General features: G+C 57.4%; 59 protein-coding genes and 3 tRNA genes (1 of these 62 running past the window's edge). 38 read left to right on the top strand and 24 right to left on the bottom strand.

The window, feature by feature from the left end:
* The 6 genes from secY to rplQ form a co-directional block, all read left to right on the top strand.
* A protein-coding gene (gene secY, locus HKD40_RS06270) for a preprotein translocase subunit SecY (RefSeq protein WP_169194882.1) crosses the window boundary here: on the top strand, nt 1-916 show its 3' portion. It extends 419 nt beyond the left edge of the window; 916 of the gene's 1,335 nt are visible here — the last part of the coding sequence; its start codon lies off the left edge, out of view; the stop codon is at nt 914-916.
* Nucleotides 913-1,482, top strand: a complete 570-nt coding sequence (locus HKD40_RS06265) for an adenylate kinase (RefSeq protein WP_169194881.1) — start codon at nt 913-915, stop codon at nt 1,480-1,482. Before secY ends, HKD40_RS06265 begins: the two co-directional genes overlap by 4 nt.
* Before the next feature lie 177 nt (nt 1,483-1,659).
* The gene (rpsM, locus tag HKD40_RS06260) at nt 1,660-2,028 is read left to right on the top strand and encodes a 30S ribosomal protein S13 (protein WP_169194880.1); all 369 of its coding nucleotides are present in this window, start codon (nt 1,660-1,662) and stop codon (nt 2,026-2,028) included.
* Nucleotides 2,029-2,156: 128 nt separating this feature from the next.
* Nucleotides 2,157-2,549 carry a 30S ribosomal protein S11 gene (gene rpsK / locus HKD40_RS06255; protein ID WP_169194879.1) on the top strand — a complete coding sequence of 131 codons (393 nt, stop codon included), beginning with the start codon at nt 2,157-2,159 and terminating at the stop codon, nt 2,547-2,549.
* A gap of 98 nt (nt 2,550-2,647) precedes the next feature.
* Complete coding sequence (locus HKD40_RS06250; RefSeq protein WP_169194878.1) at nt 2,648-3,667, top strand: DNA-directed RNA polymerase subunit alpha; 1,020 nt, start codon at nt 2,648-2,650, stop codon at nt 3,665-3,667.
* Between the two features lie 32 nt (nt 3,668-3,699).
* A complete protein-coding gene (gene rplQ, locus HKD40_RS06245) occupies nt 3,700-4,119 on the top strand; it encodes a 50S ribosomal protein L17 (protein ID WP_169194877.1) in 420 nt (139 codons plus the stop codon).
* Between the two features lie 80 nt (nt 4,120-4,199).
* On the opposite strand, the gene HKD40_RS06240 is transcribed toward rplQ, so the two are convergent.
* Both HKD40_RS06240 and HKD40_RS06235 read right to left on the bottom strand, forming a co-directional pair.
* Nucleotides 4,200-4,742 (bottom strand): isopentenyl transferase family protein, encoded by a 543-nt coding sequence (locus tag HKD40_RS06240; RefSeq protein WP_169194876.1) that lies wholly within the window; start codon nt 4,740-4,742, stop codon nt 4,200-4,202.
* Nucleotides 4,743-4,953: 211 nt separating this feature from the next.
* Nucleotides 4,954-6,135, bottom strand: a complete 1,182-nt coding sequence (locus HKD40_RS06235) for a type III PLP-dependent enzyme (RefSeq protein ID WP_169194875.1) — start codon at nt 6,133-6,135, stop codon at nt 4,954-4,956.
* Nucleotides 6,136-6,391: 256 nt separating this feature from the next.
* On the opposite strand from HKD40_RS06235, the gene HKD40_RS06230 reads away from it, so the two are divergent.
* From HKD40_RS06230 to HKD40_RS06205, 6 genes are read left to right on the top strand one after another with little or no spacing between them, the layout of a single operon-like run.
* Nucleotides 6,392-7,849 (top strand): Do family serine endopeptidase, encoded by a 1,458-nt coding sequence (locus HKD40_RS06230; protein ID WP_248305945.1) that lies wholly within the window; start codon nt 6,392-6,394, stop codon nt 7,847-7,849.
* A 34-nt stretch (nt 7,850-7,883) separates the two neighbouring features.
* On the top strand, nt 7,884-9,206 hold the full coding sequence (locus HKD40_RS06225; protein WP_169194874.1) for a replication-associated recombination protein A: 1,323 nt from the start codon (nt 7,884-7,886) through the stop codon (nt 9,204-9,206).
* Complete coding sequence (gene crcB / locus HKD40_RS06220) at nt 9,203-9,589, top strand: fluoride efflux transporter CrcB (RefSeq protein WP_210257038.1); 387 nt, start codon at nt 9,203-9,205, stop codon at nt 9,587-9,589. The genes HKD40_RS06225 and crcB overlap by 4 nt, the downstream gene beginning before the upstream one ends.
* Complete coding sequence (locus HKD40_RS06215; RefSeq protein WP_169194873.1) at nt 9,586-10,575, top strand: RluA family pseudouridine synthase; 990 nt, start codon at nt 9,586-9,588, stop codon at nt 10,573-10,575. The genes crcB and HKD40_RS06215 overlap by 4 nt, the downstream gene beginning before the upstream one ends.
* 8 nt (nt 10,576-10,583) lie before the next feature.
* Nucleotides 10,584-11,237: an HAD-IA family hydrolase gene (locus HKD40_RS06210; RefSeq protein WP_169194872.1), complete on the top strand. Its 654-nt coding sequence runs from the start codon at nt 10,584-10,586 to the stop codon at nt 11,235-11,237.
* Nucleotide 11,238: 1 nt separating this feature from the next.
* Nucleotides 11,239-12,015, top strand: coding sequence for an ATP12 family protein (locus HKD40_RS06205; protein ID WP_169194871.1), 777 nt, complete (start codon nt 11,239-11,241; stop codon nt 12,013-12,015).
* Here HKD40_RS06205 and folK read toward each other — a convergent pair.
* The 8 genes from folK to rimO all read right to left on the bottom strand — a co-directional run bounded on the left by folK (nt 12,012) and on the right by rimO (nt 18,403).
* Nucleotides 12,012-12,446 carry a 2-amino-4-hydroxy-6-hydroxymethyldihydropteridine diphosphokinase gene (folK, locus tag HKD40_RS06200; protein WP_169194870.1) on the bottom strand — a complete coding sequence of 145 codons (435 nt, stop codon included), beginning with the start codon at nt 12,444-12,446 and terminating at the stop codon, nt 12,012-12,014. The genes HKD40_RS06205 and folK overlap by 4 nt on opposite strands.
* Nucleotides 12,446-12,829: a dihydroneopterin aldolase gene (folB, locus tag HKD40_RS06195; RefSeq protein WP_169194869.1), complete on the bottom strand. Its 384-nt coding sequence runs from the start codon at nt 12,827-12,829 to the stop codon at nt 12,446-12,448. Before folB ends, folK begins: the two co-directional genes overlap by 1 nt.
* The gene (folP, locus tag HKD40_RS06190; protein WP_169194868.1) at nt 12,826-13,683 is read right to left on the bottom strand and encodes a dihydropteroate synthase; all 858 of its coding nucleotides are present in this window, start codon (nt 13,681-13,683) and stop codon (nt 12,826-12,828) included. Before folP ends, folB begins: the two co-directional genes overlap by 4 nt.
* An 84-nt stretch (nt 13,684-13,767) precedes the next feature.
* A complete protein-coding gene (gene cysW / locus HKD40_RS06185; RefSeq protein ID WP_248305944.1) occupies nt 13,768-14,580 on the bottom strand; it encodes a sulfate ABC transporter permease subunit CysW in 813 nt (270 codons plus the stop codon).
* Between the two features lie 4 nt (nt 14,581-14,584).
* Entirely contained in the window at nt 14,585-15,421 is an 837-nt protein-coding gene (gene cysT, locus HKD40_RS06180; protein ID WP_169194866.1) for a sulfate ABC transporter permease subunit CysT, read from the bottom strand.
* Nucleotides 15,422-15,492: 71 nt separating this feature from the next.
* Nucleotides 15,493-16,476 carry a sulfate ABC transporter substrate-binding protein gene (locus HKD40_RS06175; protein WP_169194865.1) on the bottom strand — a complete coding sequence of 328 codons (984 nt, stop codon included), beginning with the start codon at nt 16,474-16,476 and terminating at the stop codon, nt 15,493-15,495.
* Between the two features lie 195 nt (nt 16,477-16,671).
* Entirely contained in the window at nt 16,672-16,923 is a 252-nt protein-coding gene (locus tag HKD40_RS06170; RefSeq protein WP_169194864.1) for a GlsB/YeaQ/YmgE family stress response membrane protein, read from the bottom strand.
* Between the two features lie 154 nt (nt 16,924-17,077).
* Entirely contained in the window at nt 17,078-18,403 is a 1,326-nt protein-coding gene (gene rimO / locus HKD40_RS06165) for a 30S ribosomal protein S12 methylthiotransferase RimO (protein WP_169194863.1), read from the bottom strand.
* 242 nt (nt 18,404-18,645) lie between these two features.
* Here rimO and HKD40_RS06160 point away from each other — a divergent pair, with 242 nt between their 5' ends.
* Nucleotides 18,646-19,023 (top strand): DoxX family protein, encoded by a 378-nt coding sequence (locus HKD40_RS06160; protein WP_169194862.1) that lies wholly within the window; start codon nt 18,646-18,648, stop codon nt 19,021-19,023.
* 146 nt (nt 19,024-19,169) lie between these two features.
* On the opposite strand, the gene HKD40_RS06155 is transcribed toward HKD40_RS06160, so the two are convergent.
* A complete protein-coding gene (locus HKD40_RS06155; protein WP_169194861.1) occupies nt 19,170-19,679 on the bottom strand; it encodes a DUF4282 domain-containing protein in 510 nt (169 codons plus the stop codon).
* A gap of 63 nt (nt 19,680-19,742) precedes the next feature.
* Complete coding sequence (gene lipB, locus HKD40_RS06150) at nt 19,743-20,456, bottom strand: lipoyl(octanoyl) transferase LipB (protein ID WP_182393911.1); 714 nt, start codon at nt 20,454-20,456, stop codon at nt 19,743-19,745.
* 67 nt (nt 20,457-20,523) lie between these two features.
* On the opposite strand from lipB, the gene HKD40_RS06145 reads away from it, so the two are divergent.
* The 4 genes from HKD40_RS06145 to HKD40_RS06130 all read left to right on the top strand — a co-directional run bounded on the left by HKD40_RS06145 (nt 20,524) and on the right by HKD40_RS06130 (nt 22,312).
* Nucleotides 20,524-20,757: a FliM/FliN family flagellar motor switch protein gene (locus HKD40_RS06145; protein ID WP_169194859.1), complete on the top strand. Its 234-nt coding sequence runs from the start codon at nt 20,524-20,526 to the stop codon at nt 20,755-20,757.
* A gap of 115 nt (nt 20,758-20,872) precedes the next feature.
* Nucleotides 20,873-20,959, top strand: a tRNA-Leu gene (locus HKD40_RS06140).
* Nucleotides 20,960-21,167: 208 nt separating this feature from the next.
* Nucleotides 21,168-21,254: transfer RNA gene (locus HKD40_RS06135), tRNA-Leu, on the top strand.
* Between the two features lie 113 nt (nt 21,255-21,367).
* Complete coding sequence (locus HKD40_RS06130) at nt 21,368-22,312, top strand: DUF2971 domain-containing protein (protein WP_169194858.1); 945 nt, start codon at nt 21,368-21,370, stop codon at nt 22,310-22,312.
* A gap of 21 nt (nt 22,313-22,333) precedes the next feature.
* Here HKD40_RS06130 and HKD40_RS06125 read toward each other — a convergent pair whose 3' ends face one another.
* Nucleotides 22,334-23,224 (bottom strand): LysR family transcriptional regulator ArgP, encoded by an 891-nt coding sequence (locus tag HKD40_RS06125; protein ID WP_169194857.1) that lies wholly within the window; start codon nt 23,222-23,224, stop codon nt 22,334-22,336.
* A gap of 97 nt (nt 23,225-23,321) precedes the next feature.
* On the opposite strand from HKD40_RS06125, the gene HKD40_RS06120 reads away from it, so the two are divergent.
* Nucleotides 23,322-23,936, top strand: a complete 615-nt coding sequence (locus HKD40_RS06120) for a LysE/ArgO family amino acid transporter (protein WP_182395996.1) — start codon at nt 23,322-23,324, stop codon at nt 23,934-23,936.
* A 580-nt stretch (nt 23,937-24,516) separates the two neighbouring features.
* On the opposite strand, the gene HKD40_RS06115 is transcribed toward HKD40_RS06120, so the two are convergent.
* The gene (locus tag HKD40_RS06115; RefSeq protein WP_169194856.1) at nt 24,517-24,864 is read right to left on the bottom strand and encodes a hypothetical protein; all 348 of its coding nucleotides are present in this window, start codon (nt 24,862-24,864) and stop codon (nt 24,517-24,519) included.
* A gap of 118 nt (nt 24,865-24,982) precedes the next feature.
* Here HKD40_RS06115 and mgtE point away from each other — a divergent pair, with 118 nt between their 5' ends.
* From mgtE to HKD40_RS06100, 3 genes are all read left to right on the top strand, one after another.
* Nucleotides 24,983-26,398 (top strand): magnesium transporter, encoded by a 1,416-nt coding sequence (mgtE, locus tag HKD40_RS06110; RefSeq protein ID WP_248305943.1) that lies wholly within the window; start codon nt 24,983-24,985, stop codon nt 26,396-26,398.
* A 324-nt stretch (nt 26,399-26,722) separates the two neighbouring features.
* Complete coding sequence (locus HKD40_RS06105) at nt 26,723-27,400, top strand: glutathione S-transferase family protein (protein ID WP_169194855.1); 678 nt, start codon at nt 26,723-26,725, stop codon at nt 27,398-27,400.
* Nucleotides 27,397-27,831 carry a DUF1489 domain-containing protein gene (locus tag HKD40_RS06100; RefSeq protein ID WP_169194854.1) on the top strand — a complete coding sequence of 145 codons (435 nt, stop codon included), beginning with the start codon at nt 27,397-27,399 and terminating at the stop codon, nt 27,829-27,831. Before HKD40_RS06105 ends, HKD40_RS06100 begins: the two co-directional genes overlap by 4 nt.
* A gap of 168 nt (nt 27,832-27,999) precedes the next feature.
* Here the strand turns inward: HKD40_RS06100 and uvrA are convergent, their stop codons facing one another.
* Nucleotides 28,000-30,894: an excinuclease ABC subunit UvrA gene (gene uvrA, locus HKD40_RS06095; RefSeq protein WP_199368467.1), complete on the bottom strand. Its 2,895-nt coding sequence runs from the start codon at nt 30,892-30,894 to the stop codon at nt 28,000-28,002.
* A gap of 454 nt (nt 30,895-31,348) precedes the next feature.
* Between uvrA and ssb the strand changes: the two genes are divergently transcribed.
* Together ssb and HKD40_RS06085 are read left to right on the top strand one after the other, a co-directional pair.
* On the top strand, nt 31,349-31,891 hold the full coding sequence (gene ssb, locus HKD40_RS06090; RefSeq protein ID WP_169194852.1) for a single-stranded DNA-binding protein: 543 nt from the start codon (nt 31,349-31,351) through the stop codon (nt 31,889-31,891).
* A gap of 197 nt (nt 31,892-32,088) precedes the next feature.
* Complete coding sequence (locus HKD40_RS06085; RefSeq protein ID WP_169194851.1) at nt 32,089-32,841, top strand: MBL fold metallo-hydrolase; 753 nt, start codon at nt 32,089-32,091, stop codon at nt 32,839-32,841.
* A 1-nt stretch (nt 32,842) separates the two neighbouring features.
* Here HKD40_RS06085 and HKD40_RS18170 read toward each other — a convergent pair whose 3' ends face one another.
* The 3 genes from HKD40_RS18170 to HKD40_RS06070 all read right to left on the bottom strand — a co-directional run bounded on the left by HKD40_RS18170 (nt 32,843) and on the right by HKD40_RS06070 (nt 37,201).
* On the bottom strand, nt 32,843-34,093 hold the full coding sequence (locus tag HKD40_RS18170; RefSeq protein WP_169194850.1) for a GGDEF domain-containing protein: 1,251 nt from the start codon (nt 34,091-34,093) through the stop codon (nt 32,843-32,845).
* Nucleotides 34,094-34,149: 56 nt separating this feature from the next.
* Entirely contained in the window at nt 34,150-34,680 is a 531-nt protein-coding gene (locus HKD40_RS06075; RefSeq protein WP_169194849.1) for a hypothetical protein, read from the bottom strand.
* 145 nt (nt 34,681-34,825) lie between these two features.
* Nucleotides 34,826-37,201, bottom strand: a complete 2,376-nt coding sequence (locus tag HKD40_RS06070) for an efflux RND transporter permease subunit (protein ID WP_169194848.1) — start codon at nt 37,199-37,201, stop codon at nt 34,826-34,828.
* Nucleotides 37,202-37,430: 229 nt separating this feature from the next.
* Here HKD40_RS06070 and gyrA point away from each other — a divergent pair, with 229 nt between their 5' ends.
* The 10 genes from gyrA (at nt 37,431) to HKD40_RS06020 (ending at nt 45,977) form a co-directional block, all read left to right on the top strand.
* A complete protein-coding gene (gene gyrA, locus HKD40_RS06065) occupies nt 37,431-40,253 on the top strand; it encodes a DNA gyrase subunit A (RefSeq protein WP_282567593.1) in 2,823 nt (940 codons plus the stop codon).
* A 67-nt stretch (nt 40,254-40,320) separates the two neighbouring features.
* Nucleotides 40,321-40,641, top strand: a complete 321-nt coding sequence (locus tag HKD40_RS06060; RefSeq protein WP_248305942.1) for a tautomerase family protein — start codon at nt 40,321-40,323, stop codon at nt 40,639-40,641.
* A gap of 130 nt (nt 40,642-40,771) precedes the next feature.
* Complete coding sequence (locus HKD40_RS06055) at nt 40,772-41,383, top strand: LysE family translocator (RefSeq protein WP_248305941.1); 612 nt, start codon at nt 40,772-40,774, stop codon at nt 41,381-41,383.
* The gene (locus tag HKD40_RS06050; protein ID WP_169194846.1) at nt 41,356-41,889 is read left to right on the top strand and encodes a GNAT family N-acetyltransferase; all 534 of its coding nucleotides are present in this window, start codon (nt 41,356-41,358) and stop codon (nt 41,887-41,889) included. The genes HKD40_RS06055 and HKD40_RS06050 overlap by 28 nt, the downstream gene beginning before the upstream one ends.
* 17 nt (nt 41,890-41,906) lie before the next feature.
* A complete protein-coding gene (gene coaD / locus HKD40_RS06045; RefSeq protein ID WP_169194845.1) occupies nt 41,907-42,401 on the top strand; it encodes a pantetheine-phosphate adenylyltransferase in 495 nt (164 codons plus the stop codon).
* Nucleotides 42,402-42,403: 2 nt separating this feature from the next.
* Nucleotides 42,404-42,982, top strand: coding sequence for a peptidylprolyl isomerase (locus HKD40_RS06040; protein ID WP_169194844.1), 579 nt, complete (start codon nt 42,404-42,406; stop codon nt 42,980-42,982).
* 127 nt (nt 42,983-43,109) lie between these two features.
* Nucleotides 43,110-43,622 (top strand): peptidylprolyl isomerase, encoded by a 513-nt coding sequence (locus HKD40_RS06035; protein ID WP_169194843.1) that lies wholly within the window; start codon nt 43,110-43,112, stop codon nt 43,620-43,622.
* Nucleotides 43,623-43,771: 149 nt separating this feature from the next.
* The gene (locus HKD40_RS06030; RefSeq protein WP_210257045.1) at nt 43,772-44,221 is read left to right on the top strand and encodes a DMT family transporter; all 450 of its coding nucleotides are present in this window, start codon (nt 43,772-43,774) and stop codon (nt 44,219-44,221) included.
* 56 nt (nt 44,222-44,277) lie between these two features.
* On the top strand, nt 44,278-45,354 hold the full coding sequence (gene queA / locus HKD40_RS06025) for a tRNA preQ1(34) S-adenosylmethionine ribosyltransferase-isomerase QueA (protein WP_169194842.1): 1,077 nt from the start codon (nt 44,278-44,280) through the stop codon (nt 45,352-45,354).
* The gene (locus HKD40_RS06020) at nt 45,351-45,977 is read left to right on the top strand and encodes an exopolysaccharide biosynthesis protein (protein ID WP_169194841.1); all 627 of its coding nucleotides are present in this window, start codon (nt 45,351-45,353) and stop codon (nt 45,975-45,977) included. The genes queA and HKD40_RS06020 overlap by 4 nt, the downstream gene beginning before the upstream one ends.
* 6 nt (nt 45,978-45,983) lie before the next feature.
* Here HKD40_RS06020 and HKD40_RS06015 read toward each other — a convergent pair whose 3' ends face one another.
* Entirely contained in the window at nt 45,984-46,400 is a 417-nt protein-coding gene (locus tag HKD40_RS06015; protein ID WP_169194840.1) for a hypothetical protein, read from the bottom strand.
* Nucleotides 46,401-46,590: 190 nt separating this feature from the next.
* Between HKD40_RS06015 and tgt the strand changes: the two genes are divergently transcribed.
* Genes tgt through map form a run of 3 tightly spaced genes read left to right on the top strand, consistent with a single transcriptional unit; the run spans nt 46,591 to nt 50,141 of the window.
* Nucleotides 46,591-47,718, top strand: a complete 1,128-nt coding sequence (tgt, locus tag HKD40_RS06010) for a tRNA guanosine(34) transglycosylase Tgt (protein ID WP_169194839.1) — start codon at nt 46,591-46,593, stop codon at nt 47,716-47,718.
* A gap of 23 nt (nt 47,719-47,741) precedes the next feature.
* On the top strand, nt 47,742-49,382 hold the full coding sequence (gene pgi / locus HKD40_RS06005; RefSeq protein ID WP_169194838.1) for a glucose-6-phosphate isomerase: 1,641 nt from the start codon (nt 47,742-47,744) through the stop codon (nt 49,380-49,382).
* A gap of 3 nt (nt 49,383-49,385) precedes the next feature.
* The gene (gene map, locus HKD40_RS06000) at nt 49,386-50,141 is read left to right on the top strand and encodes a type I methionyl aminopeptidase (RefSeq protein ID WP_169194837.1); all 756 of its coding nucleotides are present in this window, start codon (nt 49,386-49,388) and stop codon (nt 50,139-50,141) included.
* Here map and HKD40_RS05995 read toward each other — a convergent pair.
* The 4 genes from HKD40_RS05995 to HKD40_RS05975 all read right to left on the bottom strand — a co-directional run bounded on the left by HKD40_RS05995 (nt 50,138) and on the right by HKD40_RS05975 (nt 51,888).
* Nucleotides 50,138-50,665: a hypothetical protein gene (locus HKD40_RS05995; protein ID WP_169194836.1), complete on the bottom strand. Its 528-nt coding sequence runs from the start codon at nt 50,663-50,665 to the stop codon at nt 50,138-50,140. The genes map and HKD40_RS05995 overlap by 4 nt on opposite strands.
* Before the next feature lie 52 nt (nt 50,666-50,717).
* On the bottom strand, nt 50,718-50,882 hold the full coding sequence (locus HKD40_RS05990) for a hypothetical protein (protein ID WP_169194835.1): 165 nt from the start codon (nt 50,880-50,882) through the stop codon (nt 50,718-50,720).
* A gap of 67 nt (nt 50,883-50,949) precedes the next feature.
* Nucleotides 50,950-51,024, bottom strand: a tRNA-Lys gene (locus tag HKD40_RS05985).
* Nucleotides 51,025-51,282: 258 nt separating this feature from the next.
* Nucleotides 51,283-51,888 carry a hypothetical protein gene (locus HKD40_RS05975; RefSeq protein WP_169194834.1) on the bottom strand — a complete coding sequence of 202 codons (606 nt, stop codon included), beginning with the start codon at nt 51,886-51,888 and terminating at the stop codon, nt 51,283-51,285.
* Nucleotides 51,889-52,025: 137 nt separating this feature from the next.
* Between HKD40_RS05975 and glmU the strand changes: the two genes are divergently transcribed.
* Nucleotides 52,026-53,375: a bifunctional UDP-N-acetylglucosamine diphosphorylase/glucosamine-1-phosphate N-acetyltransferase GlmU gene (glmU, locus tag HKD40_RS05970; RefSeq protein ID WP_169194833.1), complete on the top strand. Its 1,350-nt coding sequence runs from the start codon at nt 52,026-52,028 to the stop codon at nt 53,373-53,375.
* Nucleotides 53,376-53,377: 2 nt separating this feature from the next.
* Nucleotides 53,378-55,204, top strand: a complete 1,827-nt coding sequence (gene glmS / locus HKD40_RS05965; RefSeq protein WP_169194832.1) for a glutamine--fructose-6-phosphate transaminase (isomerizing) — start codon at nt 53,378-53,380, stop codon at nt 55,202-55,204.
* 80 nt (nt 55,205-55,284) lie between these two features.
* On the opposite strand, the gene HKD40_RS05960 is transcribed toward glmS, so the two are convergent.
* Nucleotides 55,285-55,580 (bottom strand): IS1 family transposase (locus HKD40_RS05960; RefSeq protein WP_169194831.1); only part of this gene is annotated, 296 nt, incomplete at its 5' end.

Here is a 55,580-nt window from a genome sequence, read left to right as displayed (position 1 = left end):
CGTTGGCCTGGAAGGCAGCCAGGGCGTGGTTCTCAATCCAGGCTGGTTCTTCCGTATTTCGACCGTGATCACCCTCGTCGGTGGTACTATGTTCCTGATGTGGCTGGGCGAGCAGATGACCTCGCGCGGTGTCGGTAACGGCATTTCGCTGATCATCTTTGCTGGTATCGTGGCAAACTTGCCTTCGACTATCGCTCAGACCCTCGAGTTGAGCCGTACAGGCGCTCTGCCAGCCTTCGCAGGCATCGGCATGCTGCTTCTGGCTCTCGTCGTGATCGCAATCATCGTGTTCTTTGAACGCGCTCAGCGCCGCTTGCTGATCCAGTATCCCAAGCGTCAGGTTGGCAATAAGCTGTTCCAGGGCGATACCTCGCACCTGCCGCTTAAGCTCAACACCGCTGGTGTGATTCCCGTGATCTTCGGTTCTTCGCTGCTGCTTCTGCCGACGACAATCGCGTCGTTTGCGGCTCAGGGCGACGCTCCAGGGTGGCTGACAACCGTCACTGCGCTACTAGGCCGCGGGCAACCGCTGTATATGGCGCTATTTGCCTTCTTGATCATCTTCTTCGCTTTCTTCTACACGGCGATAGTGTTCAACCCCACCGAGACGGCTGACAACCTCAAGCGTTCTGGTGGCTTCATTCCGGGCATTCGTCCGGGTGAACGGACTGCGGCTCACATCGACTATGTGTTGACCCGCATTACCGTGGCTGGCGCACTGTACTTAACCTTCGTGGCCCTCTTGCCAGAAGTGTTCTTCAGCCAGCTGGCCGTCAGCCAGTTCATCGGCGGAACATCGCTTCTGATCATGGTCACGGTGACTTTGGATACGGTTACCCAAATCCAGAGCCATTTGGTTGCCCAGCAATATGAAGGGCTTTTGAAAAAGTCCCGTCTCGGAGGTAAGCGTCGATGAGATTGATTCTTCTGGGGCCGCCGGGAGCAGGGAAGGGGACACAGGCTAAGATTCTCGTAGAATCTTACGGTATCCCTCAGCTCTCTACTGGCGACATCCTGCGCGCGGCTATTGCCGCGCAAACCCCTCTTGGCCTCGAAGCTAAAGCAGTGGTTGACCGTGGTGATCTCGTCTCTGATGCGATTGTGAACGGTATTGTTTCCGAGCGTATCGATGCAGAGGACTGCAAGTCGGGGTTCGTCCTCGATGGCTTCCCGCGCACGATTGCTCAGGCTGAAGCGCTTGATCAGATGCTGGCAGACAAGGGTATTGCTCTTGATGCTGTTGTTGAGATCAAGGCAGAGGCTGACGAACTGGTAAAGCGTGTTATCAATCGCGCTAAGGAATCGGGCGGCGCCCGTGCAGACGACAACGAAGAGGTTCTTCGCAATCGTCTGGGCGTCTATGCTGAACAGACAGCCCCTTTGGTGAAGTATTACACCGCTAAGGGTCTGCTGAAGGCTGTCGATGGTATGGAACCGGTTGACCAGGTCACCGGAGCCATTAAAACGGCACTCGGTAAGTAATTCCTAAGGCCGGGCAGGGCAGTTGACTCTGGCCGGTCTTATCCTTAAAGAACCGCATCAGTCTCATGGATCAATGGGCTGGATTCGGTTCCTCGCAATCGTTGGGGGTCGAAATCCGGTCCCTTGTTGTTTAAAGGCACCCGCCGTGACGGCGCGTGTGAATGAAGGAGAGCAGACGTGGCTCGTATTGCTGGCGTCAATATCCCGACCAACAAGCGCGTTGTTATCGCGCTGCAGTATATTCACGGTATTGGCGCTAAGTTCGCTACCGATATCTGCACGTCGGTTAATATCCCGGCTGAACGCCGTGTTAATGAGCTGAGCGACGCTGAAGTAATTCAGATTCGTGAAGCTATCGATCGCGAGTACATCGTGGAAGGCGACCTTCGCCGTTCCGTAGCGATGAACATCAAGCGTCTTATGGACCTTGGTAACTACCGTGGTCTGCGTCACCGTCGTGGCCTCCCGGTCCGTGGTCAGCGCACCCACACCAACGCTCGTACCCGTAAGGGTCCAGCGAAGCCGATCGCAGGCAAGAAGAAGTAATTACCGCGTCCGCATAAGCGGAACGGTGTTGGAATTTGGAGGGGCGGGCAAACCTGGGAGGTTTGGGCCGCTACTTCCATGGTGGAGCTGCTGGTATTACGGCAGCGCCGATACCCAAGAGGACCTTTATGGCAAAAGCTGAAGTCGCGCGCGTCCGTCGCAAAGAGCGCAAGAACATCACCTCTGGCGTCGCTCACGTGAACGCCTCGTTCAATAACACGATGGTTACCATCGCTGACATGCAGGGTAACACGATTTCGTGGTCCTCCTCGGGCGTGATGGGTTTCAAGGGTTCGCGTAAGTCGACCCCATATGCTGCTCAGGTAGCTGCAGAAGACGCTGCAAAGAAGGCTCAGGAACACGGCATGAAGACCCTTGAGGTCGAAGTTCGTGGTCCAGGTTCAGGCCGTGAATCGGCCCTGCGCGCTCTGCAGGCTGCTGGCTTCAACGTAACGTCGATCCGCGACGTAACGTCGATCCCGCACAACGGCTGCCGTCCGCGTAAGCGTCGTCGCGTCTAATTACACCATTGGAAAGCTGCCGGCCTTTTCGGGTCGGCAGTTCTATTGTGTTTGCGGCGGAGCGGCTCTAGCGGCCGCTAATTTGAAAGGACCATACCGTGACGATCCAGAGGAACTGGCAGGAACTGATCAAGCCGACCAAGCTGGACATTGTTTCGGGCAGCGACAACGCGCGCGTGGCCTCGGTAGTTGCCGAGCCGCTTGAGCGCGGTTACGGCCTCACCCTTGGCAATGCTCTGCGTCGCGTGCTGCTGTCGTCTCTTCAGGGTGCGGCTGTTACCGCCATCCAGATCGACGGCATCCTGCACGAATTCTCGTCCTTGCCGGGCGTGCGTGAGGACATCACTGACCTCGTGCTCAACGTCAAGGAAATCGCCCTGAAGATGGGTGGTGAAGGCCCTAAGCGCCTCACTCTCACACGTCAGGGCCCGGGTGCTGTTACCGCAGGTGACATCAAGGTATCCGGTGATATCGAAGTGCTGAACCCAGAGCTGGTTATTTGCCATCTCGACGACGGCGCTGAGATCAACATCGAGTTCACCGTTAACACCGGCAAGGGCTATGTCCCAGCCGACAAGAATCGTCCTGAAGACGCTCCAATTGGGTACATCCCAGTTGACGCTCTCTTCTCGCCGGTTCGCCGTGTGAGCTATAAGGTTGATGCTACCCGTGCGGGCGAAAGCCTCGACAAGGACAAGCTGACCCTGCAGGTCGAAACCAATGGTGCAGTGTCGCCGGAAGATGCAGTGGCTTATGCCGCCCGCATTCTCCAGGACCAGCTCTCGGTCTTCGTCAACTTCGAAGAGCCAAGCAAGGAAAAGGCCCAGGACACTGTTCCGGAACTCGCCTTCAACCCTGCATTGCTCAAGAAGGTCGACGAGCTCGAGCTGTCGGTTCGTTCGGCAAACTGCCTCAAGAACGACAACATCGTTTATATCGGCGACCTCATCCAGAAGACGGAAGCCGAAATGCTTCGTACGCCGAACTTCGGTCGTAAGTCGCTCAATGAAATCAAGGAAGTCCTGGCACAGATGGGGCTTCATCTCGGGATGGACGTGCCAAATTGGCCGCCCGAGAATATCGATGACCTCGCTAAGCGCTACGAAGATCATTATTGATCCGGCGCTGCCACGATTTTTAGGAGACCACCATGCGCCACGGTAATTCCGGCCGCAAGTTTAGCCGCACTTCTTCTCACCGTAAGGCCATGTTCGCAAACATGGCTGCTGCGTTGATCAAGCACGAACAGATCGTCACCACCCTTCCAAAGGCGAAGGATCTGCGTCCGATCGTAGAAAAGCTGATCACCCTCGGCAAGCGCGGTGACCTGCACGCTCGTCGTCAGGCAATCGCTCAGATCCGTGACGAAGGTCAGGTTCAGAAGCTCTTCTCGACCCTCGGCCCACGTTATGCTGAGCGTCAGGGCGGTTACATCCGCATTCTGAAGGCTGGCTTCCGCTACGGCGACAATGCTCCGCTCGCAGTCATCGAATTCGTTGACCGCGACGTCAATGCAAAGGGCCTGGACTCCGGTCCATCCTTCGCATCTGATGAATCGGAAGCAGCATAATTCATTGAGCCTTAGGCTCAGCGAATAAGCTCTTTGAAACCGACCTCAGGAAACTGGGGTCGGTTTTTTGTTGTCCGGATTTAAGCATGCGGGTTTTTGAGGTTCCAGGCGGCGCAGAGCGCCGCTGTTTCTTGCGGGTTGCGCGTAAAGACATAGGGCTTGCCGCTCAGTTTCACCCAGTCCCGGACGGCGACGGTGCGGTCACGGGTTGTCCATAACCATCGAAACATTTCGAGCGTCAGTTTGTCCTGATTGCCTTCGAGACCGCCGGGGCGGTCCTTCTGGAACATCGTGCGCCAAATGTAGCGGCTGACGCGCTTCTGCAGGTTTGCATCCAAAACGATGATGCCTGTGGTGCGGGGGAGGCGGACCGGGAAGTGAGCGGAGTAGCTGCCGTCCATGACCCAGCCGTCGAGAGCGGCCGCTTCGTCATGGAGCGCTTTGAAGTCGGCGTCGGGGCGTTGCTCATACATGGTGTTGGGCAAATGCCGATAGCGGTCGAGGTGGATGGCTGGCACGCCGAGCTTGTTTGCGAGCGCGATGGTGAAGGTCGATTTGCCCGCGTTGGTGGGGCCAAGGATCATGATGCGGTTTCCGAAATCGGATAGGGGCGGGATGTGCATCGGTGCTCTCGCGACTTTTGAGCGGATAGGGTAGCGGGTCAGTGGGATGAGCGCCACTGGCGAGTGAGGAGTTCCATAAAGCGACGGCAGGTCGGCGCAGAGAGATCTGGGGCCGAGCCCGGGGTGGCGGCTGGTGGGGGGTAGGACGTGCTAAGCAAAACGCCCTCGGTTTCCCAAGGGCGTTTTGTAATTTGGCGTAGGATAAAAATCCTTACTCGGCGGGAGCCATGTCCTTGCCGGTGTAGATTTCGTCGACCCAGTATTGGTCGCGGCGATCGAAGCCGTTGAACGGGGTGAGGGAGGCCTGGGTGTAGGCGCCCATCAGACCGAATTCGATCCAATCGTCTTCATCGATATCCGCCGGCAAGGTGAAGACCTGTGGGAGAACGTCATAGCTGTCGCAGGTTGGGCCCCAGATGGTGAATTCGGAGAATTCGCCATTGTTGTCGTGGACACGTGGGCCGCGCCAGACGCGCAGTGGTGGGGTGAAGTGCATGAACTTCACTTCCATCAGCGAGCCATAGGCACCGTCGTTGACGTAGACAGCCTGACCGCCGCGCTGATGTTTTACGCGCAGCAGTAGCGAGGTCGAGGAAGTGACGAGAGCGCGACCGGGTTCGATGATCAGCTCAGGTTTGGTCTTGCCGAAGTGATCGGAGACGGCCTGGCTGATGGTGTCGAAGTAGTGGCTCATCGGAGGCGCTTCGCTGGTCGGGTAGGGGGCTGGGTAGCCGCCGCCGATATTGAGGCGCTTGAGTTCGATGCCAGCTTCTTCGACGATCCGCGATGCTGCTGCAATGTGGCGCTCATAGGCGTAAGCGTCTTCACACTGGCTGCCGACGTGGAAGCACAGGCTTGGTGTGTAGCCCATCTTTTCGACGGCCTGCACGATTTCCGCTGCGCCCTGTTCCATGACGCCGAACTTGATGCCGAAGTCATAGGACTTCAGCGCCTTGCCGGCCTTGAAACGAGTGGTCACTTCAACGTCGCGGCTTGGGCCGACGACGGAGGCGAGCTGGTCGAGCTGCTGTGGGTGGTCGATGGTGAAAGAGCGAACGCCGAACTCTTCATAAGCGCGGGCGATTTCGCGCTTGTTCTTGATCGGGTTGTTGTAGTGCATGACGGCACCCGGCGCGTAATCGCGCACGAGTTCCATTTCGGTGTTCGAGGCAACGTCGAACGCCTTCAGGCCTTCAGCATGCAGCTGGGCAATGATGTGTGGGGAAGGGTTGCACTTAACGGCATAGGTGAGAAGGCCGTCAAAGCCCTTCTTGAAGACCTTTACGGCCTTGTGGAACTCCCGCTCCGAGAAAAGAAATGAGGGATAATCCGGTGCCTCAGCCGCAATCAGTGCGGAGGTGTTGGCGTACACGGTCTTCGGCTCGTCGGTCATTGGACAACAGGCCTTTCGGGGCTGGAGTTATGAAAGGGTCACAACGTTTCCGAGGGTGGTAAAGCTCCCGGTTTCCTCGATGGAAACTTATGAAATGAGCGCTGCATATAGGACCGCTTGCCCCCGGGCGCAAACGATAATTTCGTCCTCGAAACAACAATGTTTAAAGGTCATTTTCATGACAGAATTACGAGGCCTTTTAGGGGGATAGATTAGCTCAGGTTTGACCTTGAGTTTTGATTCCGAGGAATCCGGTATGTCATTGCGCAATCTCATGTTTTCGTCAGTCGCTGTGGTCGGCGTTGCGGTCGCGGCAAGCCTTGGTTTTGCGGGTTTGCACAATGGTGCGCCCAGTGTGGCGCAAGAAAGCGGGGCCACACTTCGGGCGGTGCCGCAGTCGCAAGCGGCAGTGCAATTGTCGTTTGCGCCGATTGTTCAGGCTGCATCACCCTCGGTGGTGAACGTTTATGCGACGCGCATTGAGCAGCAATTGGCTTCGCCTTTTGCGTCCGATCCGTTTTTCTCGCGTTTCTTCGGGCAAAATTTCTTCGAGACACGGCCCCGCGAATCTCAATCGCTCGGTTCGGGTGTGATCGTGGGCGAGGGCGGGGTGATCCTGACGAATGTTCACGTCATCAAAGGCGCGACCGACGTGCGGATTTCACTCAGCGATGGGCGCGAGTTCGCGGTTGATGTTGTGGTTCAGGACGAACAGACGGACCTTGCTGTGCTGAAGGTGCGGGATACGGCTGGGGTGGAATTCCCAGCGCTTGAGTTTGCAGACAGCGACGATCTGCTCGTTGGGGATCTGGTGCTGGCCATCGGGAACCCGTTTGGCGTTGGGCAGACGGTGACGAGCGGTATTGTTTCTGGCTTGGCGCGGACCGGCGTTGATGTGTCGGACTATGAGTTTTTCATCCAGACGGATGCGGCGATCAATCCGGGGAACTCCGGCGGGGCGCTGGTCGATATGGATGGGCGTCTGGTGGGGATCAATACGGCGATCTACACGCGCTCGGGTGGTTCGGTGGGTATCGGCTTTGCCATTCCAGCGAATATGGCGCGCGTGGTGGCTGACGCGGGGGCTGTGGGTGGGGAGATTATCCGGCCCTGGTTCGGTGCAAAACTGCAGAAGGTGACCGCCGATATTGCGCAGAGCCTGGCTATGGATACGCCGTATGGTGCGATGATTACGGAGACGGCGCCGAGCGGTCCGGCGGCGCGCGCGGACTTCCGTCCGGGCGATGTTATCCTGTCTATCGACGGGTTGCGCGTTGAGGACCCTGCAGCATTTAATTTCCGGTTGGCGACGCGGCCCCTCGGCGAGACTGTGCAGCTGGAGCGGTTGCGCGGCGGGGTGAGTGAGACGGTGAACTTCTTGGTTGAGAGTGCGCCGCAGACCGATGCCAATAGCGTGGCAACGATCGACGCCAATAGCCGCTTCTCAGGCATTACTGTGCGTCAGCTCGACCCGGCATTGGCGGAAGCCAAGGGGCTTGCCTATGACGCGCAGGGGATCATGGTGACCGAGGTGGTTCGCGGCTCGCCTGCTGACGCCATGGGCTTGCAAGTTGACGACATTATTCTGGAGCTCAATGAGGTTCAGATGACGGATGCGGCCAGCTTTGCGCAAATGGCATCGCAGCGGACGCGGACATGGCAGATTATTCTTCAGCGTGATGGTCGGGTCAGCCGTTTCATCGTGAGCGGCTAGTGAAAGCTTGAAGGGAACCTGCTAATGGTCGGGCATGTCTGATCTATTCGCTGCAGATCCTGCTGATACTGATAGAGCCCGGCCTCTCGCCGACCAGTTGCGTCCGCAAAACCTCGATGAGGTCATCGGACAAACGCATCTGTTGGGTGAGGGCGGCACACTGCGCCGCATGTTAGCCTCGGGGCGACTTGGCTCGCTGATTTTGTGGGGGCCTCCCGGCACGGGCAAGACCACTGTGGCGCGTCTCTTGGCCGATCAGATCGGCTATAAGTTCGTGCAGATTTCCGCGATCTTTTCGGGGGTCGCGGACCTTAAAAAGGTTTTTGAGACGGCGCGATTTGAACGGCAGACGGGGCACCGCACGCTGTTGTTTGTCGATGAGATTCACCGCTTCAACAGGGCCCAGCAGGATAGTTTTCTGCCGGTGATGGAAGACGGCACGGTGGTGCTGGTTGGGGCGACGACAGAAAACCCCTCGTTTGAACTCAATGCGGCGGTGAACTCGCGGAGCCAAGTGCTTCGGTTCCAGTCGCTTGATGCGGGGGATCTGGAAAAGCTGCTGCAGCGGGCCGAAACGCATCTTGGGATTGCGCTGCCGCTGACGCCAGAAGCGCGTGAGACGCTGCTGACGCTCGCGGATGGCGATGGACGCGCTATGCTCGGGCTGGTGGAGGAGCTGCTCGCTTCGGCACAGGACGGCGAAGTGCTCGACCCAACGAGCATGCTGACGGTCGTGCAGCGGCGTGCGCCGGTCTATGACAAGGCGCAGGACGGGCATTACAATCTGATCTCGGCGCTGCACAAAACCATTCGGGGGTCGGACCCGGATGCGGCGCTGTATTATTTCAATCGCATGCTGGAGGCGGGGGAGGACCCGCTGTTCCTCGCGCGGCGTCTTATTCGCATGGCCTCGGAGGATATTGGCCTAGCGGACCCGCAGGCGCTTGTTCACGCCGTGGCGGCGAGAGACGCTTATCAGATGCTCGGTTCGCCCGAAGGTGAGCTATCTCTGGCCAATTGCGTGGTCTATTTGGCGCTCGCGCCCAAGTCGAACGCGATCTACACCGCCTATAAGGCCTCGCGTGCGCTTGCGAAAACCTCGGGATCGCCAACGCCGCCGATGGTGATCCTCAATGCCCCGACCAAGATGATGAAGGGCGAGGGCTATGGGGAGGGGTATATTTATGACCACGACACGCCAGAGGCGTTCTCGGGGCAGGAATATTTCCCGGAAAAGATTGGTCGGCAGAGATTCTACGAGCCGGTGGAGCGCGGGTTTGAGCGCGATCTGAAAAAGCGCGTCGACTATTTTGACCGTTTGCGCGCGGCTAAACGTGAACGTGATAAGAAATCATGATCCAGCACTTTGCGCTTGTCGGGATCGGTGGAGCGTTGGGCGCTATGGCCCGCTATGGCCTAGCGCTTGGTGTCGGACGATTTTGGTTCGGCACCTTCCCGGTGGCAACACTTGTCGCTAATGTTTTGGGATCATTGGCGATGGGCGTGCTGGTTGGGCTGCTCGCGCGATTCTTGCCGCCCCATGCCGAAGACATCAGATTGTTTCTCGCTGTCGGCGTTTTGGGCGGCTTTACGACGTTTTCGTCGTTCTCTCTGGATACAATTTCGTTGATTGAGCGCGGCGCGCTGGCGCAGGCGGTGATCTATGTCGCCTTGTCGGTTGTGGTTTGTCTCATAGGGCTATATCTCGGGCTTCTAATGACCAAAGGTGGAACAGCATGAGCGGCGTACAACATCGTGAAGTAACAGCAGACGACGATGGTATGCGTCTGGACCGGTGGTTCGCTCGGCATTTCCCCCAGTTGGGTTTCGCGCGGCTGCAGAAGATCATTCGTAATGGCGAAGTGAAGGTCGACAAAAAGAAGGTCGAGACCAGCACGCGCCTTTCCGAAGGTCAGACCGTGCGCATTCCGCCGATCGATGATCCGGATACCGTTCGTGCCTTCAAGGTGAATGAAGACGATGTGCGGTTCCTGGAAGACATCATCATTTATGAAGATGACGATATCTACGTCTTCAACAAGCCTGCAGGCCTTGCCGTGCAGGGCGGTACCAACACCACTCGTCACCTCGATGGTCTGCTGAAGAACCTGCCGAACAAGCTCGGTGAAGCGCCGCGCCTCGTGCACCGTCTCGACCGCGATACCTCCGGGTGTCTCGTTGTGGCCAAGACGGCTCAGGCGGCCAAGCACTTTGGTGCCGTGTTCCGCTCGCGTTCGGCGCGCAAAATTTATTGGGCGCTGGTGGCGGGCAATCCGACCCCACGTCAGGGCGAAATCTCGTGCTTCCTCGCCAAGCAGGCGACTGAGGACGGGGAACAGATGGTTGTGGTGCGTAATGGTGCGCCGGGCGCTGTTCACTCCTCGACCTATTTCTCGACCACAGAAACGGCAAGCCGCCGCTTTGCTTGGGTGACGCTGAAGCCAGTGACTGGGCGTACGCACCAGTTGCGCGTCCACATGGCGCAGAACGGTACGCCGATCATCGGCGATCCGCGCTATTTCAATATTGAGAACTGGCAGGAAGCGCCGGGGCTCGGCGAAGGCCTGCACCTGCATGCGCGTCGCCTAGCGATCCCACTGCGTAACGGCAAGAAGCTCGATATCTCGGCGCCTCTGCCGGACCATATGCGTCAGAGCTGGGAAGCGCTTGGCTTCGATGCTGACCGCTATGACGTGCAGAAGAATGATCCGGAGACGGACATTTGAGGCTCGTCATGTTCGACATGGACGGGACGTTGATCGACACCCAGTCCTTGATTTCTGAACATATGACGCAAACCTTCGTGGGCGCGGGGCTAACGCCTCCGACGCCCGCGCAGTCGCGTCGTGTGATTGGCCTGTCGCTCCCCAATGCTATCGCTACCCTTATGGGCTCGGACGATATGGTATTGGCTGAGCAGATGGCCGAAGACTATCGCAGCCGCTATCGGGCGATGCTGACGACCGGCGCGGGCCGCGAGGGGTTTTATCCCGGCGCGCGCGAAACGCTGGACCTTTTGCATGCGCAGCAGGAAACGCTGCTTGGCATTGCCACTGGTAAGGGCTTGCGTGGTGTGCATCGCATTACGCAGATGCATGGTATCGAACACTATTTTTCGACGCTGCAGACGCCGGACAATAACCCATCCAAGCCGCATCCCAGCATGATGTTGACCGCTATGGCGGAAACGGGCGCTCAGCCGCATCAGACTGTGATCATCGGCGACACCACATTCGATATCGAAATGGGCAAGGCCGCAGGCACCAAGGCTATTGGCGTGCTGTGGGGCTATCATGAGCCGGATGATCTGATCCGAGCTGGCGCGGACATTCTTATCGAGAGATACGAAGACCTGCCGGCCGCTATCGACCAAGTATTGGAGAACTGACATGCGCGACCAGCTTGAAGAAGCCCACAAGCACATGGAGGACGGCTACGGTCGCGCACAGCATTTGCAGCAGACCGAACTGCCGAAGCGCTTCTATAAGGAAGTGGACGTGGCGCGGGTTGAGGACGGCTTTGTCGTCACGCTTGACGGCAAGCAGACCAAAACCCCCGGCCACAAAAAGCCGATTGTCGTACCGGTTCAGTCCATGGCTCAGGCGATGGCTGAAGAATGGGCGGCGCAGGGCGAGTTTATCGACCCGGCGACCATGCCGACAGTTCGCCTGATCAATTCGGCGATCGAGAGCGGCGACGACATGGCTCCGGCCTTCCGCGCTGAAGTGGTCAAGTTCGCAGCTGGTGATTTGTTGCTCTATCGTGCCGATGCTCCGCAGGAATTGGTAGAAGAGCAGGACAAGCTCTGGGACGGTGCGCTGGTGAAGCTGGCACGGCACTTCGACGTTGCCTTCCAGCCGACAGTTGGCATTCTGCATCAGGATCAGCCCAAGGCGACGCTTGAAAAGCTCGATGCAGGTCTTGAAGGGCAGGGGCTGCTGACGCTGACCGCGCTTGTATCGATCACCGGCATTACCGGCTCCGGTCTTCTGGCTATCGCTTACCTTCATCAGCTGCTGACAGCCAATGATGTGTGGGACGCGGCGCATGTCGACGAAGATCACCAGAATCGCCTTTGGGGCGAAGATGATGAAGCGATGGAACGCCGGGCCAAACGCCGCGTCGAATTCGACGTGGCTATCGCTGTGGTGGACGCGCTGCGTTAACGCGTGCGTTCCACAATCCACTGCGCCGTTTCTGGCGAAATCTCCGTGAGCGGGTCGAGAACAAAGTCCCGCTCATGGGCAAAACGATGCGGCAAGATGAGCTTGGTCGTATCCATCACCACGCGCTCGTAAGCCACAACATCAATATCAATGAGCCGTGGGCCCCAGACTTCGTGGCGCACGCGCCCCATGTCGCGCTCGATGTCGAGGCAAGCGTGGAGCAGATCGACGGGCGATAGGTCGGTCTCGACTTCTGCGGCCATATTGGCGAAGTCGGGCTGATCGGTCTTGCCCCAAGCCTTCGTGCGAATGACGCTTGATTGCTTGGTGATGGTGATGTGGTCGTGCGCATCGAGTAGCGCGATGGCTTGCTCGAGTTGGGCGGCTGGGTCGCCGATATTGGCGCCAAGGCTGAGCCAGGCTTTTGCCATTAGTTTGGTCTCACGCGATGAATTTCAATTGCCGCTTCGCCCGACACCATAGCGATGGGGGCCGAGGGTTTGCGCAGGCGCAAAATGATCCAGTTGATGTCAGGAAGCTCAGCGAAGAGGGCAGTGGTGATGGTGTGGGCGACGGCTTCAATCAGGTTGAAGCGCTTGGCCTCAAAGGCGGCTTTCACTACGTCATAGATCGAGGCGTAGCTGACGGTTGAGGTGATGGTGTCGGTTTCGCCGGACGGGCTGAGATCGACGCCGCACTGCAAATCGATGAAGAAGCGTTGGCCCAGCTTGGCTTCTTCCTCAAAGAGGCCGTGATAGCCGAAAAAGCCTAGATCATTGAGGATGATACGGTCGCCGGTGAATGGGGTGGTCATGGAGCGGTCTCCTCGGGGCCGTAGAGCGTAGCTTGGGCGATGCGCAGCGCATCAGAATTGGCGCGAACATCGTGGACGCGGAAGATATGGCCCCCGCGCTCGTAACCTGCAACCGTGGTGGCCAAAGTTCCTGCCAAGCGCTCGCTCGGTTCGTTGCCCAGCACTTTGCCGATCATCGACTTTCGTGAGGTGCCGACGAGTGTGGCGAGGTCTGGGAAAGCGCGAATCAATTCAGAGAGTTGGCGCAGGATGCTGTAATTTTGATTCAGGGTTTTGGAGAAGCCTAAGCCTGGATCCAGAATGAGGTTTTCGCGCGCAAGGCCCGCGTCGGCGGCGATCTTCAATGTTTGGTTGAAGAAGGCGATCATGGCGGGGATGACGTCCGTTTCGGCGGTCCAGCCGCGGTCCCAATGCATGGCAATGGTCGGCACGCCGTAGAGGGCGGCGACGTCGGCCATATAGGGATCAGCCTGCAGCCCGTTCACATCGTTGATGATGTCAGCGCCGGCCTGAATGGCCTGATCGGCGACGAGGGGCTTCATCGTATCGATGGAGATGGGCGTGGTGATGCCAGCGGTGCGTATGGCGTCAATCGCAGGGATCACGCGATCGAGCTCTTCCTGAACCGAGACAGGTGCGTGGCCGGGGCGCGTGCTTTCGCCGCCAATGTCGATGATGTCCACGCCTTCGGCGACCATGGCTTGCGCGTGGGCGAGGGCGGTCTCGACACTGTCGTGGGTGCCGCCATCGGAAAAACTATCCGGGGTGACGTTGAGAATGCCCATGACAAGCGCGCGCGGCCCAGCAATGAGCTTTTGGCCGCTGCGCAGCGTGTAGGCGTGGTGCGTGTGCATCTAATGCTCCGCGTGAAATGACCCTCATCCCATAGCGTAGAAACGCGGCGGGGTCATGGTTCGTGCCACGGAAGCTGTGGAGCGCTATTTGCCTTCGCGGGTTTCGACGAGGGTTTTTAGGATCAAGGTCAGCACGGCGATGAAGGTCAGGGTCGAGGCGGCGGCGAAGGAGCCGGTGATGTTAAAATCGTTGAACAAGAGAGTGATCTGCAGGGGCAGGGTGTTCGTTTGGCCTCGGATGGCGCCAGAGACAACGGAGACCGCGCCATATTCGCCCATGACGCGGGCGTTGGTCAGGATTGCGCCATAGATCAGCGCCCAGCGGATGTTGGGCAGGGTGACGAACCAGAACATCTGCCAGCCACTGGCGCCAAGCGAGAGGGCAGCTTCTTCATCTTCAGTGCCTTGCTGGCTCATCAAGGGAATCAACTCACGCGCCACAAAGGGGGCGGTGACGAAGAGACTGACAAGAACAATGGCGAGGGGTGTGAACATGATTTGGATGTTCGCGGCCTTGAGGGCCGGGCCGAAGAGGCCCTGTCCACCGTAAAGGAAGAGATAGGCGACACCGGCGACGATGGGGCTCATGGCTGCTGGGAGCTCAATAAAGCTGATGAGCAGTTGGCGACCACGGAAGCGGAAGCGCGTGACAAGCCATGCCAGAGAGGTGCCGACGACGATATTGACCGGAACGGCGATGAGCGCGACGAGCACTGTCAGCCAGATCGCGTGGAGCGTACCGGGTTCAATGATATTGGCGAGGTAGACGGCAATCCCTTCGCGCAAGGCGAAGGTGAAGATCAGCGCGACCGGCACGACCAGGCTGAGTGCGGCGAAGGCAAAGGCTAGCGCAATCAACGCGTTGGCGGTTATGCTTTGCGTTTTGATTCCGGACATTGTCTTACCCATTTCTCTCGGCATAGCGCGTTTGCCAAGCGGCAAGGGCGTTGGTGGCGACGAGCGTGAGGAAGGCGACGAGAAGGAGGACCGTCGCGAGGGCCGCTGCGCCTTCGTAATTGTACTCGTCGAGGCGGATATAGATCAGCAGCGATACGATTTCGGTCATGCCCGGTAGATTGCCTGCAATGAAGACGACCGCTCCGAACTCACCGAGCGAGCGGGCGAAGGAGAGCACACATCCGGAGATGAAGGCGGGGAGGATGGTGGGCCAGATGACGCGGGTGAAAATCTGCCAGCGGCTCGCGCCCAGGGTCTGCGCTGCCGCCTCATAGCTTTCGTCGAGATCTTCCAGCACCGGCTGCACAGAACGAACAACGAAAGGAATGGAGGTGAAGGTCATGGCGGCGATGATGCCGAGCTGGGTGTAATTGACCTTAATGTTGTTGGGCTCGAGGAATTGCCCGTACCAACCGGTTCCCGAGAAAAGCGTCACCAAGACCAGGCCCGCGACAGCTGTCGGCAGGGCAAAGGGGAGGTCGACCAGAGCGTCGAGAATACGGCGACCGGGGAAACGATAGCGGGTGAGAACCCAGGCGAAGAGCATGCCGACAATGCCATTGATGATGGTGGCATAGAAGGCAGAGCTGAAGGTGATGCGATAGGCGGCCAAGGCGCGGTTGGACGAGATAATGCGCCAGAACTCGCCCCAACCCATGCCCGTGACTTTGAGCAACATGGCGGCGATGGGCAGGAGGACGATGAGGGAGATGTAAAAAACAGATACGCCCATGGTGAGGCCGAAGCCGGGCAGGAAGTGCTTAGAATGCGGTTTTGCCATGGGGTGTTCTCATAGACTTGGCGGCGCAACAAAAGCTGCGCCGCCGGATAGAATAGGTATGGCAGAAGGGGTTATTGGTTCAGGAAGACCTTGTCGAGCAGGCCGCCGTCGGCAAAGTGTTCCTCAGCAGCCTTTTGCCAGCCGCCAAACTCTTCTTCGACGGTCACGAGGCGAACTTCTGGGAAGCGATCTGCGTGCTTGGCCAAGACTTCTTCGTTTGTAGGGCGATGGAAGTTTGCGGCTGCAACTTCCTGACCTTCGGGCGAGAAGAGGAAGTCGAGATAGGCCTTGGCCACATCGCGGCTGCCACGGGCGTCCACGACCTTATCGACAATGGCAACCGGGAACTCGGACAGGAACGACACAGACGGCGTGACCGGCTGGTACTTGTCGGTGCCAAATTCGTTGGCGACTGCGAGCGCTTCGGCCTCAAAGGTGATCAGAACGTCGCCAAGCTGGCGCTCAGTGAAGGCGGTGGTTGCAGCGCGGCCACCGGTTTCAAAAACGGGCACGTTGTTGAAGAGCTTGGTGAGGAACTCTTCGACCTTGGCGGTGTCGCCTGCGTATTCCTCGGTCGCCCAAGCGCGGGCTGCGAGATAGGTGTAGCGACCGTTGCCTGAGGTTTTGGGGTTCGGGAAGATGATCTGCACGCCCTCGGTCACCAGATCACCCCAATCGTTGAGGTTCTTTGGGTTGCCAGCGCGGACGAGGAAGGACGGGAAGGAATAGAAGGGGGTGGCGTTGTTCGGGAACTCAGTTGCCCAATCGGCCGAGACGAATTCGCCGTCCACGAGGCGTTGAACGTCCGTAACCTGATTGAAGGTCACGACGTCTGCTGCCAGGCCTTCTAGAATGGCGCGGGCCTGAGCGGAGGAGCCGGCATGGGACTGGTTGACCGTGACGGTCGCGCCGGAGGCTGTGTAGGCCTCGTTGATGGCGGCGAAGAGCTCGCGTGCAATATCGTATGAGGCGTTCAAGATGTCGGTGGGCTGAGCGTAGACCGGCGCAGCAGAAACGGTCAGTGCAGCCAAAGTGGAAACAAGGAGCTTATTCATAACGGCGCAAGTCCATCGGTTTGAGCAATTGAGATGGAGATGAAACGGCTTGCGGTGCGTCGTAAAGGTCCAAAAGACTGAACTGGATGAGTAATTTACGCGCTGAAACTTAGTCGCAAATCCATTGCGTCTGACTTCAAGACCGCGCGAATTTTATTCTAAAGGTGCTGGCCGCCAGTGGCGACCAGCGCAAGTTCATTTCGCCACGGCGCGTCCGATGCCGATAATTATGCAGGCGCCAATAAAGCCCGCGACGAGATAACCAATCCAGCCACCGAAGGAAATTCCCAGCAGGCCAAACAGAACGCTGGCGATAATGGCACCAACGATGCCGAGCAGGATGTTCTTGAGAACGCCGCCACCGGCATTCATGAACATGCTGGCAAGCCATCCGGCGATGCCGCCAATAATGATCGCACCAATAATTCCAACACCGTCAAAACCCATGTTTTCGCCTCCTCGCGAAGTGAGTCTGTACGGGCTTAGCGTGGCACACTACGGAGAAAAGGCAAGAACTGCCTAAAATTGCTGCAATAAACAAAAATGCCGACACATATTGTGCCGGCATTTTGAATTTTTATTACTGCTGATAGCCGTTTGACTATTTTGCGGCAGGGACTGCGAAGAGATCGTATTCGTCATTGTCGGTCACGGTGACCGAAACAATGTCGCCGATCTTGATGCCGTCAGCATTGTCGACATAGACCTGACCGTCGATCTCCGGAGCATCCCACTTAGAGCGCGCGATAACGCGGTTCTGCTCGGGCTGAACGTCATCAACGATCACGTCGATGGTGCGACCGACCTTCTTGCTCAGCTGGTGGTAGGAAATGTCCTGTGCCACTTCCATGAGCTGGGCGAAGCGCTCTTCCTTCACTTCTTCCGGAACAATGCCCGGCAGATCGTTGGCAGGAGCACCTGTCACTGGTTCGTACTTGAAGCAGCCAGCGCGATCGATTTCGGCTTCTTCGATCCAGTCGAGAAGGAATTCAAAATCTTCTTCGGTTTCACCAGGGTGACCCACGATGAAGTTCGAGCGGATGGTCAAATCTGGGCAGATTTCGCGCCACTTCTTGATCCGGTCGAGGGTCTTTTCGTGGTTCGCTGGGCGCTTCATAGCGCGCAGAACGGTTGGCGAAGCGTGCTGGAACGGAATGTCGAGGTAGGGCAGAACGAGGCCTTCGGCCATCAGTTCAATCACCTGATCGACATGTGGGTATGGGTAGACATAGTGCATGCGCACCCATGCGCCGAGCTCGCCGAGTTCCTTGGCGAGGTCATAGAACTTCGCCTTCACGTCGCGGCCACGGTACTTGGATGTCGCGTATTTCAGGTCGACGCCGTAAGCCGAGGTGTCCTGCGAGATAACCAGCAGTTCCTTGACGCCAGCGCGGATGAGGCCCTCGGCTTCGCCGAGAATTCCGGCGGCAGGGCGCGAGACGAGATCGCCGCGAATCTGAGGGATGATGCAGAAGGAGCAACGATTGTTGCAGCCTTCCGAAATCTTCAGATAGGCATAGTGGCGAGGCGTGAGCTTGAGACCGCTCTCCGGGACCAGATCGACAAAGCGATTTGGTACTGGGGGCAGGTGCTCATGAACCGCCGAAACCACGTTTTCGTACTGGTGCGGGCCGGTGATGGCCAGCACGTTCGGATGGGTTTCGCGGATGAGGCCTTCTTCAACGCCGAGGCAGCCGGTGACGATCACGCGGCCGTTTTCGTTGAGAGCTTCACCAATCGCTTCCAAGCTTTCCTGCTTGGCGCTATCGAGAAAGCCGCAAGTGTTGACGAGAACAATGTCCGCGCCTGCATAGTCGCGGCTAAACGAATAGCCCTGCGCCCGAAGCGTGGTCATGATGCGCTCGCTGTCCACAAGCGCCTTGGGGCAGCCGAGGCTGACGAGTCCGATTTTTGGCGCCTGAGTCATGCGCGTGCAGAATTCCGCTAAGTAAGAGAATGGCGCGTCATACAGAATTCTGCACGGTTACGCAATGTGACTGGCCGTCACTTACCGATGATCAGCTGTGCAGCGAACGCGGATCACGGGCTCGTGAATGGAATTAATGCGTGAACAGTGCGTCTGTAACAGTGTGGTTTATTAGAACAGCGTTGTTCGATTACCTTTTAGCGACTGGCGCGCCGAATTGGCGCAGCATTATTGGAGTTCCCATGTTCGACCGTCTCTCCGCATACGCGCCGCAGGCCCTCGCTGTGCTGCGCATTATGGCAGCATTGCTGTTTCTCGCTCACGGCACACAGAAGCTCATGGCGTTTCCTGCTGGCGGTTTCCAGCCAGGCGCTGATACGATTTTCTTCTGGGCAGGCGTTATCGAGATCGTCACCGGTATCCTGATCGCAATTGGTTTCTTCACCCGTCCAGCGGCATTCATCGCTTCGGGTACCATGGCTTTCGCTTACTTCATGGGCCACGCGCCGCAGAACTTCTTCCCGGTCAACAACGGTGGTGACGCGGCAATCCTGTTCTGCTTCGTGTTCCTCTACCTGGTATTTGCAGGTCCTGGCGCTTGGAGCGTTAACAAGAAATAAGTGCCTCCCTCGGTGCTGATAGAGACCCTCGGCTTCGGCCGGGGGTCTTTTTTTGTCTGCTGCTGGGAGCGTGTGGCGGTGCGACCAATAAAAAAAGAGAGCCTATGGGGCTCTCTTTGTAAGGCGCGGGAGGGGGGGCGCTAAGGTTAGCTTCCGTGTGTCTGGCCGGGTTTGGTGGAGGGCGAACGAACAGCGTCTTCCGGGTTCAGCGGGGTCGATGCTGGCGGCGTATAGGGCGCGGGCTCGGTGGCTGGCGTCATATATTCAGCAGCTTCAGCATAATCGCGGTCGTCTTCGCCTTCTTCGGCAAGATCGCGAATAGCGTCGCGGACTTCATCGAGCAGGGATGCCGAGTACCGCGAGCGCTGGACCGTGTCGCCAGCGGTTTCGTGATTCTTGAACCAGACGAGAAGAGCTTCACAAAGGATGCGCAGCGCCACGAAGGCCAATAGACCGAAGACCGCGATTTCCAGAATGCCCCACAGGCCGTTCCCAAAGCCCTGCGAGAAGCGGAAGAAGAAGTGGCTCACAATCCAGAGCAGAATACCGGCTAGGCCAAGGGCGTAGAAAATCGGCATGAGCTTGGGCGACAGAATCGCGTCCAGCCGGAACAGGGTCTGACGGGTGAGTAGGCGTTTAATATCGTCCAATTTCATAAGTCAGCTCCTCGATTCGCGGACGGTCTAAAGGTGTTCGTCCAAGTGCCCTATGGCAAGGTTTTACGCCACTGTTGTTGCGCCGAAAATAGCTTCAAACCGGGTGCGTAGAACCGAATCTACTTCAGGCATGCTCAACAGAAGCCCCAAGTCCTCAAAACTAGTGACGCCTTGGTCGGTGATTCCGCATGGCACAATGCCGTTATAGTGGCTGAGATCAGGCGAAACGTTGAGCGCGATGCCGTGGAACGTCACCCATTTGCGCACGCGAACACCGATGGCTGAGATTTTATCTTCACGCCCTAAACCTTTTTCAGGTCGCTGCACCCATACGCCGACGCGCCCTTCGCGGCGCTCACCTTTCACATTATGGCTTTCGAGCGTGTCGATGACCCATTGCTCTAGCCCTTGGACGAGGCAGCGAATGTCGCGCCCGCGTTGGGTGAGGTCGAGCATGACATAGGCAACGCGTTGGCCGGGGCCATGATAGGTGTACTGACCGCCTCGGCCCGCGGGATAGACCGGGAACCGCGCTGTGAGCAGATCCTCAGCGCGCGCTGAGGTGCCAGAGGTGTAAAGGGGAGGGTGCTCCAAGAGCCAGACGGCCTCAGAAGCCTCGCCTGATGCAATCGCCGCCACGCGCTCATCCATCATGCGCAGAGCCTCTGGATAATCCAGTGGCGCATCGAAGATGGTCCATTCGACAGCCTGATCATCCGAGCGCAGGAGCTTTGACTTGATCTGACACGCTTCGTTGTTGGTTGTTAACACTTTCATAACCATGCTGGGCCGAATTTAAGGTAGAAGCTGCGCGACACTAACAGATCGAGCCTAAGACCTATCTATGAGCACTCTGGACAATATTGAAGTGGACATCACCGTGGAACTCGGCGCGTCCACGTTGCCGATCCACCATTTGCTGCGCATGGGTCGCGGTGCTGTGATCGAACTCGACACCACTGAACATGATCCCCTGCGCATTTATGCCAATAATACGCTCGTGGCTAAAGGCGAGGTGAATGTAGAAGACGGGCGCCTCCGCGTTTTCGTCAAGGAAAAGACTTTTAAAGCAGGGTAGTGGGAAACTTCCACAGGCTGAGGATTTTCGAATTTAAACGCTTGTGGTCCCCAGAACCGTTTGCTACATCCCCCCTCGTTGAAGCGCAGATGCGGTTCAACTTCTACCAGAATGTGCGGTCGTGGCGGAATTGGTAGACGCGCAGCGTTGAGGTCGCTGTGCCCGAAAGGGCGTGGAAGTTCGAGTCTTCTCGACCGCACCATTATTCAAAAACCCCGGCGATCTTCGGATCGGCGGGGTTTTGAGTTTTCAGGGCTCTGATTTTCCTATCTTTTTCCATTTTCGACTTCCGTTGTGGAAAGATTGAAATAGGTCGTGATCAGAGGCTCGGGGTGCTTGTTAAGGCCAAAAGCCTTTGCTAAACCCCTCCTCGTTGAAGCGCAGATGCGGTTCAACTTCTACCAGAATGTGCGGTCGTGGCGGAATTGGTAGACGCGCAGCGTTGAGGTCGCTGTGCCCGAAAGGGCGTGGAAGTTCGAGTCTTCTCGACCGCACCATTATTCAAAAACCCCGGCGATCTTCGGATCGGCGGGGTTTTGAATTTTTAGGTCTTGCCTAAGTATCTATCAGCGCTAGGTTAGTGGCGTATGTACATTCGTGCGCGGAGCGTATGGTGGATATCGACGCACTCCAGAGAATATTCGCATTTCAAGCGGTCGATAGGCGGCAAAAGGCCATAACGTCCGGCGTCCAATTCGTGCACTATACTAGCGCCGAGGCGGCGTTGCAGATTTTGCGCAATGAAAGTGTATGGCTGCGTAAATCTGCGGTCATGAACGATTTTTCTGAAATCGAGTACGGCAATCGCCTGCTAGTTGCGGCATGGCATTCAGATGCTGGCACAAAACTCAAAAATATATTGGATCGGGATTTTGATGGGAGCGCTGCTTGGGTAGCTGCTGATCTGGATGCGGCGGTCCGAAAAATGCGTCTTGATACCTATATGGTGTGCATTTCCGAACACCGGAAATTTGAGAATGGCTTGGGCCGTCTCTCAATGTGGCGTGCATACGGCAACGTAGCAATCGTAGTCCAGCCCACCGCGTTCATGGAAAACGCAAATCCGCCGTTACCCCTATATTCGCTGCCTGTTTCCTATTTGGACCCAATGGGTTTCCAGAAAAATTTCCAGAAGTTCGTTTATCGCTTTATGAGCGCATTGCCTGAACTTCGTAAATTACAAATAGCTGCAGTCCGGGAGTGGCTGAGTCGGTGTTTTCGGCAGTTTATTCTTGGCACAAAGCATAAGGGGTTCCGGGAAGAGCGGGAATGGAGGGTTATCTATTCACCTGAGAGCCCCAGCAGCCCACTGATTTCCAAGAATGTTGAAGTCGTGCGTGGGGTCGTTCAACCCGTGATAAAGTTGGATTTACGGGACGCGCCAGACCTTGGTATTCGCGGCTTAGCGGTTAAAGATTTCGTCGAAAAAATTATAATTGGTCCGACAGCGTTTCCTTTGGTGCAGAGCGAGGCTTTTGCGACGGTGTTAGAAGCGAAGGGGGTGCCCGATCCTCTTTCACGAATAGAGATTTCGGACATCCCGCTCCGTCAATAATGCTCCCATCGAGTGGTCCACTTACCTCACCAGTCCAATTTGCGCCGCCTGTTTGACCGCTTCAGTGAGGCCTGCAAACTGTTTGGCGGCGAGGCGACCAACTTGCCAATAGAGATCGACGTCGAGCGTCGCTCCGGGGATCAGTTCTACCAAGCGACCACTGGCCAGATGATCGTGCACCAACGCGGTGGGGTTAAGGCACCAGCCCATGTGGGCGAGGGAGGCTTTCACAAAACCATGACTGGACGGGATGAAGTGCGTCGGCCCCGAAACCGTTGTGCCGAAGTTGGTCACCAGCCAGTCCCTTTGCAGCTGATCCTTCTGATTGAAGGTCACGACTGGGGCGTGTGCGAGGGCTGCAGCGGTTACGCCTTGTGAGAAATGGCGCTGATAAAACTGCGGGCTCGCCGTGGCGTGGTAGCGGAGGTTGCCCAGCCTGATGACATCGCAACCGATGATCGGCTCTGCTTTTGATGTCACTGCGGCGAGCACGCGGCCTCGGCGCAGCCAATCATGCGTGAAATCCTGATCGTCTATAATGATGTTCAGGACGTTGGAGCTGGTCGCCGCAAATGCAGCGGCAGCGGGCATGAACCAGGTCGCAAGGCTATCGGCATTCACGGCGATGTCTAGCGTGAGCGGCTTGGCGGTGTCCCCAAGTGAGGGCAGGTGGGTCAGCAGGTCGTTTTCGAGGGAGCCAACCAATTCCATATGGCGGCAGAGCCAAGCGCCCTTTTCTGTCGCAATGCAGGGTGTGCCGCGTTCGATGAGAACAGCGCCGAGACGCTCTTCGAGCTGGCGCACCCGTTGGGAGACGGCTGACTGCGTGATATTGAGCTTTTGCGCGGCGCGCTCGAAACTGCCAGTTTGAACCACCATGGCAACGGCGTGTGCTGCAGGATAGTCAATCATGGCATTAGCCCTCCTAATGGTGATGCAATTTCTTTAATTGGCCTAATTGATTGCACGGTCGTTAGGCAAGGGCCGGGTGCTGACTGAAGGAATCGCAATGGACGTGTTCGGCATAGGCTTGGCGACTGGCCTCACTTTGATTTTGGCCATCGGCGCGCAGAACGCCTTCGTGTTGCGGCAAGGCTTGCGCGGGGAGCATGTGCTCGCGGTGGTGCTGACCTGTGCCATATCGGATGCACTGCTTATCGCGCTCGGGGTGACGAGCTTTGGTCATGTGGCCGCGATTTTGCCGTGGCTGGAGACCGGCATGCGCTTTGCGGGCGCGGCCTTTCTCATCTGGTACGGGCTGAAAAGCTTGCGGTCAGCGTTGCAATCGACTGGGGCACTGGTGGTGGACGAGCAAAAGCCAAGTGCTAGCCTAGGCGCGACGTTGCTGACCTGTTTGGCGCTCACCTGGCTCAACCCACATGTTTACCTTGATACGGTGGTTTTGCTTGGATCGATCTCGACCCAGTTCCCCGGCGCACAGGTGCTGTTTGCTGCAGGAGCCATCACCGGGTCTTTTGTGTTCTTCTTTGCCCTCGGATTTGGCGCAAGATTGCTGCGTCCTGCGTTCGCCAATCCTGCGTCATGGCGTTGGCTAGAGGGTGCTATTGCCGTGGTGATGTGGCTGATTGCGTTGAAACTTCTGTGGCCGGAAGCGCAGGACTGATCGGGGGCCAGTCAGAGATTTTCAATTTTGGCGTGCGGAAGCCCATGGCTGCCCACGCGGCTGCCAAGCGCGCATAGAATTTTGTGGTGTGCCACTTGCTGGCTGGAATCGAGTGGTCGAACTTTGTCTGCGCCGGTGCATCGGCAATTTGCGTGCGCAGGTCAGGGCGTTGACGCTCGGCCATGGGCCACATGCTTGTGTAGATGCTCAGCCAGTGGCCACCCGTGAATTCAACGAAGACGGGCGAATTGCAGCAAGCCGTGAGAACGCGCCGTGTCGGGGCTGTTGCTGATAGGCGATAGGCGTGTAGGCCATCGAGTCCATGGGGGAAGCGCACGCGATCCTTGCGATAGAGCGTGTAGTTGGTGCCCCCATTATCTTCGGTTAGCGCGCGTGCTGGGCCAAAGTTCGCCAACTCCCGTGCAGCCTTTCGGCAGGAGGCGCAGTGGCACTGTGCGCTCAACAGCGGACTGCCAACAACTTCCATGTGAAATTGCCCGCATTGGCAAACGAGTGTGGTCGTAACGTCCATTCCTACTCCAGAGGTGGGACTGATCTCAAAGTAGTCATAGTGTTTTTGTTATTCGCGCGAAAGTGGCCTGCGACTGGAGGCCAGCGCATCACTTAGGCGAAGTGCTAGTTCTTGATCTGTTATTGTTGTCATGCGGATGAAAACGCCGTCTTGGCCGACGAGCTCGTCGGTTTCAAAATATATGTCGGGCGAGATGTCGAGCAGGAGAACCTTTTGGTCTGCAGGGCATTTTAGCCACAGTAGGCCGGTTTCACGCAGCTCGGCGATGATCTGGTCGTGGTAAGCGATGCAGGGCCCCGCTATGCCCTCTTTGACCATAATCTCATCATTCAGAGCAGCTTGAGCTAGGGTGTAAACCCGAGAAAAGTCGGTGCGGGCGGCGATTGGCTCAGACATTTTCATAGCCTCGACATTAGAGAAGAGAAAAGCTTTTGCAGGTCACTGGCGCGGCGCAGATTGAACAGGTACAGCTTGCCACGCCCCTGAAACCCCCAGGACACGAAAAGGGCTCCCTATGAGCGACGAATCCACAATCATGTCCGGTGAAGACCTGGGCCGTGTCGACAGCACCTTCCGCGATGCGGAGGGGCGGATCAGCCTTGCTTGGGTAGGCGAGGTTCGGGCGCTGCTCGAACGCGAGCAGCTTGAGGCGCTAGTCGCGCTCCTAGAGCCGCTGCATGCGGGGGACGTTGGCGACCTGCTCGAACAGCTGGAAGCTGAAGAGCGTATCCATCTGGTTCGACTACTCGGTGATTTGTTCGACTTCTCGGCCCTGACCGAGGTCGACGAAAGCATCCGTGTCGAGATCATGGACGCGATTCCGAATACGGAAATCGCCCGCGCCGTGGCCGAACTCGATCATGACGACGCGGTGTATTTGCTCGAAGATCTGGAGCAAAAAGACCAAGACGAAATTCTGCGGGCTATGCCCACGTTCGAACGGCTGGCGTTGAAGCGAAGCCTTGATTTCCCTGAAGATTCGGCCGGACGCCGGATGCAGACGGAATTCATCGCCATTCCGCCATTTTGGACGGTGGGGCAGGCGATCGACTACCTGCGCGCCGAGCCCGAATTGCCGGAAGAGTTCTATCAGCTCTACGTAGTTGATGCGGGCTATAAGGTGCTTGGCGTTTTGCCGCTCGATCGGTTCTTGCGGACGCAGCGTGCGGCCAAGGTCGATACGATCATGAACACGCAGCTGACGCTCATAAAAGCGGAAGACGACCAAGAAGAAGCCGCGCGCATTTTCGAACGCTATGACTATGTCGAGGTTGGCGTGGTCGATAATGGCGACCGTCTTGTGGGCGTGTTGACCATCGACGACATTGTCGACGTTATTCAGGAAGAAGCCGAAGAAGACATTCGCCTGATGGCAGGCGTGGGCGACGAAGACGTTTCTGACACCACGGTCGACACGGTGAAGAGCCGTACGCCATGGCTGGTGGTGAACCTGTTCACGGCGCTGTTCGTATCGTTGGTCATTGGGCTCTTCGACGCCACCATCGAGCAAATGGTGGCGCTCGCCGCGTTGATGCCGATTGTTGCTTCTATGGGCGGGAACGCCGGGGCGCAGACGATGACTGTTACGGTGCGTGCGCTGGCCATGCGTGAGCTGGATGGTGGACGATTGCGCCGGCTTATTCGCCGCGAAATGGTGGTGGGCGTCGCCAATGGGGTGCTCTTCGCCATTCTAATCGGGCTTGTGACCTGGTTCCGCTATAGCAATCCAGAACTGGGTGTGGTGATCGCCTTGGCCATGGTGATCAACATGATCGTTGCCGGTACATTCGGTGTGCTCATTCCATTAACGCTGGATCGTTTGAAAGCGGATCCGGCGATTGCATCGGCAGTTTTCGTGACGACGATTACCGATGTGGTTGGCTTCTTTGCATTTTTGGGAATTGCCGGGCTGTGGTTCGGACTATTCTAACAAACAGTCATGCGAACGCATCCGCGTGACTGTTGCAGAATGGTCGCTTGCATCCCGTCTCTATTGTCATTAGCGTTTCATTTACCATCTGCCGCGCGGTGGCGGCTTGGTGTGGACGACTGACAAGGAGCGATCTCATGCGCAGTCAACCGAAGCCTAATCTGTGGATGACCATGAGTTGGGCACTGGTGTGCCTTGTGTCCATGGCACTGGTTTTTTCGATTGTAGCTGGCGTTGCTTAAACGCCGGGACTAGTCTCTCCCAAGAGTTCAGGAAGGGCGCCTGGCCACCGGGCGCCCTGCTTTTTTGGTTGAGGAGACTGCGGTGAAGCTATTGATCGGGAATCGCAATTATTCGACGTGGTCTTTGCGTCCTTGGCTCGTACTCAAGCATTTTGACATCGCTTTCGAGGATGAAGTTCTACAACTTTCTGGCCCGAATTTCCGTGATGTCCTAGCGCAACATTCGCCCACCGGGCGTGTGCCGCTGCTGATCGATGGGGAGCTGCTGATCCCGGAATCAATCGCCATCATCGAGTATCTTGCCGAGACATTTCCGGAGCATGCAATCTGGCCGCGTGATCGGGCGGAGCGCGCATTGGCCCGTGCCGCAGCAGCCGAAATGCATGGTGGGTTCTCGGCATTGCGCAATCACGCCCCGATGAACCTAAGGGCTTCGCACCCAGGTAGGGTGGATGCGGATGTGGTGCGTACCGATTTGTCGCGCCTCGAAGCGCTGTGGGGGAATTTTCTGCAGAAATCGGGCGGGCCCTATCTCTTTGGCGCATTCTCGGCGGCTGATGCGATGTTTGCCCCTGTCGCGACGCGCATTCGCACCTATGAATTGCCAGTGACGGATTTGGCTGGTCTCTATGTCGAGGCGATTTATGCGCTGCCCGCCTTTCAGGCTTGGCGCAATTTGGCGTTACAGGAACCCTGGATCGTTGACGACGATGAGATCGACGTTATTCAGGGGCGTGTCGCTCCGGGAAATTTGGCATGATTCATATGGTTAAACTCTGCGTTGGGATTTCCAGCGTGGAGGAACTCGAAAGCTACCGCTATGAGCGCGCTCATTGGTGGGGCGCTGATTATGGCGAGGACGTGCACGTTCACCGGACGCGTATGACGCCCAAACGCGGCGACGAGATGGAAGGCAAGGCGTCGATCTATTGGGTCATCGCAGGGTCTATCGGTTGCCGTCAGAAGATCCTGCGGTTTGGCTCGCACACCAGTGAAGAGGGGATCAACTATTGCGATTTGATCCTTGATCCAGAGATTGTCCGGACCGTGCCCTATCCCAAGCGTCCTTTCCAAGGCTGGCGCTATCTTCGGCCAGAGGATGCTCCGCCTGATCTGGGCGTCGGGGCGAATGACGATAGCGATAACTCGATGGAGATCGCCGCTGAATTGGCACGGATGGGGCTGATCTGACGGGGCGCTGAACCCCACCCTCGATCCGTCCCCCGGGGGCGCAGGGGCGATGGGTCTGCACCACAGGGTGAGCGCAGGCTTTCGCTTTGCGGGGCTGGCTGTGCTCAGTTTGTGATGGGGAAGTGTATATAAAACAGGGGCCTAGTGGCCCCTGTTGAGAGTTTGAATCTATTCGGCTGCGCGGGTCGCATATTGAGGACGTCGTTCGATGACCTCCTTGAGGTACTTGCCCGTATAGGATCGCTTATTCGCCGCAACGGTTTCTGGCGTGCCTGCGGCGACGACTTCACCACCACCATCGCCGCCCTCAGGGCCTAGATCGATCACCCAATCGGCGGTCTTGATGACTTCCAAATTGTGTTCAATGACGACAACGGTATTGCCGCCATCGACCAGTTCCTGAAGCACTTCTAAGAGCTTGGCGACGTCGTGGAAGTGAAGGCCCGTGGTTGGCTCGTCGAGCATGTAGAGCGTGCGGCCAGTGGCGCGTTTCGACAGTTCCTTCGACAGTTTCACGCGTTGCGCTTCGCCGCCCGAGAGGGTCGTTGCCGGTTGGCCAACCTTGACGTAGCCGAGGCCGACGCGCTGGAGGGTGGCGAACTTGTCGCGAATGACGGGGACGGCCGCGAAAAACTCGACGGCTTCTTCGATGGTCATGTCGAGAACGTCGGAGATCGACTTGCCCTTGAACTGGACTTCCAGCGTTTCGCGATTGTAGCGCTTGCCCTTGCAAACGTCGCAGGTGACGTAAACGTCGGGCAGGAAGTGCATCTCGATCTTGAGAACGCCGTCGCCTTCGCATTTCTCGCAACGGCCGCCCTTAACGTTGAAGCTGAAGCGGCCCGGGCCGTAGCCACGTGCCTTGGCTTCGGGTAGGCCCGCGAACCACTCGCGCAGCGGCGTGAACGCGCCGGTGTAAGTGGCGGGGTTGGAGCGCGGCGTGCGGCCAATCGGGGATTGGTCGATGTCGATGACCTTGTCGAGATACTCGAGACCAGTGAGGCTTTGGTGCGGGGCGGGGACCACGCGTGCACCATTCAGGCGACGCGCAATCGCACTGTACATGGTGTCGATCATCAGCGTCGACTTGCCGCCACCGGAAACCCCGGTGATGGCGACGAACATTCCCAAAGGAATGTCGACATCGACATTCTTGAGATTGTTGCCTGTGGCACCCCTAAGCGAGAGCGATTTGCCCGTTTTACCTTCGCGGCGTTCGGCAGGGATAGCGATCCCCATGCGGCCGGAGAGGTATTTGCCGGTTAGAGAATCCGGGTGGTCTAGAATGTCCTGCGGCGTGCCTTCGGCAACAATATTGCCGCCGTTGACGCCAGCGCCGGGGCCAATGTCGAGAACATAATCGGCGGTCAGGATCGCGTCCTCGTCGTGTTCAACGACGATGACGGTATTGCCGAGATCGCGGAGGCGTTGCAGGGTTTCGAGAAGGCGGGCGTTGTCGCGCTGGTGCAAGCCGATAGATGGCTCGTCCAGAACATAGAGCACGCCGGTCAGGCCCGAGCCAATCTGGCTGGCAAGACGAATACGCTGGCTTTCGCCGCCCGACAATGTGCCGGAATTGCGGGACATGGAGAGATAGTCGAGGCCCACATCGATCAGGAAATTGATGCGTTCGCGGATTTCCTTGAGGATGCGCTCGCCAATCTGCTTTTGGGTCGGGCTCAGCTTGTCGGTGAGGTCATTGAACCACTCAGCGGCATTGCGGATCGACTTCTCCGTCACCTGACCAATGTGTAGACCATCGATCTTGACTGCCAAGGATTCTGGCTTGAGGCGATAACCGCCGCAGGACAGGCATGGCTTGGCCGACATGTATTTTTCGATTTCCTCGCGCGTGCCAGCGCTTTCGGTTTCCTTGTAGCGACGCTGCAAATTGCCGATGACGCCCTCAAACGCTTTTGACGTTTTGTATTGGCGCAGGCCATCGTCATAGACGAAGTCGATAGCAGTGCGGCCGGTGCCGAAGAGAACGGCGTGCTGAACTTCGAACGGCAGGTCTTTCCACGGCGTGGTCATGGCCGCGCCGTAGTGGGACGCAACGGCCGCGAGGGTCTGCTGGTAATAGGGCGCGCTGGTCTTGGCCCAAGGTAGAATGGCCCCGTCCTTAAGCGAAAGCTCGGTATCGGGGACGATCTGATCGCCATCGATGCCTTGCTCGGTGCCGATGCCGTCACAAACTGGGCAAGCGCCGAAGGGATTGTTGAAGGAGAACAGGCGCGGCTCGATCTCGGCGATGGTGAAGCCGGAAACAGGGCAGGCGAATTTCTCGGAGAAGGTCAGGCGACGCGGATTGCCCTTGTCGTCCTTCTCATCGGCGAATTCGGCAAAGGCAATGCCTTCTGCAAGACCAAGCGCCGTTTCAAAACTTTCGGCGAGGCGGCCGGAGATATCGGGTGAAACAACAAGCCGATCAACCACGACTTCAATGTCATGCTTGAACTTTTTATCGAGGGCCGGAGCGTCTTCGATCTCGTGGTATTCGCCATCGATTTTGACGCGCTGGAAGCCGCGGCGCATCAGCTCGGCGAGTTCCTTCTTGAACTCCCCCTTGCGGCCACGAGCGATCGGCGCGAGCAGATAAAGGCGTGTACCTTCCGGGAGCTCAAGCAGGCGATCCACCATCTGGGTGACGGTTTGGCTTTCAATCGGCAGGCCGGTCGCTGGTGAATAGGGAATGCCAACGCGGGCGTAGAGAAGGCGCAGATAGTCGTAGATTTCGGTGACAGTACCCACCGTCGAGCGCGGATTGCGCGAGGTGGTCTTTTGCTCAATCGAAATCGCGGGAGACAGGCCTTCGATGTGTTCCACATCGGGTTTCTGCATCATCTCGAGGAACTGGCGGGCGTAAGCGGAGAGGGACTCCACATAGCGGCGCTGGCCCTCAGCATAGATGGTATCGAAGGCGAGAGAGGATTTTCCCGAGCCGGAAAGGCCGGTCATCACAATGAGGCTGTCGCGCGGGAGCTTGACGTCAATGCCCTTGAGATTGTGTTCGCGCGCCCCGCGGACGATGATTTCGCGGTTTTGGCTCGGCGGGTTCTTCATCTGGTCGTCCATGCTTCAAATGGCGCAGCGGCTGCTGCACCATGGGAGTTATACGGATTTGGCGAAAGCCATCACATAGGCTCGCGTTGGGTTGCGCGCAAGAAATGCTAACGCGATCGTCAACGCAAAGGTTTTCGAGTCCGGTTCAAATGTTTTGTGAACGTAAAGGGAACATTTTATTTGAGCAAGCCCCGAATACTGCGCGACTTCGGAAGTCTGCTTGCATCAAGCCTGCTGACAGACCGTGTCAGCAGGGGCTTGACCGGCGGGCTTTGGTGTGGAACATTTTGAGAACATTAGTCAGTTGTTAAGAACCTGAAATGCGCGCCTGCACCGCGAGGCGGACTGGTTTAAGGTGGCTGACTTAGGTGAGTGTCCCGCACCGGGGATGGCCTCACCTCCTTGGAGCGTCCCGTAACGGTGCAGACCGGGACTGAATTCGGAAGGATTTGCCATGGCTGGCAGTGTGAACAAGGTTATTCTCGTGGGCAATCTGGGCAATGAGCCCGAAGTCCGCAACCTGCCGAATGGCGGTAAAGTTGTGAACCTTTCTATCGCGACTTCTGAACGCTGGAAGGACCGCAACAGCGGTGAACAGCGCGAGAAGACTGAATGGCATCGCGTGGTGATCTTCTCGGAAGGTCTGGCTCGTGTTGCTGAGCAGTATCTGCGCAAGGGTTCGAAGGTTTACATCGAAGGTCAGTTGCAGACCCGCAAGTGGCAGGACCAGTCCGGTCAGGACAAGTATTCTACTGAGATCGTGCTGCAGAACTTCAACTCGTCCATGGTGCTGCTAGATGGCCGTGGCGAGGGTGAAGGCGGCGGTGGCGGCGGCGGTTTCCGTGGTCAGCAGGAAGACGGTGGTTTCCGTGGCGTCAGCAACCAGGGCGGTGGCGGCGGCGGTGGCTACGGCAACCAAGGTGGCGCATCGCGTCGTCCTTCTTCCAATGCGCCAGTGTTTGAGCCAGGCGGCATGGATGATGATATCCCGTTCTGATGTCGCTTTAGCAGGCATAGAATTTTTGAAGGGCTGCTCGCGAGAGCGGCCCTTTTGCGTTTGCGACTGGCCAGAAGATGAGATTTGGGTTGGTGCGAGGGGGGATGCGCGTTAGAGTTTTGCAATATTGATGCAAAGCATAGGTTTGGTAGAGCGCTTTACACTCGGCAAACGTGGGAATTTTCTTGGAGGAAGAAATGGTACAACGACGTTCAGTTTTGTTTGGCATGGCACTGCTGCCTTTGGGTGCGGCCACGAGTGGAGGGTTGGTTATGGCGCAGGAGGCAAGCGCAGACACAATTCCAACCAGCGGGGGCGATCTGCTCATTCACCCAGTAAACCACGCCAGCCTCGTGTTGGAGTGGGGTGGCAAAGCGATCTATGTCGACCCTGTTGGCGGGGCTGAGCTCTATGCAGACTTGCCGCCAGCCGATGCTATCGTGATCACACATGGTCACCAGGACCACTTCCATCTGCAAACGCTCATGGCCATCGCTGGGGATGCCAAGCTGATTACCAATCAGGAAGTGTTCGACCTTTTGCCTCCAGCACTGAAAGCCAATGCAACTGCTCTGGCCAATGGAGCAGAGGGGAGCCTGCTCGATATTCCGGTGCGTGCTATTGCGGCGCACAACATCACGGCAGACAGGATGAATTACCATCCGGTGGGCGTTGGCAATGGCTACGTATTGAGCTTTGGCGATGTGACTGTCTATGTGGCCGGCGATACAGAGCCCACTGACGACATGCTGGCGCTAACGAATATCACCGTGGCCTTCGTGCCAATGAACCTGCCGTATACGATGACGCCTGACCAAGCGCTTGAAGCGATCAATACATTCAAGCCCAAGATTGTTTATCCCTATCACTTTGGGAAAAGTGACCTCAGTCCACTGGAAACAGGGTTGGGTGAAGGGATCGAGCTGCGCATGCGCAACTGGTACGCGTGAATTAGCTGTCGCGGAACAGGCGCCACGTTCCGCGGCCGCTTTCCTTGGCCTGATAGAGGGCCAGATCGGCGCTGTGATAAAGTGTGTCTGCCACATCGTCGGCCTGACGCACGGCGACGCCAATCGAAATCCCAATCCGACACGATTTGTCGCCGAACATCATGGGGGCGGCGAAGGCCTCCAAAATGGTGCTTGGTAGAGCGTGATCAAAGGGCTCGGAAGCATCCGTCACAATAGCGAACTCGTCGCCACCCAAACGGGCCACGAGTGCCGAGGGAGGGACGACAGCTTTAAGGCGGCGCGCCGTCTCAATGAGGCAGGCGTCTCCTGCAAGGTGGCCGAATGTGTCGTTGATGGTCTTGAAATTGTCGAGGTCGACGAGCAGGAGGGCGCCGACAACCTGAGGCTTGGTACGGCCATGCAGATCATCGAGGCAGGATTGGAAGCGGATGCGGTTGGCGATGCCTGTCAGTGGGTCGGTTTCGGCCAGTAGGCGGGTTTGTTCGACGAGTGCGTGTTCTGCCGTGATGTCCTGCTTGACGCCATAAATCTGCGTCGGGACGCCATTGATGTGATCAATGGCGGCGGTAATGCGCAGAATGCGCTTATTGCCCTTCGCCGTAGTGATGTCAGCGTCCATAGAAAACCCGGTCAAGGTTTCGATGGCACGGGCCCGGCGCTGTTCAAGCTCGGCGGCTGACTCAGCTCTGTACAGGCGCAACACTTCATCGCGCGAAACGATCGTGCGACGTGGCAATTCGAAAAGATCGTAGACGCCATCGCTCCAGGACAGAGTTTCGTCGGGCAAAGTACAGCCCCAGACGCCTATTCGCGCTGTGGCTGCGGCGCGCTCGACGAGCTCGGCGTGATGATCGGCGGCTTTGCGATGTTGGCCAAGTGCGCTTTTGGCTAGAAGCGCTGTCGCCTTGGCGAGGGCCCGATAGAGGTCTGCGGGGGAGCGCCGCTCATAGGTCCAGAACAAGCACCAGCTGGCTTCAGTGGCGTAGGCCGACAGGAATGGCACGCCAATCAGGCTCATGCCATTTGGTAAAGTGTGTACCGTGCCCTCGTCGGACCGGATCGGGGAATAATTGAAATTGGCTAGGGCAAGACCGAGCTGCATATGCCATGCGCCGTCGGCCGACTGTAAGCCCGCGCCTTCCCAGCCAATGGCCATGCGAACAGTGTCCAGCCATTCTTCGTCGGACTGCAAGCGATGCAGTGCCGAGATGAGCGGCTGGGACTGAGACACGATCATATTCCTTAAATTGACGGCGTGTTCATTGTGCGGTGCGTTAGCGCGATGGTTTAGTTTCGCGTCAGCGGAACTTCAGCGCGCAGGCTATCGCCGGACTCGATGTAAATGGCTTCAAAAACGATGCCGATGCTCTCGCCTGTGAGCTGGATCTGAGCCGAGATGTTGAGGTCTTTACCCTTCTCGTCCTGCTCGCGTTCGCGCAGGTTGAAGATCAGATTTCGACCGCGCTTCTGACCAATGGCCGTGGCGTGGAAGGTGGCGTTCGTGGTGAGGGCGGCTTCGTAGCGGCGCGTTTGCTCGTTGAATGCAACGGTGCCGGCGAGCGACATGGTGGTGCCTGCCAGAGTGCATCGGCCATTGTAGTTCACCTTGTCGCCATTCCCCTGGGACATGGTGAGGCGGCAGACCACACTTTCTGTGGTTGCGCCATAAAGCGTTCCACGACCGCGCCATTCCCCAATGTAGGACTTGATCAGGGCGACATCCGCTGGCGCCGCAATGACAGGCGAAAGGCTCGTCGGTGCGCCGACAAAAACTGCGGCCAGTGCAGCCAAGCGCACGAAAGTCTTAAAGAATGTCACGGCCGAAGCCCCCCGGTGTATGCGTTGCGTCTCTCTTTAGGACGCAAAAACTTTTACTTTGTCGGCGTCATGCCTACTGAGAATCGTCATGCGACTCTAGGCGGAGCTCAAACTGAGCGGCAAGCTCGCTCAGCATAATCCGCTATCACGGTTTCGGATTTGTTGCCGATTTTAGATCCGGCGCGTGGGCGTCCATGTTGCTCCCAGCTTCTTCACCGAGTTGAACACTGATTTTTCCCAAGGGCTGGAAGAACTTTCCGCCAGCAACCAGCAGGGCCGGGAGAATGAAAAGATCCCCTATGAGCGCAAAAGCGAGTGTGCCGACGAACAGAGTGCCGAACAGGGCAACCTGTGGCAGGTCCGAGAACACGACGATGAACACGCCCGCGCACAGGATGATGGTGGTGGCGATGATGGCGCCGCCAATGCGGTCGATGGTGTGCTTGACCGCTTCCTTATGCTCTAGGCCCTTGGCTCGGCGAGCATGGAGATAGTGTGAGAGGAAGTGGACGGTGTCGTCGACGGCGATGCCGAAGGCGATGGTGAGGGCGATGACGGTGGTCAGTTGAAGGCCTGCGCCGCTGAAATAGAGCCAGGCTTCGGTTGCTAAAATTGGGAAGAGATTGGGGATCGCCGAGGCCAGCGCGACGCGGAAGCTTTGGAAGGCAAAGCCAATGAGCGCTAGGTTGATAAGGACCGATAGGGTGAGATCAAGCTGGAGCCCGCGGACGATGTCATCGGTGGCCAGAGTGGCTAAGACGCGGAAGCCGCCAACAGTGGCATCGTCAATACCGGCTGCACGAAAGTCTGCCTGCATGGCGTCGACCATGTCCTGCAAAGCGTCGGATTGAATGATCGTGGGGATAAAACCCGTCACGAGTGCCTGCGAGCCTTCTTCATTGATGAAACGGCGCTGCATGAAGGGCCCGACGGATTCAAAGAGCTCGTCATGGGTTAGCCCGGCGGCAGCATATTCGGTGACGCTCGCGGCAGAGATGACCTTGTTTTCACCGACGTGTTTTTCGGTAATCGCGTGGACCGTTTGGATTTTCGTAAAGTCGCGATCACTCAGGCCGTCTCCGGGATCCGCTAGGCCGATGCGGACATAGAGCGGGGCAACGCCACCAACACCTTCGTCGATGCTTTCGGCGGTGGCCAGGGCCATCGAGTCTTTGGCCATGAAATCTTCAAAGGAGAAGTGCGGCTTGATCAGCGCATAAGGAATGAGCAGCAGGAGGGTGACGACAATCGCTGCCACAGAAATTGGCCGACCGAATTTGTTGGCGAGTTTCCAGCTCAAGGGCAGTGGGGCGGTGAGGGCGCGGGAATAGCGCTTGGGCGGAGTAAAGCCGAGCTTGATCGCCAGCTTCAGCAGCAGCGGCAGGAAGGTCATCAGGCACACAAAGAGCAGGAAAGTGCCCATGGCGCCGGCGATAGAGAATTCGCGAATGCCCTGACCCGGCGTGAGGGAGAGCGAGGCGAAGCTGACAAAGGTTGTGAGCATGGTCAGCGCTGCGGCCGGACCGACCAGTTTGACAGTGGCGTCTACGGCCTCGTTGGGCTCCATGCCGTCGCGCCAATAGCCAAGCCAGTTGAAGATGAAGAACATGGCTTCGGCAAAGGAGATCACCAGCACCAGTGTCGTCACGATAATGGTCAGGAAGGTGAAGGAGCCGAAGAAATACAGCGCCGCGCCCATGGTCCACGAGACAGCCACGAATGGGGTGGCGGCGACGAGCAGTGCGCCCCAGAAACTACGCAGCGTGGCAAAGGCAATGACGGCACCAAGGGCAAAGCCCCAGATGGTGAACTTGATCTGGTCCGACACTGAGGCATTGACCATTTCGCCGGTCCAAATCGGCGGGCCTGTAACCTCTGTCTGAATGTCGGCGCTTTCGTAGAGCGCGAGGCTCTCGCGCAAGGAGGCAATCATGGCGGGGGCGCCATGCTCTGACACCATATCCTTATCGGTGAAGACGATGAGGACAACGCCATCTAGGTCCGGCGTGATCAGATTGCGCATCATGGGATCAAATTGCTGCAGATCCATGAGCGTCATCGCCACTTCGTCGGGCGTCAGCATGTCCTCTGGCACAGCGGGAACGGAAGAGCCGTCCCAAGTCGGCGTGCGCATGGTGAAGGGGGACATGGTGCCGGTGACGAACTCGTTGAGTTCTAGCTCAAAGGCGAGACTGCGGATTTCTTCAAGGACCTCGGGCTCGACCAGCCGATCGGCTGTGACCATGACATAGATGTCATTTTCGAAGGTTCCGAAGGTGCGAGAGAGGTCTTCATAGGCGTCATAGTGATCGCCAGAATGGGCGAAGACGCGAAGAAGATCGCCGTCGACATTGGCTTTGGGGAGCTGGCTGAAGGTGGCAATCGACAAAAGTACGACGAGGAGCGCCACGATTTTGGGGTGGCGTAGGGTCGTCAGCCCGATGTGTTCCAGCCCAAAGCCGATAGAGCGCTTGTGCGTGACGCGGTCGAGCGCGCGTTTGAATATGGACGGCTGAGACACTTGCGACGGACTCCCCGGTGTCGGAAATAGATTGCCGGATTTGTATGAAACCACCCTAGGCCCGTCTAGCGACAGAGCGCCGTTTCAAACTTCTGCTTCTCGTTCCAGAGCCTTGAAGCCGTGAAATCCTGTGAAAAGCCCCGTCCACAGGGTGGGGAGGTGCAAAATTGGTAATTTCCGGTGGAATCGCCTATCAATTAGGCCAACTGCATCAATGTAGAATCACACAGTGACAGACACGCCAGAAGATGGGGCCGGCGCTTCGCCAACCTCAGACATCGAACCGATCTACATCACCGACGAAATGCGCACGAGCTACCTCGATTACGCGATGAGCGTGATTGTGAGCCGTGCTCTGCCAGACGTCCGTGACGGCCTAAAACCTGTTCACCGTCGTATCCTATTCTCGATGAGCGAGAACGGTTACGAGTACAACAAGCCGTTCCGTAAATCGGCGCGTGTGGTCGGTGACGTTATCGGTAAGTATCACCCTCACGGTGACTCCTCGATCTATATGGCCTTGGTCCGTATGGCTCAGGATTTCGCCATGGGCGAGATGCTGGCTCAGGGTCAAGGGAACTTCGGCTCTGTGGACGGCGATATGCCGGCCGCTATGCGTTACACCGAAGTGCGCATGCAGAAGATCACCAACTCCTTGCTCGACGACCTCGACAAGGACACGGTCGACTTCCGCGACAACTATGACGGCTCTGAACGTGAGCCGACTGTGTTGCCTGCACGCTTCCCGAACATGCTGGTCAACGGCGGGACGGGGATCGCGGTGGGCATGGCCACCAATATCCCGACTCACAATCTGAGCGAAACGATCAATGCCGCTTTGGCTGTGCTGGACAATCCAGACATCACCGTCGAAGAGCTGATCGAGCATCTACCCGGTCCTGACTTCCCGACAGGCGGCATTATTCTGGGTCGTGCGGGCATCCGTCAGGCTTATGAGACCGGCCGTGGCTCGATCATGGTGCGTGGTCGCTCGACGGTGGAAGAGGTTCGCAAGGACCGTGAAGCCATCGTCATCACCGAAATCCCATATTCGGTGAACAAGGCGCATCTCGTTGAAAAGATTGCTGAACTCGTGCGCGAAAAGCGCGTCGAGGGTATTTCCGACCTGCGCGACGAATCCAGCCGCGAAGGCATGCGCATTGTAATCGAAGTGAAGCGCGATGCGCTTCCTGAGGTCGTGCTCAACCAGCTCTATCGCTACACCCAGCTGCAAAGCTCGTTTGGCTGCAACTTTGTTGCGCTGAACGGCGGTAAGCCAGAGCTGATGAATCTCAAGCAGATTTTGTCGGCTTTCGTGCAGTTCCGCGAAGAAGTCGTAACGCGTCGCGCACGCTTCCTGCTGAACAAGGCGCGTGACCGCGCGCATATCTTGGTCGGCTTGGCTGTTGCGGTGGCGAATATCGACGAAGTTATTGCGCTCATTCGTACCGCGCCCGATCCGGCGACAGCGCGTGAGCAGTTGATGACACGTCGCTGGCCTGCGGCTGATGTTGCGCCGCTGATCAAGCTGATCGACGATCCGCGTCACCGTATGAATGACGACGAGACGTTCAATCTTTCGGAAGAACAGGCTCGCGCTATTCTCGAACTGCGTCTGGCTCGTTTGACCGCTCTCGGTCGTGACGAAATCGGCGAAGAACTGAATGGTCTTGGCACGGAAATCGAGGACTATCTCGACATTCTGCGTTCGATCACTCGTATTCGTGCGATCATTCGCGAAGAACTTGAAGCGATCCGCGAAGAGTTCGGCAAGCCGCGTCGCACTGAGATCACCGACCACGCTGCAGACTTCGATGACGAAGACCTGATGGCGCGCGAAGACATGGTCGTGACCGTGTCGCATGCGGGCTACATCAAGCGCGTTCCGCTCTCGACCTATCGAGCGCAGAACCGTGGCGGCAAGGGCCGCTCCGGGATGGCGACGCGTGAGGAAGATTTCGTTTCGCGTCTGTTTGTAGCCAATACGCATACGCCGGTTCTGTTCTTCACCAACCGTGGTATCGCCTACAAGCTCAAGGTCTGGCGCCTGCCGCTCGCTGCGGTTAACGGCAAGGGCAAGGCGCTGATCAACATCCTGCCACTTGAGCAGGGTGAGCGCATCACCTCGATCATGCCGCTGCCAGAGGATGAAACCACCTGGAGCAACCTCGACATCATGTTCGCGACAACGCGCGGTACGGTTCGCCGTAACTCGCTGTCCGACTTTGTCGAAGTGCGTCAGAACGGCAAGATCGCGATGAAGCTCGATGAGGGCGATTCCATCGTCGGCGTCGATACCTGCACCGTGAACAACGACGTGCTGATGACGACGGCACTGGGTCAGGCGATCCGCTTCCGCGTTGATGACGTCCGTCTGTTCAAGGGCCGTGACTCTATGGGCGTGCGTGGTATCGCGCTTGCCGAAGGCGACACGGTCATATCAATGACGATCATCAACCACTCGGACGCGAGTGCGGAAGAACGGGCTGCCTACCTCAAGATGAGCCGAGCCGTTCGTGGCGAAGGTGAAAGCGAAGAGGGCGGTTCGGACGAAGGTGAAGTCGCTGCTGGCGAGTTGAGCCAGGAACGCTACGCTGAGATGAGTGCTGTCGAGCAGTTCATCTTGACCATTTCCGAAAACGGCTATGGCAAGCGCACCTCGAGCCACGAATATCGTATCACCGGTCGCGGTGGTAAGGGCATCGTGGCCATGGCGGTGAACAAGCGTAACGGCAATCTCGTTGCGTCCTTCCCGGTCGAAGACGCTGACCAGATCATGCTGATCTCGGATGGCGGCCAGACCATTCGTCTGCCAGTGGGCGGTGATAAGCCAATCCGCATCGTGAGCCGTGGCTCGCAGGGTGTGATTGTGTTCAACACAGCTGACGGCGAGAAGGTCGTTTCGGTCGAGCACATCTCCGAGCCGGAAGATGATGAAGGCGTGGTCGTGACTGCAGCTGACGGTGAGGCTCCGGCCGATCCGACTGCGCCAGAAGCGCCGCCGAGCGAACCTGATGCAGGCGAGACGCCTCCAGAGGGCGACCAAGAGTAAATAATTGAAAGGGCCGTTCCATTGGGACGGCCCTTTTGTTTGTGCTGAAATATGAGTTGAGAGAGCTATGCCTTCAACGCGAATTGAAACACGACGTGGCTGGTTGGGAGAGAGGCGACGGGAGTTTCTGGAAGCCGTTCAACGGGCGCTGATCACGGGCATTCTGATCCCCGAAAATGATCGCTGCGTCAGGCTTGTCGAGATTGATGATGAAGCCTTCATCACGGGCAAGGAGAAGGGCCCGGGTTATGTGGTGATTGAGATCAGCCTCTTCACCGGGCGGAGCATTGAGGCCAAGCGTCGTCTTTATGCTGCGCTGGTGGCAGAGCTCGCGCCGTTCGGTGTTGCAGCCCATGACGTCAAGGTGATCTTGCACGAGGTTCCGTGAGAAAACTGGGGGCTGGGTGGCCTTCCGGCCAGCGAAATCGAACTTGGGTTCAAGGTTCACGTGTGAGGCTTTAGGCTCGCCCCCGATAGGGGCTTTGAGAACACGCGCTGGGGGATGACGGATGGTCTCCATGTCTACGCTTCTGCCTTATCTGGTCGCTTGCTTCCTGTTGGCCATCGTCCCTGGTCCGACGGTGACGGTGATCATTGCCAATTCGCTGGCACGCGGCACTAAGGCCGGTCTGGCCATTGTCGCCGGTACGCAGGCCGGGTTTCTGGCAATGACATTTGTCGTCGCCCTCGGCATGGAGGCGCTCGTTGCGTTTATGGGCTGGGCCTTCGACATCATCAAGCTGATTGGCGCTGGCTACTTGGTATATCTGGGCTGGAACATGTTGCGCTCCAAAGGCGAGCTGGGGCAGGGCGCGGTGAAGACTGAGCGCTCAACTTTTCGCATCGCGGTGGAAGGGTTTCTCGTCATTCTGAGTAATCCTAAGGTGCTGATTTTCCTTGGCGCTTTCCTGCCGCAGTTTGTTGACCTCAATCAGCCGGCGTTTCCGCAAGTTATGGCCTTGGGGATATTTTTCATGCTGGTCGCGGGTTCTACGGACGCGCTGTATGCGTTAGTCGCCGGGCGAGCTCGCGAGTTGATCAGCGCACAACGCGTGCAGTTGGTGTCCCGAGTTTCCGGGGTGATCTTGATGCTCGGAGCCGTGTGGCTCGCTTTCATGCAGAAGGCTTGAGGGGGCTGCAGATTTCCACGCTCACCATTTGTAGGTTGCAGAACGCACGGACACATTTGGATGTTGTTACTGACCGGCTGTGGCGCACTTGGTGGCAGCCATATGGAGAGACGTTAGAGAGCGTGCAATCGGCGCTCTCTGCGGTTTTGGACGCGAAGGAGTTTCCTTTTACGCTCGTCGCACTTCTCGAAGGTCAGTTCGCAGGGACTGTTACGGCAATCGACAGCGATATTTTCGAGCGCCCGGAACTATCCCCATGTCTGGCGGCATTATGGGTCGAGGACTGGGCGAGAGGTAAGGGCGTGGCCCGAGCGCTGGTTGCTGAGGTGACCATGCGCCTGCGACAGCTCGAACATCACACAGTCTATCTCTCCGCGAAACCGCCGTTGCAGGCTTTTTACGAGAGACTTGGCTGGCAGATTATTGAGCAGAACGTTGGACTCGAGCTTTTGACCATCTTTTCCAGAGACTTGCCTCTGTCCAGTTCACATGACAAAACGAGCTAACGTACAGGGAGGTTTTTGTGGCTAATCTTGTTGGGTTCTATCCTGGCTCGTTCGATCCGCTGACCAATGGTCATCTCGATGTTATTGAGCGGGCCTGCAAGCTCGTGGATATGCTTGTTGTCGGTGTTGGCGTGAGTGCCACCAAAAAGAACCCTCTGTTCACACACGAAGATCGCACAGAAATTCTGCGACAGGTGCTCGGCCCAATCGGCGTGCGCACGCAGACCGAATTCAAATTCGTCGATTTCTCGGGGCTCATGGTCAATGTGGCGCGCGAACATGGCGCCAAGCTGATCATTCGCGGGCTGCGGGATACGACCGACTATAATTATGAAATGCAGATGGTGGGTATGAATGCGCAAATGGCGCCGGACCTACAAACTGTGTTTCTGCCATCAAGCCCGCCTGTTCGGCACATCTCGGCCACATTAGTGCGTCAGATCGCTGAAATGGGCGGCGATATTTCCGCTTTTGTACCTTCAATCGTTCTCAAGGCTCTTCAAAAGAAATGACCATGATTACTCGCCGTACTTTCGCTGCGCTTGCGCTGAGTGTTTCGCTGGTTGCCGCTCCCGCATTCGCCCAAGAAGGTAAGCCGCACCTCATCCTGACGCTGGAAGACGGCGTGGTCGATATTGAACTGCTGCCTGAATTGGCACCAAAGCATGTCGAGCGCATTGTCGAGCTGACCAAGCGTGGTGATTATGACGGTGTTGTTTTCCACCGTGTGATTGATGGCTTTATGGCCCAGACCGGCGACGTGCAGTTCGGCAAGACTGAGGGCGCTGAGTTTAACCTCGGCCGTGCGGGCATGGGTGGTTCGGATCTCCCAGACGTAGAAGCTGAATTCAACAAGGAAAGCTTCCAGCGCGGTATCGTCGGCGCAGCGCGCTCGTCTGACCCGAATTCGTTTAACTCGCAGTTCTTTATCACTTACGCTGACGCGAGCTTCCTCGACAACCAGTACACCGTTTTCGGTAAGGTTGCGTCGGGCATGGAACTTGTCGATGCGCTCGAAAAGGGCAACCAGTCCAACAATGGTTCGGTCGCTAACCCCGACAAGATCATCGACGCTGAAATCGAATATAAGTAAGAGCTCAGTCAAAGCCCCCGGAGCGTCTGGGGGCTTTGTCATGACTGTGGGAAGTGCCGAAGCGCTTGCGCTTGCTGCCCATACCGCCTAAACCCGCCCAACAAATTTTAAATCAAGAGGCAGTCACATGGCCTACGCCGATCCGGAAAACACCCTCGTCATCGAAACCACCAAGGGCAAAGTGGTTATCGCCATGAAGCCAGAAGTGGCTCCTGGCCACGTTGCGCACATCAAGACGCTTGCTCGTGAAGGCGCGTATGATGGCGTAGTGTTCCACCGTGTGATCGAAGGCTTCATGGCGCAGACCGGCGACGTGAAGTTCGGCAACACCAATTTGCCAGAATTCAACCCAGCTCGCGCTGGTACCGGTGGTTCGAAGTACCCGAACATCAAGGCTGAATTCAACGCTGAGCCACACGTTCGTGGCACTGCGTCGATGGCCCGCGCTCAGGACCCGAACTCGGCTAATTCGCAGTTCTTCATCTGCTTCGGCGATGCTCGCTTCCTCGACAAGCAGTACACCGTTTGGGGCAATGTGATCGAAGGCATGGAATTCGTCGATCAGATCAAGCGCGGCGAGCCAGTGATCAACCCGGATCACATGGTTTCGGTCAAGGTCGCTGCAGACATCACCGAATAATCCTCTTCAGACTGGCGGCCTTCGGGTCGCCAGTTTGTTTTTGGCGACACAGTTCAAACCGTGTTGACCGACTCTGGAATGGAAGAGCGTAATTGCCGATGGGTTGATGGTTCATCCCCGTCGGGTCTTCTAGGGTCGCTGCTTTGAAAATGGATGCAATTCTTTGGGCGCTCGTGGGCGTCGTCGCTGGCGCGTGTATCGCTGTTCAAGCGCCAATCAATGCCAATCTGGGTAAAGCCCTCGAAGTCCCAATCGCGGCGGCGGCTGTGTCGTTTCTGGCGGGCGGGATTGTGCTCTGGGCGTTGGCGTTTTTGTTTAGCAATGTCACCGCCACCCCGATCAATTTTGCAGCACCGGCCTGGTGGACGCTGATCGCCGGCGGGCTGCTGGGCGCGGTCTATGTGTTCTCCAATATCACTTTGACGCCGATGATTGGGGCAGGGGCAGTGATGGCGCTGGCCGTGACCGGACAGCTTATGGCTGGGCTGTGGCTCGATAAAATCGGGTTTATGGGCATGGCGGTGCGTGAACTTAGTGTCGGGCGCATCACTGGTGCGGCGCTTTTGATCATTGGCGCGGTGATGATCCGGGTGCTTTAGACAGTGTTTGCTAGAGCCGTGTTTGTGTTGCGGCGTGAACATGGTAACGAGCCGTCATGCGTGTTTCCGATTTCGACTTTGAACTTCCCGAAGACCTGATTGCCCTGCATCCGGCTGAGCCGCGCGATAGTGCGCGCTTGTTGGTTGTGCGTCCGGGCGAGGCGCTCGTGGATAGCCATATTCCTGATTTGCTTAATCTGCTGCGTGCGGGCGACGTGTTGGTGGTCAATGACACCCGCGTTTTGCCTGCGGAGCTCAAGGGGCAGCGTATTCGGGGTGAGAACCGGGCAGGGGTGTCTTTCAACCTGCATAAGCGCGATGACGCCAATACGTGGCGCGCTTTTGCGCGGGGCGCCAAGAAGCTTGCTGAAGGCGATATGCTCGAACTCGGGCATGAGGGCGAGGCATTGCGGGCTCAAATCACCGAAAAAGGTGACGCTGGCGAGGTGACGATCAAGTTTGAACTCTCGGGCGCGCAGCTCGACGAGGCTATTAAGGCCAATGGCGCGATGCCTTTGCCGCCCTATATCGGCGCGAAGCGTGGCATCGAGGAACGTGACAAGACCGACTATCAGACTGTCTATGCGGCTGAAGATGGTGCGGTGGCTGCGCCGACCGCTGGCCTGCACTTTACCGATGCGCTGCTGGCCAAGATTGAAGCTATGGGTGTCACAATCGAGCGCGTGACGCTGCATGTGGGCGCGGGGACCTTCCTGCCGATGAAGGCGGAAGACACCGACGACCACAAGATGCATGCCGAGTGGGGTGAGTTGGAGCAGGCAACGGTCGATCGCATCAATGCGCGTCGCGCCGCTGGTGGTCGTGTGGTTGCCGTGGGAACGACGAGCTTGCGCTTGCTCGAGTCTGCGTCGCGTCCGACGGGCAAGCTAGAGGCGTTCGTCGGCGACACCGATATTTTCATTACGCCGGGTTATCGCTTCAACACGGTTGATGTGCTGATGACGAACTTCCACCTGCCCAAGTCGACGCTGTTCATGCTGGTGTCGGCCTTTGCAGGCTTTGAGAAAATGCACGAGGCTTATGCCCACGCCATCGCTAATGGCTATCGGTTCTATTCCTACGGCGACTCTTCGCTGCTGCATCGCGCGCCACATGCTGAGGATGCTGCGTGAGTGATATTTCGGCGCCGATCGTCGGTTATTCAAACCGCATCGTTTCCGTCTTGCGCCGTCTGGCGGAGAGCGGTTCGCCGAAGCTGACGTTTGCTGAACTGATTGAGGCGATGGGGCAAAAGTCCCATCGCCTTATCCTTTTGCTGCTGAGCCTGCTCAATATGGTGCCCGGTCCGCCAGGGTTTGGCGGTGTTATCGCCTGGACGATGATCGCTGTCGCGGTTGCCATGCTTTTGGGTCGGACAATCCGATTGCCGGGAATTATCGGGGATCGGCGGCTTCCGGTTGCTCCTCTGCTGAAGGGGAGCGAAATCGTGGCGCGGGTCTCGGCCATCGTGGCGCGGTTTTCGCGGCCGCGCCTGCGCTGGATGACCGGCGCGGTGATGACCATTCCTTATGCGGTATTGGTCGTGGTAGTGGGGCTGGTGATGGTTGTTCCCATCCCGCTGATCAACGCCATTCCCAATGTTGGGTTGTGTATCGTGGCTTTCGCCATGCTGAACCGCGATGGCGTTGCGTTGATCATCGGATTGATTGCCACAGCAATTGGGCTCGCTGTGGCTTTGGCGCTTGTTTATGGTGTTTTCCAGCTGGGAGCCGCGGCCGTTGGGGCGCTGGCTTAAGGCGGATTAGTCGATCCTGGTCAGTTCGCCCGAGAACCCGCATGCGGCGCCGTGATAGTAACCACAGCCTTCGACTTCTTCGGTGATGAGTTTGCCATCGGGTGTGAGCTTGAAGGAAATCTCGCACATGCGGATGTTGTAGTAAGATTGTGGCTCGGACGGATTGTAGTCTTCGTTTTCTACGAAGAAGTTGCCGCCCTCTGCGGTGAACAGCGCTTCACCATCAATGCCACCCGCACAGCCACCAGTGTCGCCAATCGGAACAATTGTTGAGAGCGAAACGCCATAGCGGTCGGCCTCGATATGGGTGATTTCGGCAGACAGGTCGCCTTCACCTTCGCCGCTCCACTTCCCTGCAATATCTGCGTAGGCTGGCGCGGCCATACCGACCACAATCGAAAGCGCTAAAGGGGCAAGGCGCATGCAAGAATCCTCCATATGGTTCTGATATTTTGGCGGAATAATTGAGGCGCAAACAAGTTCTGTGTTTTCTGTTTTGATATGTTTGTTTTCCCGGTCTTCGTAGAACGCATGGGTAATGCGCTGAATATGGGTAACCGCTACGGGATAAGCTCCATTGTCCGACGGCAAACAAACGGCTAGAACGCAGGCCATGAAACAAGTCAACTTCTCGCTTCTCGCCACGGACGGCATGGCCCGTCGCGGTCGTATCGACACGCCGCGCGGTGAGATTAATACGCCCGCATTTATGCCTGTTGGTACCGTTGGTACGGTCAAGGCTATGTATCCTGAACAGGTCCGCGAGACCGGTGCGGATATTCTGCTTGGGAATACCTATCACCTCATGCTGCGTCCGGGTGCGGAACGCGTCGCCAAACTGGGTGGCCTGCATGACTTTATGGACTGGCAGCGCCCGATCCTGACCGACAGTGGCGGGTTCCAGGTTATGTCGCTGGCGAAGCTCCGCAAGCTCACCGAGAAGGGTGTGACCTTCAAGTCGCATATCGACGGTTCGAGCCACGAATTGACCCCAGAGCGGTCGATCGAAATTCAGACGCTGCTCGATAGCGATATCATTATGCAGCTGGACGAATGTATTTCGCTGCCAGCGCCGCGTAAGGAAATCGAGCGCGCAATGGAGCTGTCGCTCCGTTGGGCTGACCGCTCTAAGGTTGCGTTCAACAACCAGCAGAACCGTGCGCTGTTCGGCATCGTGCAGGGCGGGGATGACCCAGAGCTGCGTGCCCGTTCAGCTGCGGGCCTGAAGTCGATTGGCTTTGATGGCTATGCTGTGGGTGGTCTGGCTGTGGGTGAGCCGCAGGAAGTCATGTTCCGCGTGCTTTCTGACATTACCCCAGAACTGCCGACCGAGCGTCCTCGCTATTTGATGGGCGTTGGTAAGCCGGATGATATTTTGGGCGGTATTGAGCGCGGTATCGACATGTTCGATTGCGTTCATCCGACCCGTGCTGGCCGACACGGTCACGCCTATACGCGTTTTGGCGTCATTAATTTGAAGAATGCACGCCATAAGGAAGATCATCGCCCGCTCGATGAGGCTTCGCCAAATCCAAATTGCCGTCGTTGGAGCCGAGCCTATCTGCACCACCTCATCCGTACCGAGGAAATCCTGGGTGCGATGATCTTGTCGCAGATCAATCTGGCTTACTATCAAGAGCTTACGGCAGCTGCTCGCGCGGCTATTTCGGCCGGGCGCATGAACGATTTCGCTGCAGAAACTCGCGCCCAGTGGGCCGCTGGGGATATTGCGCCACTCTAATGGTCGAAGAAGGGTTGGAACACATGGGTAAGTCTGGTCGTAAGGCAGGTTTCGAAGCGCTGAGCGAGATGGTCGATGTGATGGCAGAGCGCCCAATGCGTCTGCTGTTCGCTGAAGACCCAAACCGTTTCAAGCGCTTCTCGGCGGAAGGTGCTGGTATTCTTCTCGATTATTCGAAGAACCGCATCGATGAAGAGGTCATGGCCGCTCTGTTTGAGATGGCACGTGCAGCGGGCGTCGAAGAACGCCGTGCGCAGATGTGCGAAGGCGAACACATCAACATCACCGAAGATCGCGCCGTCATGCACATGGCGCTGCGCTATCAGGGCGACAAGCCGGTGGAAGTTGATGGCAAGGACGTCATGCCAGACGTTCGTGAGGTCCTTTCAGCCATTGAGGCCTATACCAACGCTGTGCGTTCGGGCGACATTCGCGGCCATGGCGGCGAGCAGTTCACCGACATCGTCAACATCGGTATCGGTGGCTCGGACCTTGGTCCGGTAATGGTCACACTGGGCCTTGCGCCATACACCCGTGCCGACCTGCGCGCGCATTATGTGTCGAACGTCGATGGCGCGCATATGCATGACACGCTCAAGGGGCTTGATCCGGCCAAGACGCTGTTCATCGTCGCGTCCAAGACCTTCACCACCGACGAAACCATGACCAATGCGCATACGGCGCGCAATTGGTTGGCTTCGGCGCTCGGCGAAGACGCTGTTCCGAACCACTTTGCCGCCGTTTCGACCAATATCGCTGCCTGCGCTAAGTTTGGTATCCGCGAAGACCGTATCTTCGGTTTCTGGGACTGGGTCGGCGGCCGTTATTCGGTATGGTCGGCGATCGGCCTGCCAGTGGCACTGGCCGTCGGCTTTGACAATTTCAAGAAGTTCCTGGCTGGCGCCGACGCTATGGACCGCCACTTCCTTGAAACGCCACTGGAAAACAACCTGCCGGTGATCATGGGCATGTTGGGCGTGTGGTACCGCAACGCTTGGGGCTTCTCGACCCATGCTGTGCTGCCTTATGACCAGCGCCTGAGCCGCTTCCCGGCCTATCTCCAGCAGCAGGACATGGAAAGCAACGGCAAGTCCGTGACGCTTTCGGGCAAGAACGTTGGCTGGTCGACTGGGCCAATCGTCTGGGGCGAACCCGGCACCAATGGTCAGCACGCATTCTACCAGCTGATCCATCAGGGGACGGACGTTATTCCGTGTGATTTCCTGATCGCTGCGCAGCCACATGAACAGCTGCCGCCGCATCACGATAAGCTGGTCGCCAATGTGTTGGCACAGTCTGAAGCGCTGATGCTTGGCAAGACCGAAGTTGAGGTCGTCGAAGAGCTTAAGGCTCAGGGCCTGTCGAAGGACGAGATCAAGGAACTGACCCCGCATAAGGTGTTCCCCGGCAATCGTCCGTCCAACACGCTGTTCTACAAGCAGTTGACGCCGGAATTGCTCGGTGCGCTGGTTGCGCTCTACGAACACAAGGTGTTCGTACAGGGCGTTATTTGGAATGTGAATTCCTACGACCAGTGGGGCGTTGAGCTCGGCAAGCAGCTGGCTAAGGCTCTGTTGCCAAAGGTGCAGGGCGAACAGGCAGCAGAAAACCATGACAGCTCCACGCAGGGGCTCGTCAAATACTACCTCGCCAACAAGGCATAAGAATTGATTATCACTACCGAGGACCAGCTCGTTAAACTGAAAGCTATCGGCCGAATTTGCGCACTGGCGAGAGACGCCATGGCGGAAGGACTGCAAGCCGGTATGACGACACTCGAGCTGGATGAGATTGGCGCCAAAGTCCTTGCGGAACATGGCGCTCTTTCTGCCCCGGTAGTGACTTATCAATTCCCAGGTCAGACCTGCATTTCGGTCAATGAAGAGATCGCCCACGGCATTCCCGGTAATCGGATTTTGCTGGAAGGCGATCTCGTCAACATTGACGTCTCTGCCGTAAAGGACGGCGTCTATGCCGACTGCGGCATGTCGCTGGTATTAGGCGGCGGGAGCCCGCGCCTGCAAAACCTCTGTCGCGATGGCAAAAAGGCGATGTGGGCTGGTATCCGGGTTGTGAAGCCCGGTGCGCGCCTTGCCGATATTGGTGACGCCATCGGCAAGTTTGCCAAGAAGGGCGGCTATACGCTGATCCGCAACCTCGCCAGCCACGGTGTTGGCGATAGCTTGCACGATGAGCCGGGGCAGATTTCCACCTGGCCGGATAAGTCGGAGCGCCGCATTATCCAAGAGGGTTTGGTGTTCACGGTTGAGCCATTCCTATCGCTCGGCGGCGAATGGGCTGAACAAAAATCTGAAGACGATGAGTGGACGCTCATCGCGGAGCCAATGGCTCCGACCGTTCAGTATGAGCACACGATTGTTGCGACCAAGAACGGTCCGCTTGTCGTCACCGTCGCAGCTTAAAGTACGGTAAGAAGAAGCGGTCCGAACAGGATCGCGAGAATGCCCAAAGGGAAGCGCAGGTGATTGAGCCTGCGCAGGCTGGGCATGCTGGCCCAAGTGCTCAGCACCAAATAGATCAGCAGAGCGATAATGGCTGGGAGCAGGGCATTCAGATTGAATGCGCCGGCATTGTTGATCTGCAAATAGCCCATAAAGCCCACAGCATAGCCTAGAAGGGCCGAGAGGATGACCGTGGCGGCCTTTGCCGTGATCAGGAGGGCCATGTCTATGGTATTGCTTGCTAAGAGCAGGGCAACGCCCGTTGCAATGACGTGGAGCGTGATCAAGGTGCTGAAGATGCGGTTGTCCGCTAGCATGGCGGCCACGCCGGGCACGCCGACCTGACCAACGAGGCCGATGACGGGGATGTCGCCAACGTAGCGACGAACCAGCCAGATCGTATAGAGCATGACCAAGGTGGAGACCGCAGTCACCAGCAGGGTTACAGCCATGACCTTGATGAGATCTGCCAGATCGTTCGACATGTGTGCCCCTTAGAAGTCGCTTGTCTGCCCATAGCATGGGGCAGGGCTGATTCTAAAGCGAGCGACGGCGCAGTGCACCACTCAGAGAGTTTGGCGGGCCTTTGCGGGCGCCACGCTGCACGCGAATAGGCTTGCGGAAGTCCTCGGCGAGCTCGAAAGCGTCTGCGCGATATTCCAACTCTGCATAGGGATCAGGATCGAGATCTGTCTGGGTCATAAAGCTGAACCGCTCAGGTACACCATTCGCCCAAGGCATTGAAATCTGATTGGGAATAAAAAGGAAGTGGTACGCCGGGCGGGGGTCGAACCCGCGACCATTCGATTAAAAGTCGAATGCTCTACCACTGAGCTACCGGCGCCCGCTATGTACGCCCTGCGGCGTTGGGGCGGAACATAGCTAGAGTTCGCGCCAAGTCAACCGCCCTCATGCGGTTCCTGTGCAAACAATTGGCGGCCTTCATAGCTCACTGGCAGGCAGGAAAAGGCAATTCGTTCAAGTCGTTCGCACATTTGCCTAGCTTCTGCTAGGGTTTCCATGGGCCCAACAAGGATGCGGCTACCCTGGTCAGTCTGCGCACTCAGGACTGGGGAAAACTCCAGAAGGAGTGGTCCCAGCTTCATTTGAAGGTCTCGCCAAGTGGCTTCGGCATTTTGTGGCGCAACGAATCCGCAATGGCAACACCATAGGGGATCGGGTTCGGTGGCACCGAATTGGGCGCGTCACTGAGCGGCGCAGGCATGGCTTGTGGTAATGTGACCGGAACGGATTGGGCGCCGGGCAAGGGGGATTGGCGGATAGCAACGCTCCCACCAAGTGCAGCCATTTCAATCGGTTCGGAGGTCTGGTCGACAGTCGCGGTCAAACTGGTGACGTCGACGGTTGGTCGCGGGATCGCTTCGACAATATTGGGTATGGTAACTTCTAAGGCACTTACCCGGCGCAACACGTCTTTGCCCGATTGGTCTTGGAGCTGGGTCTGCGACTGTAGGGACTGATAGTCCTGATTGAGTTTTTGCAGATCACCTTGCAGGCCGCTGACCTGTTCGCGCAGACCTTCTACAGAAGTAGAGTTGATGCGGGGCGTATGTAACGCTTTGATAAAATCGTATGGTAAGATTGCGGAAACATTGGAGCTGATGACTGCAAGTGCCGCCGCGGCGAGGGCAATTAGGCCCCAAAATGTCACGTCGGATTGCCGAAAATGGTCCGATGCTCTAGCCAATCGCTGACCTCAAATGTTTGGCCCGAATCGAGCCTTATGTTTGAAATGAGGATTGGCCTGTTGTTGTGGGTTCGCCAATAGTTGTTGGCTATTTATTTACCATAAGCCGAGTGATTTTCGGTATTGGAGTGAGCGTTATGGCTGATTTGCTTTCGATTATCCTCGCGGCTGGCGAAGGGACGCGAATGAAATCCGCTTTGCCTAAGGTATTACACCCCGTGGGTGGATTGCCCGTGGTAAGCCATGTTTTGCGGACAGCAAAATCTTTTGGGTCGCGCATTGCTGTTGTTGTGGGGCCTGGTCATGAGGCAGTTGAGCAGGCAGTAACGCGGTTCGAGAGCAATGCTTTTATTGCGCGCCAGCTAGAACGTCTTGGGACAGGCCATGCTGTTCAGCAAGCACGCGAAGCGTTTCAAAACGAAACTGGCAACGTTCTCGTACTATACGCCGACACCCCGCTCGTGACCGAGAAAACAATCGGCCAGATCGTCGGAAGACTTGATGCGGGCGCAGATATGGTTGTGGTTGGTTTCAGGCCACACAATCCCACCGGATATGGTCGCCTTCTCACGGACGGCAATCGGCTCTTGGCTATTCGCGAGCATAAGGATGCGAGCGATGAGGAGCGCCGCGTCGGCCTTTGTAATTCCGGCATTATCGCGTTTAATGCCGATACGCTTCGCGCAGTTATTGATCGCATTGATAACAAGAACGCCAAGGGCGAATACTATCTGACTGACGCGGTAGAGCTCGCGGTCGCAGATAAGCGCCAGATCGACTATATCGAAGCCGATGCCAGCGAATTGGTTGGCGTGGATAATCGCACCAAGCTGGCTGAGGCCGAGGCGACTTTCCAGCAGTTCAAGCGCGCTGAGATGATGGAAAACGGGGTAACGCTGCGTGATCCGCAGAGCGTGTTCTTCTCCTGGGATACGGAATGCGGGCGTGACGTGACCATCTTCCCCAATGTGGTTTTCGGCCCCGGCGTTAAGATTGCCGACAATGTCGAAATTCGTGCGTTCTGTGATCTCGAAGATGTCGTGATCGGTGATGGCGCCAGTATTGGTCCCTTTGCGCGTGTTCGTGGCGGCGCGGAGTTGGGCAAAGATGTTCACGTCGGAAATTTTGTTGAGGTGAAGAAGTCAAAGCTCGCCGATGGCGTAAAAGTGGGACATCTCAGCTATTTGGGTGACGCGGAGATTGGCGCCAAAACAAATATTGGCGCAGGCACGATTACGTGTAATTACGATGGCGTTAACAAGGATAAAACCGTTATTGGTGCAAATGCCTTTATTGGCTCAAATGCGTCGCTCGTCGCGCCTGTTGTGATTGGTGATGGTGCCTATACTGCTTCGGGAAGCGTCATAACCGAAGATGTTCCGGCTGATGCTGTAGCTTTCGGGCGCGCGCGTCAGGAAAACAAGGCTGATTACGCGCCAAAGCTGCGCGAGCGGGCCCTCGCGAAGAAGGCCGCGAAAGGGAAGTAACGATGTGCGGTATTGTCGGTATTGTCGGTGACGCGCCTGTCGCCGGACGATTGGTGGATGCTCTCAAGCGCCTAGAATACCGCGGATATGACAGTGCTGGCGTAGCGACGCTGGAAGGCGGCGAGATTGCTCGCCGCCGCGCTGAGGGGAAGCTGGGCAATCTGGCGACCAAGCTTGGCATGGAGCCGCTGGGGGGCACGATTGGCATTGGCCACACCCGCTGGGCGACCCATGGTGCGCCTACAGAGGCCAATGCCCACCCGCATGCCACCAAGCGCGTTGCTGTGGTGCACAACGGCATTATCGAGAATTTTCGCGAGTTGCTCGCAGATCTCGCTAAAGATGGCTATGTGCCAACAAGCCAGACCGATACCGAAAGTGTTGCCCTGTGGATGACGCGCGAGCTGGATCATGGCGCCGACCCTGAACTGGCCGTCGCGCGTACGTTGAAAGCGCTTAAGGGCGCGTTTGCACTCGCCTTTATGTTCAAGGGGCAGGGCGATTTGCTGATTGCCGCGCGTCACGGCGCGCCACTGGCTGTGGGCTATGGCGAGACGGAGATGTATCTTGGCTCAGACGCAATGGCGCTCGCTCCCTTTACCTCGCGCTTGACCTATCTCGAAGATGGCGACTGGGCGGTGATGACGCCGAAGGGCGTCACCATCCGCGATGGCAAGGATGCTCTCGTTGAGCGTGCTAAGATGGTGTCGCAGGCGTCGGCTCTCTTGGTCGACAAGGGCAATCATCGTCATTTTATGGCTAAGGAAATCTACGAGCAGCCTGAAACCATATCGCACACGCTGAGCCACTATGTGGATATGGGGGCTGAAAAGGCTTCTATCCGCGAGAGCTTACCATTTGATTTTGCTGAGCTTTCTCGTTTGACGATGTCTGCGTGTGGTACGGCTTATTATGCCGGTGCCATCGCGAAATATTGGTTTGAGCGCTATGCGCGCTTGCCGGTTGATATCGATGTCGCGTCAGAATTCCGCTATCGCGAGCCGCCGCTGGAAAAGAACGGGCTGTCGTTCTTCATTTCGCAGTCCGGCGAGACGGCTGATACTTTGGCCGCTCTGCGCTATTGCGCCGGGCAGGGGCAACATGTGGCGTCGCTGGTCAATACGCTGGAATCGACCATCGCACGTGAATCGGGTGTGGTTTTCCCGATCCTTTGCGGGCCGGAAATCGGCGTTGCCTCCACGAAGGCGCTGACGGCGCAGTTGACCGCTTTGGCAAGCCTTGCCATCGCCGCTGGCCGTGCTCGCGGCGCATTGAGCGCCGAGCAAGAGGCGGAGATGGTTCGGGCGTTGACGGCGCTGCCGAGTGCTGTTTCGGCGGCCTTGGGCACCGAGGCTGTGATCATGGACATCGCCAAACGCCTCTCCAAGGCTAAGGACGTGCTCTATCTCGGCCGTGGCCCGATGTTCCCGGTCGCCATGGAAGGTGCGCTGAAGCTCAAAGAGATCAGCTATATCCACGCCGAAGGTTATGCAGCAGGTGAACTGAAGCATGGGCCGATTGCGCTGGTGGATGAAGCCATGCCGGTGATTGTCGTCGCTCCTTCTGATGAATTGGTCGATAAAACGCTGTCCAATATGCAGGAGGTCGCGGCACGCGGGGGTAAGATTATTCTTATTACCGATGCTGAAGGGGCACAGCACGTCGGGCATGGCGTTGCGGATATTATCGAAATTCCGCACGTGCATCCGTTTGTGGCGCCGATTTTGGCACTGATCCCAGTGCAGTTGTTGGCCTATCACACGGCGGTATTTATGGGCACGGACGTGGACCAGCCGCGGAATTTGGCCAAGTCGGTGACGGTGGAGTAATTTTTGTCCCCTGGTGTTTGCGCCGAGGGGCCGTGGGGTGCGCAGTACCCCCACCCAACCTCCCCCTGGTAGGGGACTGTTCATTTGGGACTCCTTATGAGGTGTCTGTTGAAGAACAGATTGAGCGTAATCTCGAGCATCTGCACTGTTTTGGAGACGCGCTTTGTCCGCCGATTGAACCGCGCAAGATTGTCCCTGATTGAGGAATTAGAGGACTCAATCAGGTGGGTTTGCGCCTTTGTTTCCAAATGTGGCACGGTCACGCCATTGCGCTTGAAAGCGAGTGCGTAACAAGAGTTGGCATCGGTAAAGATGGCCCCGATCTCACCCACAGCCTGCAGGGCCAAGCGGTAAGCCGTGATCGCACTTTCTACGC

Origin of the sequence: Devosia sp. MC1541 (genome assembly GCF_012847305.1) — a bacterium.
In the GTDB taxonomy this organism is placed as follows: Bacteria; Pseudomonadota; Alphaproteobacteria; order Rhizobiales; family Devosiaceae; genus Devosia.
The sequence above is the reverse complement of the archived record's forward strand: the minus strand, read 5'-3'. Positions and strand labels throughout refer to the sequence as shown.

Excerpts from the sequence above, each read along its gene's own strand:
- folK (WP_169194870.1), bottom strand. The coding sequence starts at position 12,446 with ATGGCAAAAGCCTGGCTCAGCCTTGGCGCCAATATCGGCGACCCAGCC.
- HKD40_RS06040 (WP_169194844.1), top strand. The coding sequence starts at position 42,404 with ATGATTACTCGCCGTACTTTCGCTGCGCTTGCGCTGAGTGTTTCGCTG.
- HKD40_RS06155 (WP_169194861.1), bottom strand. The coding sequence starts at position 19,679 with ATGAAATTGGACGATATTAAACGCCTACTCACCCGTCAGACCCTGTTC.
- HKD40_RS06230 (WP_248305945.1), top strand. The coding sequence starts at position 6,392 with ATGTCATTGCGCAATCTCATGTTTTCGTCAGTCGCTGTGGTCGGCGTT.
- queA (WP_169194842.1), top strand. The coding sequence starts at position 44,278 with ATGCGTGTTTCCGATTTCGACTTTGAACTTCCCGAAGACCTGATTGCC.
- cysW (WP_248305944.1), bottom strand. The coding sequence starts at position 14,580 with ATGTCCGGAATCAAAACGCAAAGCATAACCGCCAACGCGTTGATTGCG.
- tgt (WP_169194839.1), top strand. The coding sequence starts at position 46,591 with ATGAAACAAGTCAACTTCTCGCTTCTCGCCACGGACGGCATGGCCCGT.
- HKD40_RS06265 (WP_169194881.1), top strand. The coding sequence starts at position 913 with ATGAGATTGATTCTTCTGGGGCCGCCGGGAGCAGGGAAGGGGACACAG.
- HKD40_RS06130 (WP_169194858.1), top strand. The coding sequence starts at position 21,368 with ATGGTGGATATCGACGCACTCCAGAGAATATTCGCATTTCAAGCGGTC.
- folP (WP_169194868.1), bottom strand. The coding sequence starts at position 13,683 with ATGCACACGCACCACGCCTACACGCTGCGCAGCGGCCAAAAGCTCATT.
- HKD40_RS06215 (WP_169194873.1), top strand. The coding sequence starts at position 9,586 with ATGAGCGGCGTACAACATCGTGAAGTAACAGCAGACGACGATGGTATG.
- rpsK (WP_169194879.1), top strand. The coding sequence starts at position 2,157 with ATGGCAAAAGCTGAAGTCGCGCGCGTCCGTCGCAAAGAGCGCAAGAAC.
- HKD40_RS06060 (WP_248305942.1), top strand. The coding sequence starts at position 40,321 with ATGCCTTCAACGCGAATTGAAACACGACGTGGCTGGTTGGGAGAGAGG.
- HKD40_RS06115 (WP_169194856.1), bottom strand. The coding sequence starts at position 24,864 with ATGTCTGAGCCAATCGCCGCCCGCACCGACTTTTCTCGGGTTTACACC.
- HKD40_RS06035 (WP_169194843.1), top strand. The coding sequence starts at position 43,110 with ATGGCCTACGCCGATCCGGAAAACACCCTCGTCATCGAAACCACCAAG.
- glmU (WP_169194833.1), top strand. The coding sequence starts at position 52,026 with ATGGCTGATTTGCTTTCGATTATCCTCGCGGCTGGCGAAGGGACGCGA.
- HKD40_RS06085 (WP_169194851.1), top strand. The coding sequence starts at position 32,089 with ATGGTACAACGACGTTCAGTTTTGTTTGGCATGGCACTGCTGCCTTTG.
- HKD40_RS06235 (WP_169194875.1), bottom strand. The coding sequence starts at position 6,135 with ATGACCGACGAGCCGAAGACCGTGTACGCCAACACCTCCGCACTGATT.
- HKD40_RS06225 (WP_169194874.1), top strand. The coding sequence starts at position 7,884 with ATGTCTGATCTATTCGCTGCAGATCCTGCTGATACTGATAGAGCCCGG.
- pgi (WP_169194838.1), top strand. The coding sequence starts at position 47,742 with ATGGGTAAGTCTGGTCGTAAGGCAGGTTTCGAAGCGCTGAGCGAGATG.
- ssb (WP_169194852.1), top strand. The coding sequence starts at position 31,349 with ATGGCTGGCAGTGTGAACAAGGTTATTCTCGTGGGCAATCTGGGCAAT.
- HKD40_RS06210 (WP_169194872.1), top strand. The coding sequence starts at position 10,584 with ATGTTCGACATGGACGGGACGTTGATCGACACCCAGTCCTTGATTTCT.
- HKD40_RS06160 (WP_169194862.1), top strand. The coding sequence starts at position 18,646 with ATGTTCGACCGTCTCTCCGCATACGCGCCGCAGGCCCTCGCTGTGCTG.
- rplQ (WP_169194877.1), top strand. The coding sequence starts at position 3,700 with ATGCGCCACGGTAATTCCGGCCGCAAGTTTAGCCGCACTTCTTCTCAC.
- HKD40_RS05995 (WP_169194836.1), bottom strand. The coding sequence starts at position 50,665 with ATGTCGAACGATCTGGCAGATCTCATCAAGGTCATGGCTGTAACCCTG.
- HKD40_RS06170 (WP_169194864.1), bottom strand. The coding sequence starts at position 16,923 with ATGGGTTTTGACGGTGTTGGAATTATTGGTGCGATCATTATTGGCGGC.
- HKD40_RS06100 (WP_169194854.1), top strand. The coding sequence starts at position 27,397 with ATGATTCATATGGTTAAACTCTGCGTTGGGATTTCCAGCGTGGAGGAA.
- mgtE (WP_248305943.1), top strand. The coding sequence starts at position 24,983 with ATGAGCGACGAATCCACAATCATGTCCGGTGAAGACCTGGGCCGTGTC.
- folB (WP_169194869.1), bottom strand. The coding sequence starts at position 12,829 with ATGACCACCCCATTCACCGGCGACCGTATCATCCTCAATGATCTAGGC.
- HKD40_RS05990 (WP_169194835.1), bottom strand. The coding sequence starts at position 50,882 with ATGACCCAGACAGATCTCGATCCTGATCCCTATGCAGAGTTGGAATAT.
- HKD40_RS06055 (WP_248305941.1), top strand. The coding sequence starts at position 40,772 with ATGTCTACGCTTCTGCCTTATCTGGTCGCTTGCTTCCTGTTGGCCATC.
- HKD40_RS06030 (WP_210257045.1), top strand. The coding sequence starts at position 43,772 with ATGGATGCAATTCTTTGGGCGCTCGTGGGCGTCGTCGCTGGCGCGTGT.
- uvrA (WP_199368467.1), bottom strand. The coding sequence starts at position 30,894 with ATGAAGAACCCGCCGAGCCAAAACCGCGAAATCATCGTCCGCGGGGCG.
- crcB (WP_210257038.1), top strand. The coding sequence starts at position 9,203 with ATGATCCAGCACTTTGCGCTTGTCGGGATCGGTGGAGCGTTGGGCGCT.
- HKD40_RS06145 (WP_169194859.1), top strand. The coding sequence starts at position 20,524 with ATGAGCACTCTGGACAATATTGAAGTGGACATCACCGTGGAACTCGGC.
- rimO (WP_169194863.1), bottom strand. The coding sequence starts at position 18,403 with ATGACTCAGGCGCCAAAAATCGGACTCGTCAGCCTCGGCTGCCCCAAG.
- glmS (WP_169194832.1), top strand. The coding sequence starts at position 53,378 with ATGTGCGGTATTGTCGGTATTGTCGGTGACGCGCCTGTCGCCGGACGA.
- HKD40_RS06120 (WP_182395996.1), top strand. The coding sequence starts at position 23,322 with ATGGACGTGTTCGGCATAGGCTTGGCGACTGGCCTCACTTTGATTTTG.
- lipB (WP_182393911.1), bottom strand. The coding sequence starts at position 20,456 with ATGAAAGTGTTAACAACCAACAACGAAGCGTGTCAGATCAAGTCAAAG.
- HKD40_RS06175 (WP_169194865.1), bottom strand. The coding sequence starts at position 16,476 with ATGAATAAGCTCCTTGTTTCCACTTTGGCTGCACTGACCGTTTCTGCT.
- cysT (WP_169194866.1), bottom strand. The coding sequence starts at position 15,421 with ATGGCAAAACCGCATTCTAAGCACTTCCTGCCCGGCTTCGGCCTCACC.
- HKD40_RS06125 (WP_169194857.1), bottom strand. The coding sequence starts at position 23,224 with ATGATTGACTATCCTGCAGCACACGCCGTTGCCATGGTGGTTCAAACT.
- HKD40_RS06240 (WP_169194876.1), bottom strand. The coding sequence starts at position 4,742 with ATGCACATCCCGCCCCTATCCGATTTCGGAAACCGCATCATGATCCTT.
- HKD40_RS06205 (WP_169194871.1), top strand. The coding sequence starts at position 11,239 with ATGCGCGACCAGCTTGAAGAAGCCCACAAGCACATGGAGGACGGCTAC.
- HKD40_RS06015 (WP_169194840.1), bottom strand. The coding sequence starts at position 46,400 with ATGCGCCTTGCCCCTTTAGCGCTTTCGATTGTGGTCGGTATGGCCGCG.